The following is a 57,671-nucleotide window of genomic DNA, read 5'->3' as shown; positions in this document are numbered from 1 at the left end:
CGATCCCTGCAGGGGAGCCGGTGCCGTGCTTCCGGCCGAGGCCTGCGCGCCTCCACCCGTTATTCCGTCCTTGCCCGGGAGTTGGGCGGGAAGCTGGGCAACAATCCGCTGGAACAGGTCCGACGGCGGTTCCTCCTCTGCACGGAACGTGCGGACCAGTGCCTCCCGGGACTGCCGGACACGCTCAAGGAAAGCCCGGCGTTCGGTTTCCGGGGCCGTCGAGATGTAACGGTCGATGGCGTCGCGTTCCTGCTCCGTCACAGCATCCAGGGCGTAGAGTTCAGCAAGGTCGACGGCGCGGCCGGACGCGAGGTCCATGGCCACGGTGTCCCCGAAGGCCCGCGAGCGGCCGTCGCGGCTTTCATCCATTCCGTTCATCTCAACTCACCCCCAGACAGGTCTTCAATCGGATCAGTCCATCGCGGATGCGGGACTTGATAGTGGGCACTGCGGCATTCAGCCGTTCTGCGACTTCCCGGTAGGTGAGGCCGCCGTAGTAGGCCAGGCGCACGGATTCCTGCTGTGTTTCGGTCAGCGTCCCCAGGCAGCGGACCACCGCCTCGGCCTCCAGCCTGCTGCCCACTTCATCGGAAACGGTGTCGTGGTCGATCTCCTGCGTGCTGGCCCCGTACTTGGCTTCCCTGTCCGTGGAGGACTGTGATGACCGGACCTTGTCCACCGCACGGCGATGGGAGATGGTCATCAGCCAGGACAGCGGGCTCCCTGCCTGCGGATCGAACTTCGCGGCGTTCTGCCAGACCTGGAGGAAGACTTCCTGCGTTGTGTCTTCACTGAGTTCGGGATCGATCAGGACGCGGCGCGCCATGCCAAAGACCCTGCGCGATGTTAGTTGGTAGAACTCGGCGAACGCCGCCTGGTCCCCACGGGCGATGGCCGCCAGAAGGGCCGAGAGGCGTTGGCTGAGGTCTGCAGGTGGGTCAGTCACCGCGGCGGAGCCTTCGGAGTTCGGCGCGTTGGGAGTTTCCATTACGTTCAAGCATAAGTCTCCGGGCGCCGGATCCTCAGCAGTGCCGTGCCGGATGCGGTTGTCCGGCCGGGAAGCTGCCTCCAGTAGAGTCACCTGCCGCTCCTAGCTCCGCTTGAATGTCTTCAAGAGCCATTCGGCGCCGCGGGCAGGGTGGATGGGGTGGCCGGCAAGTTTTTTCATCTCGGGGCGGCCTTAGGCCGGCCGCGGGCGGCGTGCTAGATTTTGGCGCCGGCGAAGCCCTGCTGGCGCCACGCCTCATACACTGCAATGGAGGCGGCATTGGCCAGGTTCAGGGACCGGAGGGCCGGCAACATGGGCAGGCGCACCGTGGCGGTCACGTGGGGATCGGTTTTCAGCTCCGGCGGCAGGCCCACCGATTCGCGGCCGAACAGCAGGACGTCTCCGGGCCGGTAGTCGATATCCGTGTAGCTGGTGGTGCCGTCCGAGGTGAACGCGTAGACGCGTTCGGGCTGCAGCTGCTGCCAAGCGTCCCCGATGGTCTCGTGCACGGTGACGACGGCGAGGTCGTGGTAATCGAGCCCTGCCCGGCGCAGTTTTGCGTCCGAGAAGTCGAAGCCCAGGGGTTCCACGAGGTGCAGTTCGGCGCCGGTGATGGCGGCAAGACGGATGGCATTGCCGGTATTGCCGGGGATTTCTGGTTCATGGAAAAGGATGCGGAACACCTCCCCATCCTAGCCACCGCCGTCAGTGCATGCCGCGCAGCAGCCTGGCCAGGACCGGGACGTTCACGGTATTGGGAGCCGGGCCGGATACCAGGAATTCCTTCAGGCCACGCACCATTCCTGCCGCGTTGACGATCTGGACTGTCTCCAGCGCACCTGCGGGGCGGCGGTGGTGGTCGATCACGGGCTCGTGGAGGTTGCCGTCGGGGCTATGCACCACCGTCCATCCCGTGACGTTGAGCTCGGGAAAGATGTCCTGCATGGCCCATACGACGCGGGCCAGCTGCGGGGGTGCCACCGCGCGGCCTCCGTGGTTGAGGGTCCGGCCGTCCCAGGCGTAGGCGCCCTTGGGCAGGAGCATCGAGTTGACCAGGGCGAGCCGGTAGCCGGAAAGGACAGCGTGGTCGATGTGGCTGTTGTCCGCCGGCGACTGCAGGCCGTTGACCAGCCGCGCGGCGGGGATGGCCGGCAGCACCTGCCTGGTCAGCAGCTGCACCGTGCGCATCTCACGCTGGATGCGCGCCTCTGCCCCGAAAATTCCCCGCTTTCTCGGTATCCCGTGCACCTGCTGCCGCGCTTGTGCCAGGGGGATGAGCGGAGCGTCATTTCCCTCATAGGGCGGAACATAGACGGGCGGGTCCCCGGCTGTATTCCTACCGCTGGCCGGCCTGCGGACGGTGGCGGATGCCCTGCTTCCGGCGGCCGGAGCATCAAAGTGGGCGCCGTCGTCGGACGAGGCGTCCCGGAGCGTGCCCGCGCCATAGGAGCGGTCGTAGGCCTTCCTGCGCTGCGGATCGATCAGGGTCTCATAGGCAGCGGTAACGCGGCGGAAGGTTGCGGCGTCACCCCCGTGGTCCGGATGGGCCTTCCTGGCCGCACGCCGGTAGGCCACCTTGATTTCTTTCTCGGTGGCGGTGACGGCCACCCGAAGGACCTGGTAATGGGAGCTGCTGCTCTCGGTCAAGCAATCTTCCTTCTCTTGGTGCGCGGCTTCCCCGTTTCCGGCCGGAAAGTGGAGTGCCCGCCCAGTCTAGCCAGCATGGATGGTGCGCCTGCGGTGACAACGAACGTCCCGGGCCTGCGGGTTCCCGGGAGCCCGGAGTCTAGACTCGTGCCTGCGCGGCGGAACACCGGCTGAAGGGGATGCAACGGAGTGGAGAAGAAAATGCCGACGACGGCGGGACGGGCCGGCAAGACATGGCGCCGGGGAGTGCCACTCGTGGTTGGCTGCCTGGGCGCCGTGCTCCTGGGCGGATGCAGTGTGGACGTGCGGGATCCTTCCGTCACCGCAGCTCCCGCCGGTACTCCGGTGGTGGCCACGCCAACCATCACTCCCGGCCACGATGCCGCGGCGGTGGCGGGCCGGGATATGCCCTTCGCTGCCGGTGGCGATCTGGCTCCAGGGGTGCCCGTGGGAATCTCGGATGACCTCAAAGGCGCGCCGGGCTGGAAGCTGGTGAAGGACAACGTGGCCGGTGCCAGCCAGTATGCCAAGGCCGATGGCTGCATGGTTGCCGCAAGGGCCAGCACCGGCCAGGCAGCGCTGGTCCGCGGAGACGACCGGGAGTCCACCGTTGCCCTGTTCCAGTACCTTGACGCAACCGTCCAGCCCTCCTACTTGAAGACGGCAACCCTGCAGTGGGGCGGCAGCCCGGATGCTCCCGGCCGGCACGTGGAAGTGCTGGCCCTGGAGCAGGCGGCTCCCGGCGGACGGTCCGTCGCGGTGCTGGCAAGGGTCTTTGGTGCTGCCGGTTCATCGGCTTACGTCTCAGTGTCCTGCCCGGATGCGGCAACACTGGGCGCGGCCCGCCAGGACGTGGTCCGCTACCTGCCCTTGGTGCCGCCGTCTGCCTGAGTCCTGCCAGGTCCTGGAACACCAAAACCGCCGGCGGCTGGAGGGCTCAGCTGCCGGCGGAGATGTTTGGCCGCGGTGTCCACGCGCCCGGTAGTGCCCGTGGAATCACGCGGTGGTTCGGGCCGTTCCCACTGACAGCCGGTTGAGGGCCAGGGCACCCACCAGCAGACCGAAGTCACGCAGTGCGACGTCGTAGAAGCTTCCCAGCAGGAGCAGGTTGACGATGATTCCGGCCAGCCACGCGGCCACGATCAGCGAACCGTATTTTGGCCGTACTGCCACCGCCACGCCTGCAATGATTTCCACGACTCCCACGATGTACATGAAGGTCTGGGGCTGCAGCGGCACGATGGCCGTGGCCTGGGGGGCAAGGTAGACGGTCCAGTGCGTAAGGATATTGGTGAATTTGTCCAGTCCGAAGAGGATCGGTGCGACCGTGAATACGGTCCGCAGCAGCAGGAACGCCTGCCGTGCCGGCGGCACGGTGGCTGGTGCATGCTGGGCCCGCATTGCCGATGCTGATTTCATGGTGTTCTCCTTCTAAAAGTAGGTATGCCAATTTTAGAGACGGCCGAGGTCTATAATCAATAGATCTTGACTTTGGAATTGGAGGCATCATGTACCGACTTCCCTGGGCGGACAGGATTGCTGCCGTTGCGTCGCTGACCGACGCCAAGAGGCTGCAGCTGTTTGAACTGGTCGCTGCTTCGCCCCGGCCCGTGGGGCGCGACGAGGTGGCCGAGGCCGCCGGTATGGCGCGCAGCACCGTTTCCTTCCATCTGGACAGGCTGGTCCAGGACGGGCTGCTGGCGGTGGAGTTCCACAAGCCTGCGGGCAGGACGGGGCCGGGGTCCGGACGCCCCGCCAAGATGTACCGGCCAGTGGGGAGCGAAGTGGGAGCATCCGTGCCGGACCGGAATTACGACCTCGCCGGGGAGCTGATGGCTGCGGCGATTGAGGCCACCCAGGCCGACGGTGCGCCGGTGGGGGAATCGTTGCGCGCCGTCGCTTTCCGGAAAGGCCGGGAACTGGCAGAAGGTTCCGAAGGCCTGGAAGAGTTCCTGGCGGAAGCGGGCTATCAGCCGGAGCCCGACGGGGATGGCGGCTACCTGCTCGCCAACTGCCCCTTCCACCGGCTCTCCCGGGACCATACGGCAGTGGTGTGCGACATGAACGGCGCCTTCCTGCGAGGGGCGGCGGTTGGCTGCGGCGGCCCGGAAGACCGGGTCGTCCCTGCTGCCGGGCCCGGCCACTGCTGCGCGAGGATTACGGCCGGGAGCTGACGGCTCCGCGCCGTGGGCGCGGCAGCCGGCCGCGATAGAATTTGAGGATGCCCGCCTACCTCGACCATGCCGCCACCACGCCGCTTTCCGGTGCCGCGCTCGCCGCCTTGACGCGTGAACTGGCGCGGACCGGCAACCCCTCATCACTGCACGGATCCGGACGAAGGGCGCGCCGTGCCGTCGAGGACGCGCGGGAAACGATTGCCGCGGCGGCAGGCGCCCACCCCTCGGAAGTCATCTTCACCTCCGGAGGTACCGAGGCGGACAACCTCGCCGTGAAGGGCATGTACTGGTCCCGGTTGGCAGAAGACCCAAAGCGGCGCCGCATCCTGTGCTCCGCCGTCGAACACCACGCAGTGCTGGACACCGTGGAGTGGCTCGAACGGCACGAGGGCGCCGAAGTGGCCTGGCTGCCCGTGGACAGCGAAGGTGTTGCGGACCTTGAGGTCCTCGAATCGGAACTCTCCCGCGACCCCGGCACCGTCGCGCTGGTGACTGTCATGTGGGCCAACAACGAGGTTGGCACCATCCAGCCCATCAAGCAGGTCGTGGAACTGGCCCATGCCGCCGGGGTCCCGGTGCACTCCGACGCCGTCCAGGCGTTCGGCTCGGTGCCGGTGCATTTCAAGGATTCCGGCCTGGATGCCATGTCCGTTTCCGGGCACAAAATCGGCGGCCCGGTGGGTGTCGGTGCGCTCCTGCTGGGGCGGGCGGTCAAGCTGACGCCGGTGCAGCACGGCGGCGGGCAGGAGCGTGACGTCCGCTCCGGCACGCTGGACACTGCCTCCATCGCTGCTTTTGCGGCCGCTGCGGAGGCGGTTGCTGCTTCGCTGCCCGTTGAAGCGGCGCGGATCGCTGCCCTGCGCGACCGGCTGATCAACGGTGTCCGCGAACGCGTTGCGGAGGCGGTCCTGCGCGGCGCAACCGGTGACCGCCGGCTTCCGGGCAATGCGCACTTCACCTTCCCGGGCTGCGAAGGGGACTCATTGCTGTTCCTCCTTGACCTGGCCGGCATCGAATCGTCCACCGGTTCGGCGTGCACGGCAGGCGTTCCCCGCCCCTCCCACGTGCTGCTGGCCATGGGCCTGGACGAACAGACAGCGCGCGGCGCCCAGCGGTTCAGCCTGGGTCACGCCTCCACGGAGGCCGACGTCGACGCCCTCCTTGCGGCGCTGCCCGAAGCTTATTCACGGGCGCGCCAAGCCGGCATGGCAGGGCACGAGTCCTCCATCCAGACTGCCGGCACCGAGGCGCGGCGGGCCGTCCGCGGCGCCTGAGGGCCCGTGGCGGCACACTCTGCGGGCGGCGGATTTGCCTGCCGCCGTAGAATGGATAGGCGAAGATCGTTTCCGCCGCCGATGCGCCGAGCACGGCCCCGGAAAGACAGCAACCATCCCCAACAGAAAGCCAGCATGCGAGTACTAGCAGCCATGAGCGGCGGAGTTGACTCCGCCGTTGCCGCCGCCCGGGCGGTGGAGGCCGGACACGACGTCGTCGGCGTCCACCTGGCCCTTTCGCGCATGCCGGGCACACTGCGCACGGGCAGCCGCGGCTGCTGCACCATCGAGGACTCGCGGGACGCCTGGCGGGCCTGCGATGTGCTGGGCATTCCCTACTACGTGTGGGATTTCTCCGAGCGCTTCAAGGAAGACGTCGTCCAGGACTTCATCGACGAATACGCCGCCGGCCGGACGCCCAACCCCTGCATGCGCTGCAACGAACGCATCAAGTTCGCCGCCCTGCTGGAAAAGGCCATTGCCCTTGGCTTCGACGCCGTCTGCACTGGCCACTACGCCAAGGTCATCGAGGACGCCGACGGCAACCGGGAACTGCACCGCGCGGCCGACTGGGCCAAGGACCAGAGCTACGTCCTGGGCGTCCTCACCCACGAACAGCTCAAGCATTCGATGTTCCCACTGGCGGACACCCCCTCCAAGGCCGAGGTGCGGGCCGAAGCGGAGCGGCGCGGCCTCTCCGTCGCCAACAAGCCGGACAGCCACGACATCTGCTTCATTCCCGACGGGGACACCGCGGGCTGGCTCGCTGAAAAGATCGACATGGCCAACGGCGACATCGTGGACGAGACCGGGGCCAAGGTAGGTGAGCACCCTGGAGCCAACGCCTTCACCGTGGGCCAGCGGCGCGGGCTCAAGCTTGGCACGCCTGCTGCCGACGGAAAGCCCCGCTTCGTGCTGGAAATCCGGCCCAAGGAAAACAAGGTTGTAGTGGGTCCGGAGGCGCTGCTGGCCATCGACGAGATCCGCGGCATCAAGGTCTCCTGGGCGGGCCTGCCCATCGCCGAAGTGGAAACCGGAGCCGAATTCGACTGCCATGCACAGGTCCGGGCGCATGGGGATCCGGTTCCCGCCTCTGCCCTTGTGGAGCCCGCAGACGGCACGGCCGGCAGCCGGCTGGTGGTCCGGCTGGTGACGCCGCTGCGCGGCGTGGCCCCGGGCCAGACGATAGTGCTGTACCAGGGCAGCCGGGTGCTGGGCCAGGCGACCATTGACGCCGCCCGCTCACTGCAGCGCGCCGCACTCTGAATCCCCGCTTAAAGCACCGTCCCGGTTGTCGCCGGGGCGGTGTTTTGTTGTGCCCGGTATCCTCCGTGACGGTGCTGCCCGGCCTGCCGGGTAACTTTTAGGAAAAGTTTGTGTTCGAACTCACAGAAACGGCCGTCCCGAGGGCTGACTCTCTGATTCAATCTAGGGATCAGCACTGCACGCCGGCGTCTGGGGCTATGAGCCTGCGACCGCGGGCGTGCGCGTACTCATCGGACAGAAAGTTCACAGATGATCAAGAGCACACAGGCCCTGCACCGCGCCATCGCGCTTGCAGGCATCTCCGCCCTGGCCCTGACGGCCTGCACCGGACCCTCGGGCGGCGGCGGCGGAACGGCCAGCGGCGGCAGCGCCGGTGGCGGTGCCATCACTTTCGGAACGACGGACAAAGTCGTCACCCTCGACCCCGCCGGCTCCTACGACGCAGGATCGTTCCTGGTCATGAACCAGGTCTATCCCTTCCTGATGAACTCCAAGCCCGGTTCCGCCGAGGTCAGCCCGGACATAGCGGAGTCCGCCTCCTTCACGGCGCCCACCGAGTTCACCGTGAAGATGAAGCCCAACCTCAAGTTCGCCAATGGCCATGCCTTGACAGCCTCCGACGTGAAGTTCTCCTACGACCGCGTCGTCAAGATCGACGACCCCAATGGCCCTGCATCCCTGCTGTCCAACCTCAAGTCAGTTGAGGCCAAGGACGACACCACCGTGGTTTTCACGCTCAAGCAGGCCAACGACCAGGTGTTCCCCAGCGTCCTGGGTACCAACACGGGCCCCATCATCGACGAGGAAGTCTTCCCGGCCGACAAGGTGATGAGCGATGAGGACATCGTCGCCGGCAAGCCCTTCGCGGGCCCGTACACCATCGACTCGTACAAGAAGAACGAACTTGTCAGCCTCAAGGCCAACGCGGACTACAACGGGCTGCTGGGCAAGCCGGCCAACGACAGTGCCGTCATCAAGTACTACGCCGACTCCAACAACCTCAAGCTTGACGTCCAGGGCGGCAACATCGACGTTGCCGGCCGCAGCCTGACCGCCACCGACGCCGCGGACCTGGATAAGGACTCGAAGGTCAAGGTCTACAAGGGACCGGGCGGTGAACTCCGGTACATCGTCTTCAACTTCGACACCATGCCGTTCGGTGCCAAGACTCCGGAGGCCAATCCGGCCAAGGCCCTGGCGGTGCGGCAGGCCATGGCCGACATCGTGGACCGCCAGGCCATCTCCGACCAGGTCTACAAGGGCACCTACGTCCCGGCGTACTCCGTGGTGCCGGACGGCCTGCCCGGAGCAACCCAGCCCATGAAGGAGCTGTACGGCGACGGCAACGGCAAGCCGAGCCTGGACAAGGCCAAGAAGGTCCTGGCGGATGCCGGAGTCACCGGGCCGGTCAACGTAAAGCTGCAATACAATCCGGACCACTACGGCAAGTCCTCCGGCGATGAATATGCCATGGTCAAGGAGCAGCTGGAGAAGTCGGGCCTGTTTACCGTGGACCTGCAGTCCACCGAGTGGGTGACCTACTCCAAGGCGCGGACCGCTGACGCCTACCCGGTCTACCAGCTGGGCTGGTTCCCGGATTACTCGGACGCGGACAATTACCTCACGCCGTTCTTCATCCCCGGCAACTTCCTGAAGAACCACTACGAGAACCCGGCTGTCACGGACCTCGTGCAGAAGCAGCTGACCACCCCGGACAAGACCGAGCGCCAGAAGCTGATCGGCGACGTCCAGACGGCTGTTGCCAAGGACCTCTCCACGCTGCCGCTCCTCCAGGGCTCGCAGCTGCTCGTGGCAGGGAAAGACGTCAAGGGTGTCGAGAAGACCCTTGACCCCTCCTTCAAGACCCGCCTTGGCGTCCTGTCCAAGTAAGCACTCCACCCCCATCGGGCTCTGACGGCCCAGAGGCGGGACGCCGCAACGGCGTCCCGCCTTTCGCCCGTCACCAGCCAGCACCGAGGGGAATGCTGGCTCCCGGTCACCACGAATCCAGGTACCGATGACAACTTTGATTGACGCGCCACCCAGTGACGCGGACGCACTCCTTCCGCCCAAGAAAAAGCAGGGAGGCGGAGGGCTGGGCCAGTACATCCTGGTCCGTTTCCTGCTGATCTTCCCCACTATCCTCATCCTCGTCACCATGGTGTTCTTCCTGATGCGGATCACTGGTGACCCCATCACCGCCGCCATGGGCGGCCGGCTCCCTCCTGAACAGCTCCAGGAAAGGATCCATGCCGCCGGTTACGACCGGCCACTGCTCGTGCAGTACTTCGAATACCTGGGCCAGCTGGTCACAGGAAACTTTGGCACCACCCTCTCGGACAACCGCAAGGTCACCGAGATGCTCACCACCTACGGGTCCGCCACGCTGGAGCTGGCCATCAACGCCCTCATCGTGGCGCTGCTGGTTGGCATACCGCTGGGCATGGTCGCGGCCCACCGCCGCGACCACCTGCCGGATGCGGTTCTCCGGATCCTGGCCATCCTGTTCTACGCCACCCCCGTCTTCTTCGCAGGAATGCTGCTCAAGCTGGTGTTCTCCGTGTGGCTGGGCTGGCTTCCGGTGGCAGGCCGCGCGGGCACCAGGACCGAGCTGTCCCTCACCGCGCTCGAGGCCCCCACCGGGATCTACTGGCTGGACGCCCTGCGCAGCGGCAACATGGCCGCCTTCAGCGACGTCATGTCCCACGCGGTCCTTCCCGCCATAGCACTTGGTTTCCTGACGGCCGGCGTCTTCCTGCGCCTGGTCCGGACCAACGTCATCGGCACGCTCGGCAAGGACTACGTGGAAGCCGGCCGCTCACGGGGCGTCAGCGAGTTCCGGCTGGTCACCAAGCACGCCTACAAGCCGGCGCTGATTCCGATCATCACGGTCATGGGCCTGCAGATCGCCGTTCTGCTTGGCGGCGCCGTGCTGACGGAGACCACGTTTGAGTGGAAAGGCCTCGGTTTCCAGCTGGCCAACTACCTCACGGCCCGCGACTTCGTAGCCGTCCAAGGCATCGTGGTGCTGCTGGCCGTCATCGTCGCCGTCACCAACTTCATCGTGGACATCATCGCCGCGCTGATCGACCCCCGCGTGAGGTACTGAAATGTCCGCCAATGCCACTCTCGAGCCCGTCACCAACCCGCGGGCCTCCATGTTCCGGCGGCTGCCGGTTGTTTCGCACTTCAACAAAAGCGTCGGCCTGCAGCGCTTCATGCTGGTGGTGGGGCTCGTTCTTACCGGCATCTTCCTGCTCACCGCGCTGGCCGCACCGCTGCTGGCGCCCTACGGATTCGCGCAGCTGTCCGATGCCGACGGCGCCTTCCCCACCCAGCAGGCTCCCGGCGGCAAGCACCTCCTGGGCACCACCGTGGGCGGTTATGACGTCCTGTCGCGCGTGATCTGGGGTACGCAGACAGCACTCCTGGTCATCATCGTGGCAGTAGTCCTCTCCATCTTCGCCGGCGTCATCCTCGGCCTGGTGAGCGGGTACATCGGGGGGTGGCTGGACCGCGTCCTGGTGGTCGTCGCTGACGCCATCTATGCCTTCCCGTCACTGCTGGTTGCCATCGTCATGGCAATCGTCATCAGCGGTGGACAATCCAGCCTGTTCGGCGGGATCCTGGCCGCCGCCATCTCCATCACCGTGGTGTTCATCCCGCAGTATTTCCGCGTGATCCGGGCCGAGACCATCCGTCTCAAGGCAGAACCCTTCGTCGAATCGGCCAAGGTGGTGGGCGCATCGAACATCCGCATCATGACCCGGCACATCTACCGGAATGCCACCCGTACGCTGCCGCTGATCTTCACCCTCAACGCGTCGGAAGCGATCTTGACCCTGGCCGGTTTGGGCTTCCTGGGCTTCGGCATCGAACCCAGCTCGGCAGCTGAGTGGGGATTCGACCTGAACAAGGCCCTTGCCGACACCACATCAGGCATCTGGTGGACGGGGCTGTTCCCCGGGCTCGCCATTGTCTGGACAGTCCTGGGCCTGACCCTGGTGGGCGAAAGTATCAACGACCTCAACGATCCGCGGCTCCGCGGCCGCAAGCGTTCAGGTCGAAAAGATGACGGTGGCCCCTCCGCTGCGCAAGCGGCAATTGAACTGGAAGTGAGAGCACAATGACCACCAATAGTGATCCCGTGCCCAGCCGGCAGGACCAGGACCGGAAAACAGTCCTCGACATCGACCACCTGAAGGTCACCTTCGCCACGGACGGGGGCGACGTATACGCCGTCAAGGATGTCAGCCTGGACGTCAAAGCAGGCGAGGTCCTGGCCATCGTGGGGGAGTCCGGTTCCGGCAAGACGGTCACCGCCAAGACCATCCTGGGCCTGCTCCCGGAAACGGCGGTGAGTTCCGGCGCGGTGCTGATCAACGGCGCCAACGTCATCAGCCTCAGCCCCGGCCGGCTGCGCCAGATCCGCGGCCGGGACGTAGCCATGGTGTTCCAGGAACCATCCACCGCCCTGAACCCCGTGTTCACCGTCGGATGGCAGATCACCGAGGGCATCCGCGCCCACGCCAATGCCAACGGCGGGGGGCGGGTATCCGCGAAGGAAGCCAAGGCCCGTGCCATCGAGGCCCTGGGCAAAGTAGGCATTCCGGACCCCGCGCACCGGGTCAATTACTACCCGCACCAGTTTTCCGGCGGCCAAAAACAGCGCGTGGTGATCGCCGCAGCCCTGGCCCTGAATCCAGGGCTCATTGTGGCCGACGAACCCACCACCGCCCTGGATGTCACCGTGCAGGCGGAAATCCTTGAGCTCCTCCGGGACCTGCGGGACAAGTACGGCACGTCCATCGTGCTGATCACGCACAACATGGGCGTGGTGGCAGACCTGGCAGACAGGGTGGTGGTGATGTACCAGGGCGACATCGTCGAGGAAGCGACGGCGAAGACGTTGTTCGCCGAACCCAAACAGGACTACACCCGGAACCTCCTTGCCGCGGTGCCGCACCTGGGCCGCAATTCGGCGTCGGAAGGCCTGACTGAGCGGCGACACCAGGATGAGGAAGTGCTGGTAGCTGCCGACAACCTCGTAATCGAGTACCCGGGACGGCTCGGGACACCGCCCTTCAAAGCCGTGGACGGGGTCAGCTTCACCTTGTCCAGGGGTGAGGTCTTTGGCCTGGTGGGGGAGTCGGGTTCCGGGAAGACCACCATTGGCCGCGCCATCGCCGGGCTCAACCGGACTACCGGCGGCAGCCTCAAGGTGCTGGGCTACGAGATGCTGAACCTTCGGGAGCGCACTTTCAAACCGCTCCGCAAGGATATTGGCTTCGTGTTCCAGGACCCGGCAGCCTCCTTCAACCCGCAGCTGACCATCGGCGACTGCATCGCCGAGCCCATGCTCATCCACACCAGGCCCAGCGACGCCCAGGCGCGCAAACGCGTCGGTGAGCTGCTGGAATCAGTCCAGCTGCCGGCGTCGTACGCGGGACGGTACCCGCACGAACTGTCCGGTGGCCAGCGCCAGCGGGCGTCGTTGGCGCGGGCCCTGAGCCTGAACCCCCGGCTGCTGATCGCGGATGAGCCGACGTCGGCCCTGGACGTATCGGTGCAGGCGAAGGTCCTGGAGCTGTTCCGGGACATCCAGGAGGAGTTTGGTTTTGGCTGCCTTTTCATCAGCCACGACCTGGCGGTGGTGGACATCCTGTCATCCTGGGTGGGCGTGCTGTACAAGGGCAAACTGGTGGAACAGGGGATCGGCAGCCAGGTCATGGGCAACCCGCAGCATGACTACACGCGGCGGCTGATCGCCTCCCTGCCGGTGCCGGACCCGGCCGAACAGGCCAAACGGCGCGAGGAGCACCGGGCACTCCTGGGCATCTGACCCCGCCCGGATTCCCACAGCATGGAGCGCCGGTGCCGGCAGGCGGCCGGCACCGGCGCTTCACACCCGCGGTGACTCCCTCGACTCCCATAGACTGGAGCCATGACGCAGCACAACCCCAGCGCCCCTGGCTCCGACGATTTTGATCCCTCCGCAAGCTCGCTCGCAGGCCACGTGGACGAATCGGTGATGGCTGAACTGCTGTCCATCCGCTCCAGCATCGACAACATTGATGCCACCCTGGTGTACCTTCTCGCCGAGCGCTTCAAGGCGACGCAAAAGGTGGGCTTCCTGAAGGCAACCCACCGACTCCCCGCCGGCGACCCCGGACGTGAAGCCGCGCAGATCGCCCGGCTGCGCCGCCTTGCCGAAGACGCCCACCTTGACCCGGCGTTCGCGGAGAAATTCCTTAACTTCATCATCGGCGAGGTGATCCGGCACCACGAGGCCATCGCCGAGGACCACCAGGCCTCGTCCGGCCAGCAGCCGCAGACCTCCGCACTGGCGTGAGCCGGGAACAGCAGCAACCGGGGGGCAGCACGCTCCCGGCCTCGGGGCTTCACCAGGACCGAACGGCCACGGAAGTCACCGCCACCGGCCTGGGACCATGGCCGGGCGACGATCCGCTCGAAGCCACCCGGATCATCCGCGGCGAGCTTGGCAACCCGCACCTTCCCTTCCTGGCTGAACTGCCCGACCGCGGCGTCGGGTCAGACGCCTTGGGCCGCACCGCCTCCCTCCTGGTGGAACTCGCGGTGGATGTCCAGCCACACGGCTGGCGGCTCGTGGACCGCCCCGGCAAGGACATGCGCCGCGCAGCGTCGGCGCTGTCCACCGACCTGCACGTCCTGGCCGATGTGGCCGGGGCAGAGGACATTTCTGCCGCGGAATTGAAGGTGCAGCTTGTGGGACCGCTGAGCCTTGCCGCCGGCCTCTACCTGCACAACGGTGAACGCGCCCTGCTGGACCACGGAGCCCGCCGGGACCTGGCCGCTTCCCTGGCAGCGGGAGTGGGCAGTTACCTCACCCGGGCGGCTGCGGCCGTTCCTGGCACCCGGTTGGTGGTGCAGGTGGACGAGCCCGCCATTGCCGCCGTGCTGGCCGGAACCATCCCCACGGGCAGCGGCTACCGCACCCTTCGCTCGGTGGCAGCAACGGAGGCCCGCGAGTCATGGCGCCTGGTCCTGGACGCACTGCGTGCAGCCGGTGCAAATGAGGTTGTGGTGTCGTTCCCCGAAATCGAAGCCCCAATCGAGCTGGCCCTCAGCGCAGGGGCTGACGGTGTCGCATTGCCGCTGAAAGCGCTCACCAACCGCCAGTGGGAGCAGGTGGCCGGAGCGGTGGAGGCTGGAAAACAATTCTGGGCCGGCGCCCTGGATGTTCCCGCCGGCGGTCCGCTGCCCAAAGTTGCCCACTGCGTGGACTCGGTGTGGCGTCCCTGGCGCCAGCTGGGCCTGCCGCCTTCATTGCTGCGCGCAATCCGGGTGACGCCCGCCGCAGGGCTGGCGGGCCACACACCTGCCCAAGCCACAGCCGTCCTGCACCGGCTCACCCAGGTGGCCGACGGCCTGAACCAGCAGGCGCTGGGCTAGCTAGACCCTGTTCTCCCAGCGGTCCGGCTGGGCGTAGCGGGGCAGGTAGCTTTGCGCGGAACCGCCGCCGCTGTAGGGGCGCAGACGGTAATCAAATGTCCCCGCGTACACCAGGACCAGTCCAATCTGTGGCTGGATGACTTTCACCTGGATGCGGTGCCGCCCATTGCTGCCTTCGGCCGGATCCCACCACTGCTCGGCATAGGCCTTGGCGTCCAGCGCTGCCGGAAGCGGTACGCGGAGAGGGCCCACGAAGAGCCGCGACGCCTCCGAAACGCCGCGCAGCCTGCCTTCGGCAGTGACGCCCAGGTTCAGGTCCGTCACCAGGCGCCGGTAGCGTCCCACGTAGTCCACCAGTTGGGGGCTGCCCTCCCGGCTGGTGACGCTGGTGGTGTCCTGGAAAAGCCGGGTGCGGTCCGGGAAACGGATTTCACGGCGGGCCGTGAGGCTGGAACGGCCGAATGGATCCTGGTGGGCGTGGTTCTCGATCCGGAACGGGATGTTCTCACCGTATTCAGGGAAAAAGGCCTCTTCGCCCCCAGCCAGCCGCAGCAAAGGGCGCAGCCACCGCTGGCGACACCCCACGACGTCGAACGTTCCTTCCCCCACCCCGTACTGTCCGGAACCCGGCGCCAGCGAGAAGTACTCCTGGAGTTCGGGCTGCAGCCGGGAGTACCCGGCGCCCAGGGCCTGCCGGTAGATGGGGACGCTCATGACGTGGACCTCCTGTTGCCTGCGGCGGCGCTGTCGGCCTCCAGCTTCACAATCTACCGGCAGCCTTGAGCCGGATGTACATGTCCGCGAGCCGGGGCGGCAGGTCATGGGGCTCGGCGTCCACCACCTCGACGCCGTAGCGGCGCAGTTCGGCGGTGACCGCCGCGCGCTGCAGGAGGGCGCGCTCGGCGGCGGCCGCACGGAACACGCCGGTGGCGTCGTTGCGTTCCCGGAGCATGGTGCCCAGCTGGGGGTCGCGGACGGCCGCCACCACCACGACGTGCTGGCTGGCCAGCCGCTCCGCCACCGGGAGGAGGCCTTCTTCGGGTGCTCCGCTGTCCAGTGTTGTCAGCAGCACCACGAGTGACCGGTGCGCGGAGACGGCGCGGACCTGTGCCGGCACGGCTGGCCAGTCCATCTCGATCAGCTCCGCTTCGAGGGGAGCCATGGCCTGGACCAGCCGGCCCAGGATGTCGCCCTGGCCTGCAGAACCTGCCCGCGCCCGGGTCCTGCGGTCAAAGGCCAGGAAGTCCACCCTGTCGCCGCCCCGTTCGGCAAGGACGCCCAGGAGGAGTGCAGCCTCGATCCCGGTGTCCAGCCGGGTTTCGTCAGCGATCCTCGCCGCGGAGGTTCGGGAGGTATCGAGGACCATGACCACCCGGCGGTCCCGTTCCGGCCGCCAGGTGCGGACCACGACCGAGGAGCGCCGGGCTGTGGCGCGCCAGTCGATGGACCGCACGTCATCACCGCGGACGTAGTCGCGCAGGGAATCGAACTCTGTGCCGGCACCGCGGATCTGGACGGCGGCCTTCCCATCGAGTTCGCGCAGCTTCCGCAGCTTTGAGGGCAGGTGCCGGCGCGAATGGAAGGGCGGCAGTACCCGCACCGAGCCGGGGCACCCGATGGTCCGCTGCCGGGCTGCCAGGCTGAGCGGACCATAGGAGCGGATTGTCACGTGTGGCGCCTTGAGGTCCCCCCGCCGGGCAGGCCGGAGCCTGACCGCGAACCGCCTGCTTTCGCCGGCGGGGACGTCGATGTCCTGGACAGGGTCCTGCGCCCCGGCGGAAGGTTGCCACCCGTCCCTGAACGAGCCCCGGAGCCTGCGGGAACCTCCGTTGCGGAGCGTGAGGACTGCCTCCACCGCGTTATTGAGCGTGACGTTCTCCGGCTCCGCACGTACCGCACTCACCAGTCTGGGGGATCCAGCAAACAGCAGGTCAGCGCCCAGCAGGGCCGCGAGGACGGCAGCCACGGCGAGTACGGTCAGCCATCCCGGGAACAGCAGCACCGGCACCACGCCCAGCAGCACCACCGCCACGAAGCGCCCCGAGATGGCCATCAGCGCGGAACGGGGACGGAGGCCAGGATGCTGCCCAGGACGTCGTCCACCCGGACCCCGTCCATCTGGGCTTCGGGCTGCAGGGCCACCCGATGCCGCAGGCAGGGCAGGGCCAGCGCCTTGACGTCGTCCGGGGTGACGAAAGGACGCCCGGAGAGCCAGGCCCAGGACCTGGAGGTATTGAGCAGGGCAGTGGCGCCGCGCGGTGAGACGCCAAGCTGGAACGAGGGGGCGGCCCTGGTGGCGCGCACCAGGTCAACGATGTAGCCGATGATTTCCGGTTCCACGGCCACCCGGGCCACTGCTTCGCGGGCCCGTTCCAGGTCCTCCGCGCCTGCCACCGGCCGGACGCCTGCTGCTGCCAGGTCGCGGGGATCGAAGCCGGCAGCATGCCGGCGGATCACCTCGATTTCCTCACCGCGCCCGGGCAGGGGCATGGTGAGCTTGAGCAGGAACCGGTCCAGTTGCGCCTCCGGCAGGGAATAGGTCCCCTCGTACTCCACCGGGTTCTGGGTGGCTGCCACCAGGAACGGCGCCGGCAGCCGCCTGGACACTCCGTCCACGGACACCTGCCGCTCTTCCATGGCCTCGAGAAGGGAGGCCTGGGTCTTGGGCGGGGTCCGGTTGATCTCGTCGGCCAGCAGGAGGTTGGTAAAGACGGGCCCCTCCCGAAAGCTGAACTCTGACGTATGGGAGTCGTAGACCAACGAGCCGGTGACGTCGCCCGGCATGAGGTCGGGAGTGAACTGCACCCGCTTGGTGTCCATGCTCAGGGCGGAGGAAAGCGCCCTGACCAGCAGGGTCTTGGCAACACCGGGTACTCCTTCCAGCAGCACATGTCCCTGCGAAAGCAGGGCAATCAGCAGGCCCGTGACCGTGGCGTCCTGCCCCACCACCGCCTTTGCCACCTCGCGGCGGACGGCCAGCAGCGCCTGCCGCGCGCCGTCGTCGTCCATCCTGTTGTTGGCGTCCAGGGGGTTAAGGACCCCCGGCCCACTGCTCTGTTCACTCATCGGGTCATGACCTCTTTCTCAAGTTTGTCCAGCGCCTGCGACCAGGCCACCAGCCGGGCTTCGGTTGTGGGGCGTTCGTTGACCAACGTGCGGACGCCGGCTGCATCCCTGCCGAGCAGCCGGGCCGCCGCGGCAATGGTGTCCTCGGCGGTTGCGCCTGGGCCCGGCCTCAGTTTTCCGGCGAGCCGCACCAGCAGGCCGGCCCGAAGGTTGTCCCGGGCCTGTTCAAGGGCACGTGAGTCCTGGTAAAGCCGGGCACGTCCTTCTGCAGTTTCAACAGCCTTGACCACCACCGGCAACGGCTCGAACACCAACGGGCCGTGGCGGCGGCCGCGCCACATGATGGCAGCGAACGCCACCACCAGCAGCCAGGGGCCCAGGAAGCGGGCCCAGCCCGGTGCAAGGTCATCGAGGGTTTTCCCGGATCCGCCCGCCGCTGCGTCTTCGATCGAGGGCAGGTACCAGACGAGGTCCGGCGACGTGCCAAGCAGCCGGACCGCCAGCGCGGCGTTTCCCAGCTCGTCCAGTTTGTCGTTGCCCAGGACTGCCGTGCTGCCCAGTACGGCCAGCCCGCCGTCGTCGCTGACGGCAAGCATCCCCGCGGTTCCTGCCGCCCGGTAGCAGGTGGTCCCGCCGTCGTACACGTATCCCTGCCGGCCGGTGACCTGTCCGGCTGCTTCCGGGTCCGGCTCGGCACAACCGGGGTCCAGGACAGGGGAGGAATCAGGGACGACGCCGGCCTGGTGGATGCCGCTCTCCAGGTCAGCGAGGGTTTCCAGCCTGGGGGTGACCACCACGACGCGGTCAGCGGCAGCCACAAGGCCGGCCAGCTGCTGCCCGTCCAGGACGCCGTTCCGGTCGTAGAGCAGGAGGGTGGGGGAGGAGCCCGAGCGAAGGTCATCCAGGGCGGCGTCGAACCGGCCGGGGGTATGGACCGAAACTCCGTGCCGGCCCAGGATTTCCGCCAGTGCCCTGGCGCCCTCGGGTCCGGCATTGTGGACTGAGAGACGGACGGTGTCACCCTTGGGCGCGAGCTGCGTGGCGATGACCAGGGCCAGCGCAGCCGCCACCACCGTTGCCGCTGCTGCGACGCCCTTGTGGCGCCGCAGCCAGGTCAGAAACTTGCCGGCGGAGAGTTTCCCGCGCGGCGTCGGAGGTCCGGGGGACTGGCGCGTTTTGTGTGCAGAATCCGTGTCCTTGCCAGGCTCCGTGCCCGCCATGGTCGCCCCGCTCATAACTGCAACACCGGGCTGCCGGCCGCGGGCTTCATGGCGTCCAGTGCCGCGTCAAGCGCCACCATTTCCTGGTAGTCCGCAGTGCCTGCTGCCCTGTTTCCGTAGCGGATGCCGTCAAAAGTGGCCGCTGCCCTGGCCAGGCGCCCGGACTCGCCGGAGAACGGCACTGACAATGCCTGCGCGGCCTCGTCGGCGGTCCTGCCTGGCTGGGGATCGAGGATGGTCCTGTTCTCTGCGCTGCGGACCACGGCTCGGAAACGGTCGACGACGGCGTCCCCCCACAGTCCGGCGTCGGCGGCGGCTTCCGCGCGGTTCCGGTAGTCCGCAGCGGCCAGGGCGGTTTCCCTTTCGAAGACGTCCTTGGCCTGCCGGGCCCGCGCGTTCAGCCGGGGGCGGGCAAGGAGGACGGCGGCCGCGATGATGGCAGCAATGACGAGGGCAATGACGGGGCTGGGTACCAGAGCGGCGTCCCCCTGGGAGCCGTCCAGGGACTGCAGCCAGTCAAGGAAGTTCCGCCACAGGGTGTCCAGCCAGGACGGGGCGGCGTCCCGGTATTCAGGTTTGGCCAGCTCTTCTGCCGCCCATCGCCGTGCCTCGTCGGCGCCGGGGAGCACTGGCGGTTCAGCGGCCATACGGCCATGCCCCTGGCGCCGTTCCATGCCCGGGGTACGGAGTGCGCCCGGCCTCGGCGTTCCGGCCGGGGATGCCGTCGGGATCCGCTCCGGTCTCCAGGCCGCGCAGGAGCGCGATATCCAGTCCATCCTTGCGCATCCGCAGGTCCATGTAGAGCAACGCCATGACAGACGTTTGGAAGGCGTAGCCCACTGCGCCCACCAAGGCTCCGACTACCGCGGTAATGATGCCGATGGCCACAGTCAGCGTTGCGTCCTGTCCGCTGCCGCCGTGCGGCGAGACGACTCCGGACAGGACCGTGGGGAGGAGGCTTGCAGGGATCAACACCACCTGGGTGATAACTGCCACCAGGATTCCCACTACCAGGGTGATGCCAAGGATGCGCCACCAGTTGGCCCGGGTGAGGGCCCACGAGCGGCTAAGTCCCGCAATGGCGCCGAGTTCTTCGATGACGACGGCGGCAGGCGCCACCATGAGCTTGACCGCCACCCAGAGGAACAGCACGACGAAGCCCATCATCAGGGGGATGACCAGCAGTGAGGCCGCGCCGCGGACATTGGAGAGCAGGAGCACGATGAGGGTGAAGAATAGCGCCATGGCGGCCACGGCAGCGGCCACCAGCACCGCGGCCAGCCGAATCAGCGCCCCGATCCGTGACCGCACCAGCGACACCATGCGCCGGAAGCCGGTAGGCCGGTTCAGGACCGACCGCGCTACGGGGACCACCATGGCGCCCTGGAGGACCACGGACATGAACACGGACAGGATGGACAGCACGGCGAACCCGGCTATCAGCCCAATCCCCAGCGACGCGACGTCAGTCCTGCTGGCCGTCTTCGCCCAGGCTTCAATGGACCCGGATGACGTCGCGACCACTCCCGTGAGCACTGCGGCGAGGATAGCCGACAGGGACTGCGCCAGGAGGCCTGCGCCCAGCATCGCCTTGGCGTTGCGCCGGAGGGCCTGGAACGAGCCATCCAGGATTTCCCCGAACATCAGCGGCCGCAGGGGAATGATGCCCGGCTTGGGCGGGGCGACATAGCGCGGCTGTCCGTAAGGGGAGGCGCCGTAGGGGGAGGCCCCGTACGGAGCGGCGCCGGCGGACGGGGAAGGATACGGCGGACTCCCGTAAGGGGAGCCAGTGTAGGACGGTCCATTGTGGGGAGAACCGTTGTAGGGCTGCCCACCGTAGGGAGTGCCGGACGGTGTGCTTCCGCGGTAGGGAACGTTCCCGTTCGGGTACGGTCCGCGCTCTTGCCACGGCTGCGGTTGCGGCGGCGACTGCTGTTGCCACGCCCGCCGCTCCTCCCACCAGGGTGCCTGCTGCCCCGGCTGTCCTGCGGCCCACTCCTGCGCCGCATTCTTATGCTGCGGGCTGCCCGTTTGTTGCGCCGTATCCTTTTGCTGCGCGGTGTCTTCTTGCTGTGCGGTGTCTTCTTGCTGTGCGGCGTCCGTTACCTGCCCTGCCGGGGGCGCCCACGGCCGATCCCAGGCAGGCGGCACCTGGCCGGGTCCCTCGGCAGCCGCGGTCCCGCCGTCGTCATGGCCTTTGCCCGGCCACTCCGGCGTTGGATCCCCGCGCTGCGGCTCCTGTGGTGACACTGATTTCCTCCCCCATATCAGTCCGCCTGCCCCGCAGCCGGCCCGCCCAAAGGGGCGCGCCGGCAAAGCAGGGCGTGACCCCAAGACTATAGTTCCGGCGTCGGGCGGCCTAGTGTCCCGCCATGCCGGGAGGCCGCTCAACAGGACAAACCCATCCCGATAAGGGAATATATAGCTATGAAGGCACGCATTCTGGTGGTAGACGATGACGAAGCGCTGGCCGAGATGATTGGAATTGTCCTCCGTAACGACGGCTTCGAGCCGGTCTTTTGCGCTGACGGCGCCCAGGCCCTCGACATTTTCCGTTCATCGCGGCCGGATCTTGTCCTGCTCGACCTTATGCTTCCCGGCATGGATGGCATCGAAGTCTGCCGCCAGATTCGGGGCGAGTCCGATGTTCCCATCGTCATGCTGACCGCCAAATCTGATACCTCCGACGTCGTCCGCGGACTGGAATCCGGTGCTGACGACTACGTGCCGAAGCCGTTCAAGCCCGCCGAACTGGTGGCACGCGTGCGCGCCCGCCTCCGCCCGGGGGACCAGAAGGCACCCGAAACGCTCAAGATCGCGGACATCACCATCGACGTCGCCGGGCACACCGTCAGCAGGGGCAGCGAGCGGATCTCCCTGACGCCGCTGGAATTCGACCTCCTGGTGGCCCTGGCCCGCAAGCCCTGGCAGGTCTTCACCCGGGAACTGCTGCTGGAGCAGGTGTGGGGCTACCGCCACGCCGCCGATACCCGCCTGGTCAACGTCCATGTCCAGCGCCTGCGGTCCAAGATCGAGCAGGACCCGGAAGCTCCGGAAGTTGTATTGACGGTGCGTGGTGTCGGCTACAAAGCAGGGGTCTGACCCCGCCGCGCAGGACGGGGAACCGGACCGGCGCGCAACGCCGCATTCCGCGGATCAAGGCTTGAGCCAGGACGACGGCGGGCAGGGCAGTACTGTCCAGCGCAGTGAAGAGACCGACGCGCCCGGACCCGGCAATACCGGAACTCCCGGTCTGCGGCATATCGCCTTCCGCGCACGGATCTGGCAGCGGCGCGCCTTAATCGTGGCGCTCCGCGTGGCACGGCTGGTGCGGACCGGTGTCCGCCGCTTCCTTCCGGGGCTGCGGTACCTGGGCCGGGCACTGCAGCAGCGCTGGCGCCGGTCCCTGCAGTTCCGCACCGTTCTCACCACCCTGATGCTGGCCGTGACCTCCTTCGCGGTCGTCGGCGCCTACCTGTCCAACCAGATCGCCAACAACCTGTTCCAGGAGCGGCTGACGCAGGCAGAGTCGGAGACGCGCTACAACGTCAAGCAGGTGCAGGAGACGTTCGACGGCGCCCAGGTCACCGACCAGTCCAGCGTCATCACCCTGGTATCAGACACGCTCAGCGCCGTCGAAGGGCGGGGCTCGGTCATCCAACGGCGCTACGTCTTCGAGGCGATGCCCAACCAGACCAAACCCCGCAACCGCTGGGTGGAGTCCCGCGCGTCGGACCAGCTGACGGTCAGCGTCATTCCCCCTGACCTGCGGAAGGCAGTCCAGGAGTCCGGAAAGGACCAGTACTGGGCATCCACCGTTATCCCCGTGGGGACCGAGGACCGGCCGGGAATCGCCGTCGGGAACAAAGTGACCTTCAACGGCACCGTCTATGAGCTCTACCTGATCTACGACCTCAACACGGCACAGCAGACACTGAATGAGATCCAAAGCGTCCTCTGGGCCGGCGGTGCGGTACTGGTCCTGCTGATCGGCGCCGTCGCCTGGTACGTCACGCGCAACGTGGTCAGCCCGGTGAGCCACGCCGCCATGGTTTCCGAGAAGCTCGCAGCCGGGCAGCTGCAGGAGCGGATGGTGGTGAAAGGCGAGGACGAAGTGGCCCGCCTTGGTGCCTCCTTCAACCACATGGCGGCCAGCCTGCAGGAGCAGATCACCCAGTTGGCAACGCTCTCGCAGATGCAGCAGCGCTTTGTCTCCGACGTCTCGCACGAGCTGCGGACGCCGCTGACCACCGTCCGCATGGCCGCAGAAGTCCTGTACGACGCGCGTGACGATTTCGACCCCATCAACAAGCGCTCGGCAGAGCTGCTCTACAACCAGGTGGAGCGGTTCCAGTCCCTCCTCTCGGACCTCCTCGAAATCAGCCGCTTCGATGCAGGCGTGGCGGTCCTGGATGCTGAACCGGAGGATCTCCTCCAGGTGATCGCCCACGTCATTGAGGGGGCGGCGCCGGTAGCGGCGGAGTATGGGTCGGAAATCCTTTACACGGCCCCCGCGGATGCCGTGATCGTTGAAATGGACGCGCGGAGGATCGACAGGATCCTGCGCAACCTGATCCTGAACGCGGTGGAGCACGGCGAGGGCAAACCGGTGACCGTCACGGTTGCGGCCAACGAGACGGCAGTGGGCGTTGCCGTCAGGGACCATGGGATAGGAATGGACCAGGCCCAGGCTGCCCGGGTCTTCGACAGATTCTGGCGTGCCGACCCAGCGCGCGCACGCACCACCGGAGGCAGCGGCCTGGGGCTGTCCATCGCCATGGAGGACACCAAGCTGCACCATGGATGGCTGCAGGCCTGGGGCAGGAAGGGCGACGGCGCCAACTTCCGGCTGACCCTTCCACTGCGCCAGGATGGCGAAATCACGGAGTCGCCCGTACAGCTGGAACCGAAGGACGCCACGATGCCCGGAGCACCGGGGAGCATACCTGCCGAACAGGACTACAAGAACATGGTGCTGTTGCAGACCGGTGGAGCCAGGCCTGCTGCACCCCGGGCCCCCGAGGAGACACCATGAGGGCCACCATGCGCCACTCCAGGTACCCGGCGGCACTGCTCGCCCTGCTGATCGTCCTCCTGTCGGGCTGCGCGAGGATCCCCACATCCGGCCCGGTGGGGAAGAGCAGCGAAAGCAGCGCAGGCAACGTCAACGCACCCGTCTTCCTTCCGGCCGCGCCCCAGCCCGGTGCGTCACCTGAGACCATCATCGACTACTTCTACCGGGCCGGCAGCGGCTACGAGGACGACTACGCGGTGGCCCGCCAGTACCTGACGCAGGCATCGGCCGTGTCCTGGAAACCGGACAAACGCGCGCTGGTCTACCGGGAAGCACGCGTTGTCCCCACGGGCACCGAAAACGTCTTCAACTACGAGCTGGATGTCTCCTACACGGTGGACGCCGACGGCATCGCCACCCAGTCCCCACCGGGCACAGTGGAACGCATTCCCGTGACGGTGACCCAGGTGGACGGCGAGTGGCGGATATCCGCAATTCCGGACGGGACCGCCATCGCGGAGGAAACGTTCAAGGTGATCTACGGCGCGTACCCCATCTACTTTTACGACCCCACGTTCACCTACGCCATCCCGGACGTCCGCTGGTTCCTGAAGAACAAGACCGTCAAGGCCATGACCAGCGCACTGCTGGCGGGCCCCGCTCCCTATCTCCGTGGCGCCGTCGCCAGCGCGTTTCCCTCGGGGATCAAGCTGGCCCGTGAATCCGTCCCGGTGGTGTCCGGGGCCGCGCAGGTGGATCTGACGGCGAAGGAGCTGACGGAAACCTCGGCGGAGGACCGGCTGCGCATGCAGATGCAACTGACCTTGACCTTCCGCAGCCAGCCTGATGTGGTCAACGTGGAGCTGCGTGCCAACCAGGACCTGGTCCGGGTGGAGGATAACGGATCTGTCCTTCCTCCGGTCCTGGACAAAACCGTGCCTTCCCGCCAGATCGCCATCAGTGGCAACGAGCTGGTGCGCTACGAAAACAACCGTGTTTCGCCGCTGCCCGACATGCAGCCGGTTTCGGCGCTCAACCCGCGCTACCCTGCCGAATCATCGGTGTCGCAGGCTGCGGCCTTCCTCAATGACGGCCGCACCACCCTGTACAGCATCACTCCCGGCCAGCCTGCGCGCGCCCTGACCACCCGGAGCACCCTCAGCCGGCCGTCGTTCAGTGTCAACGACTGGGTGTGGACGGCCGGGCCGGGTGCCGCGGGTGCCACCGAAGTCGTCGCGTTCCACCCCACCGGGGTGGCCGAGGGCGCGCCTGTGCCATCCGTGACACTCGCACCGTCATGGCTTGCCGGCCGGACCGTGAAGGAACTCCGCATTTCACGGGACGGCGTGCGCGCGCTGGTCATTTCCGAGCAGAACGGGAAGTCCAAGGTGCAGGTGACCGGCGTGATCCGGGCCGGTGACGGCACGCCGCGCGAACTGACCACGCCCATCACTCTGGTCAGTGCCGGCGATCCCGACCAGGGGGTGTGGGTGAACGGGACCACCGTTGCCGTCATGAAGGCGGCAGCCGGTGCAAACGTCACACCGGAGCTGTTGTCCCTCACCTCCGGTCAACCGCAGCAGCTGGCCCCATGGCCCGGCCTGGTGGCCATCAGTGCAGGCAATGGTGCCGACGACATCTACGTCCAGTCCGCAGAGGGCATCTTCCAGCGCCTGGGCAACGGCTGGTCGCCCCAAATCAAGGGCCCCATCGACCCTGCGTTTCCGGGCTGACGCGGCCGTCCGCCTTATCCACATAGCCCAAGCGGTGCCCCCGCTTGTGCCGGGGTCTGATGCATGCTGGGGGAATGAACGGCAGCTCCGGCGAAAGAGGCGCAACTGGTCCTGGCCGTCGACGGACCTGGAGAATGGACCCGGACCTTCAACCGCCGCCGCCCTGGCAGGCTCTGCACAGGGGCGAACACCCGGTTGCCCTCCTGCGTCTTGCTGACTGGTTGTCCGGCGCAGCGGCAGACCTCGTTGCCCTGGCAGTGCCGGTGGACTGCGTCTGCTGCGGGGCCGAGGACCGGACGCTTTGCGCGCCATGCGGCAGCCGCATCCGCCAACTGACCAGGCAACCTTTCCGGGCGGAAAGCGGAGCGCCGGCGCTGATGGATGTCGACGGGACCGTCATGCTCCCCGTGGTGGCAGCTGGTGTGTACCGGGACGAGCTGGCACAGGGCCTGCTGTCGTTCAAACGGTACGGCCAACACCAGCTTGGCAGGAGCCTTGGCCGGGCACTCGCCGTGGCAGTCAGGGCAGCAGCCCAAGGCGGCAATGGGTTCCTGCTGGTTCCGGTGCCCACCGGCACAGCGGCATATGTCACCCGGGGGTTCAGCCCGGTCCACGTGCTCCTGAAAGAGGCGGCACGGCAGCTTCCAGGCCTCGACGTCGCAGATGTCCTGGGCAAAAAGCCGGCTGCCAACTCCTGGTGGCCCGGCAGCCACAAAAGCCCTGGCAACCACCAGGGTTTGGCTGGCCAAAAAGGACCGGGTGGCCAAAAAGGCCTGGGTAGGGGAGCCCGCTCGCAACGCGTCCGGGGCTCCATGCAGATCAAATCCGGAGCCGGCGCAAAGGTCCTGGGACGGCCCTGCATCATCGTCGACGACGTCCTGACAACCGGCGCCACCCTTGGAGAAGCGGCCCGTGCCCTGCACCGAGCCGGCGCCCGGGTAAGGGGCGCCGTCGTGCTTGCGGCGACACGCCCGCCCGACGCCGCGGACCCCGGCGCTCCGGCCCCCCGACCGCACGGGAGACACCACGACTTAGAAAAAAATAAACCGGGAAAGGATGAATAACGGGTGGCTATGAACTAACGTCGGTGGTGGGTACCAAGAACAGAATGTACCTTTCGATGGCGGCTCGGAGAGGGGCTCGACTGTCAGGCAGCCCGGCCCAAGGAAGCGCCGCCGTCGTGTCACCGAAGTCATTTGGAGGGCACCATGGAGTTTATGATCAGCGGACGAAATCTGACAGTTTCAGACCGGTTCCGCGAATATGCCGGGGAAAAGATCGCAAAGATCGAATCGCTTGGTGACAAGATCCAGCGGGTCGATACCAAAGTCTCCAAGGAGACCAACGCCCGGCAGACCGGCGACCAGTTGACCGTCGAGGTGACAGTCCTGGGCCGGGGCCCTGTAATCCGTGCCGAAGCGAGTGCCGCAGACAAATTTGCCGCCTTTGACCTCGCCTACAACAAACTGCTTGAGCGGCTCCGGCGCGCGAAGGACCGTAAGAAGGTCCACCATGGCCGTCACACCCCCAAGGCTGTCCGTGAAGCAACCGCCACACTCGAGCCCGCCAGCGCGCACGAACCGCTGTACCTTGAGGCCAACCGCAGGAGCGAAACCGGCCTGGCAACGGAAGAAAAATCCCCCTACGATGTCGAAAATGACATCCCGGCCGGGAAATCGCCGGTATTGATCCGGCGCAAGGTCTTTCCCGCTGCTTCCATGACGCTTGACGACGCCGTGGACAATATGGAACTCGTGGGCCACGACTTCTATCTCTTCGTGGACAAGGCCACCAACACGCCCTCCGTCGTTTACCGCCGCCGCGGCTGGACCTATGGCGTCATTACCCTGGACCACGAATGCGAACCAGGGGACACTGTCGTGGAGGAAAAGATCCTTGCCTACCGCTCGGATGACGCCCCCGCCAACGCTTAACGTGGAATCACCCACCGGAGAGGACTGAATTGCCGGCATCGCTGAGCCTTAACCAGGCACGGCGGATCGCGCTGGCAGCGCAGGGACTCCACAAAGGACGGCCCACCGGCCCCGTGACAGCACGGACGGTGGGCCGTACCTTTGCCCGTCTCCAGCTCGTCCAGATCGATTCCGTGAATGTCCTGGTCCGCAGCCACTTCCTGCCCTTCTACTCCCGCCTTGGCAACTACGACCGCGACATCCTGCAACGCATGTCCGGACGCCATCCGCGCCGGATGCTTGAATACTGGGCGCACGAGGCAAGCTACATACGGCCGGAGCATTACCAGGACCTTCTCCTATGGCAAAAGCGGGCCTGGGTGGGCGCCTCCCGCCTGGACCCCGTGCTCCGCAACGACGTTGCGGCCAGAATCCTGGCGGTCCTCGCCCGGTCCCGGCCCATGACGGCATCGGAACTGACGGCACGGATTGGGCATGTCGAGGAAAAGCAGGCGGACAACTGGGGGTGGAACTGGAACGCCGTAAAGCGGGTCCTTGAACACCTCTTCGAAGAAGGACTGGTATCGGCAGCCTCCAGGACCGGGCAGTTCGAGCGCAGGTACACGCTGACCGCCAAGGTCCTCCCATACCCGGCCCCCGCGGCACGGGAAGAGGATCCAGTGGCCGCACTGCGCCGCCTGACGGACGCGGCCGCACAGGCCCACGGAATCGGCAGCGTCCGCTGCTTCGCCGACTACTTCCGGATTCCGGTCAAGGCTACAGCGCTGGCCGTTGAGCACCTCGTGGAGCAAGGCAGGCTGGAACCGGTCAACGTGGCGGGCTGGGAGCGGAAGATCTACCGGCATGTGGACTCGGTGCTGCCGCAGCGCGCCACCGGCCGGGCGTTGTTGAGCCCGTTCGATTCCCTGGTCTTTGAGCGGCGGCGGCTGTCCGAACTTTTCGGTTTCCACTACCGGATCGAGATCTACACTCCAGAGCCCAAGAGGCGGTTCGGCTACTACGTGCTGCCTTTCCTGCTGCGCGACAGCATCGTGGCCCGGGTGGATTTGAAAGCGGACCGGGCAAGCGGCCGGTTGCTGGTGAGGTCCGCGTTCGCCGAGCCTGACGCACCGCCTGATACCGCCGTCGAACTCGCTGCCGAACTGGTGCTCATGGCCCAATGGCTTGGCCTGCCGGAGGTGGAAGTGGGGCAGGGAGGGGACCTGGCCGCAGGTCTGTCCCTGGAGCTGGCACCGCTCCAGGGAGTATCCGCTCTCAGGGAAAAGGGGCACCGGCTGCGTGTGTCTCCCGTAGACTGAACACGCCAGAATTCGGCGGCATCAGACTGGGAGCATCTTCACGTGGCATCACTTATCGAAAAAATTCTCCGCACGGGTGACAAGAAAACACTCCGGCAGTTGCGGAACTATGCCGATTCCATCAACGCCCTCGAAGACTCCTTTAAGACCTTTACCGACGCTGAACTGCGTGAGGAGACGGACCGCCTCCGGGCTCGCCACCAGGATGGCGAGAAGCTTGACGACCTGCTTCCCGAAGCCTTCGCAGCAGTGCGCGAGGCGTCCTCCCGCACATTGGGGATGCGGCACTTCGACGTCCAGCTGATGGGTGGCGCTGCCCTCCACCTGGGCAACATCGCTGAAATGAAGACCGGTGAAGGCAAGACCCTGGTGGCGACCGCTCCCGCTTACCTCAATGCCCTCACCGGCAAGGGTGTCCACGTCGTCACGGTCAACGACTACCTCGCCGAATACCAGTCCGAACTCATGGGCCGCGTCTACCGGTTCCTGGGCCTGACCAGCGGCGTCATCCTCGCCAACCAGGATCCGGCCGTTCGCCGCCAGCAGTATGCCGCCGACATCACCTACGGGACCAACAACGAGTTTGGTTTCGACTACCTGCGGGACAACATGGCGTGGGACCGGACCGAACTGGTCCAGCGCGGCCACAACTTCGCCATCGTCGACGAAGTTGACTCCATCCTCATTGATGAGGCACGCACGCCATTGATCATCTCCGGCCCTGCGCAGGGGGACACCAACCGCTGGTACAGCGAATTCGCAAAAGTGGTGCTCCGGCTTCAGTCCGAAAAGGACTACGAGGTCGACGAAAAGAAGCGCACGGTGGGCGTCCTGGAGAGCGGGATCGAAAAGGTCGAGGACTACCTTGGCATTTCCAACCTGTACGAATCCGCCAATACTCCGCTGATCGGGTTCCTGAACAATGCCATCAAGGCCAAGGAACTGTTCAAGCGGGACAAGGATTACGTCATCCTGGACGGCGAAGTGCTGATCGTTGACGAGCACACGGGCCGCATCCTGGCGGGCCGGCGCTACAACGAAGGCATGCACCAGGCGATCGAGGCCAAGGAAGGCGTCGAGATCAAAGCGGAAAACCAGACCCTGGCCACCGTGACGCTGCAGAACTACTTCCGTATGTACGGCAAACTGTCGGGAATGACGGGTACCGCCGAGACTGAGGCGGCCGAGTTCATGAGCACTTATAAGCTCGGCGTCGTGGCCATCCCCACCAACAGGGACATGCAGCGGATTGACCAGTCGGACCTCGTGTTCAAGAACGAGGTTGTAAAGTTCGACGCCGTGGTGCGCGACATCGCCGAACGGCACGAAAAAGGCCAGCCCGTCCTCGTGGGCACCACCAGCGTGGAGAAGAGCGAGTACCTGTCCAAGCTGCTCGCCAAGGAAGGCATCCGCCACGAGGTCCTGAACGCCAAGAACCACGCCCGGGAAGCTGCCATCGTCGCCCAGGCAGGCCGGAAGGGTGCCGTCACCGTGGCCACCAACATGGCCGGCCGCGGCACTGACATCATGCTGGGCGGTAACGCCGAATTCACGGCCGTCGCCGAACTCGCCAAGCGCGGGCTGGATCCGGAGGAGAACTCCGAACAGTACGAAGCCGCGTGGCCCACGGCGCTCGAGGCAGCCAAGCAGTCCGTCAAGGATGAACACGAGGAAGTCCTGGACCTCGGCGGCCTGTACGTCCTGGGCACCGAACGCCACGAATCACGCCGCATCGACAACCAGCTCCGCGGCCGGTCCGGCCGCCAGGGCGACCCCGGTGAGTCCCGGTTCTACCTGTCGCTGACCGATGACCTCATGCGCCTCTTCAACTCCGGGGCTGCGGAACGGCTCATGAACAGCTCCGTGCCGGACGACGTTGCGCTCGAATCAAAGCTGGTATCCCGGGCCATCGCCTCTGCCCAGGGACAGGTGGAAGGCCGCAACGCCGAGCAGCGCAAGAACGTGCTGAAGTACGACGACGTCCTCAACCGCCAGCGCGAAGCCATCTACAGTGACCGCCGTCGCATCCTCGAAGGCGATGACCTGCACGAGAAGGTGCAGTACTTCATCGAGGACACCATCACTGCGCTGATCGACGCCGCCACCGCGGAAGGAAACGGCGACGACTGGGACTTCCACCAGCTGTGGACGAACCTCAAGACGCTCTATCCTGTCAGCGTTACTCCCGAGGAAATCATCGAAGAGGCCGGCGGGAAGTCCAGGATCACCGTTGAGCTGCTCAAGGAGGAGATCCTCTCCGACGCCCGCCTGGTGTACCGGGCCCGCGAGGAGGTCATCGGATCCGAAAGCATGCGGGAGCTTGAACGCCGCGTGGTCCTTTCCGTCATTGGCCGCAAGTGGCAGGAACACCTCTACGAGATGGATTACCTCAAGGAGGGCATCGGCCTGCGGGCCATGGCGCAGCGTGATCCGCTGGTGGAGTACCAGCGCGAAGGTTTCGCCATGTTCCAAAGCATGATGGAAGCCATCCGGGAGGAAAGCGTGGGCTTCCTCTACAACCTCGAGGTGGAAGTAACCCCGGCCCAGGACGTCGTGGTCCAGGATGCTGCCGGCGGACACACCGAGCACGTGGACCCGCAGGTCCATGCCGCCGGGCTTGAGGCCCCCGAGCAGCCGGCGCAGCTGCAATACACGGCTCCCAGCGAGAGCGGCGGAACCCAGACCCGGGTGGAAACCCGGGCCGGCAGCGGACGCTCCGGCAACCCCGCCAAGGCAGCCGCACAGGATGCTGCCAAGCGCCCGGCAAAAAAGAAAAAGCGCTAGCAGCACAGCCGTAGACGCCCAAGGGCGGTGGTGAGCAGGGCAGGGACCAAGGCGTCCCTGCCCTGTTTGCGTGGTGCACTGTGCGGATCTTCCGGCGCCCGGGCGTTTCCACTGGGTCAGCCGATGACGAGTTCAACGATTCGCCAGACCTGCTTGTTGCGCTCAAGCCGGACGGCAACGGCACGGGCCCGTACGTCATCCACCACCACGGCACTTGCCTCGTAGATCCCCTCAGCCACCTCGCACACCCGTACGGAGCGGACCGTGGAGTTCCGGTGGAGCCGGGCCAGTGCGGGATTGCCTGTCCTGGTAAGTTCGCGCCGGATCAGCGCCGCCCGGTGCTGCAACGACGCCAGGCACCGCGGATCGAGCCGCCGCGCCAACTGGTGGACAGGACGGATGCCGGCCAGGACCTCCATGGCAGCCTGGACCGTCCCCCGGGTAATGGCCCTGACTTCCGCCGCTTCGCTTACGGACCGCAGGGACGGTGGGTTCGCGCCGTGCGACTGACCCGCCGGCGCCGCCGTCCTTGGCGGTGACACATTTTCCCCGCGGGCCCTCCCGCCGTCTACGGTGTTGGCAGCCGGGTCCTGGACGGCCCGGACAGGTGTCGCAGCGGTCATTGTGGTTCCCCTTTTGTTCGAATAGCTGATGGTCCAATGGGCCGGCGCGGAGTTGACGTTGGGCACTCCGGTCCGGCTCGGTGGCACGCTGATGGGATCTTCTGTATGGCCGGACCCCGGAAGCCCCACGGCAAGGTGTCGGCAGCGGCTACGGCGCCGGGGCGTGGAGGATTTGACCTGGAAGCAGGACGTCCGGGCTCGCGCCGATCAGGCCCCGGTTCGCTGCATACCACCGCGGCCACTCAAGGGCTATGGCCACGTCCGATGCTTCCGGGCCCAATTGGGCCGCGACGATGTCCCATAGGGTGTCTCCGGCGAGTACTGTCACCACACCGGCCCCGCCACCCGTTTCGCTCCCGCCCGCCTCCGGACCGGCCGTGGCCCTGGTTTGCGGAGCGGCGAGCAGTCCGGGTTCCAGCACAGGGGAAGCCGGCTGCCATCCTGGGTTGACCGTGGCGGCGGTGGGCTGGGCTGCGGCGGGTTGCCATGCCGGCGATGCACCGTCACGAACCGCCGTTGGCACTTCCGCCGGGACCTGTTGGACCGGGGTATGCATGTCCGGGCCATCGCCCTGGCCGGGCGCCGGGACAGCGTCCATGGTTGCAGGGTTGGAGGGAGCCGCTGAGGACTGGTTCTGTAGTGGAGTCCACTCGGGCCCCGGAGCGGTGGCGGCATGTGCCGCAGCCCCGGCCACCAGCTGGATCGAAAGGGCGGCAACAACTGCCCTTTGCATGAACGCGGGTGAGAGCCTGCGGGCCACCGCCGCAGCCCGACGACGTCCCGACCGCTGCAGCAGGACAGCGGCTCCTGCGCTCAACAGCGCAAAAGCCCACCACAGCAATAGCCCGATGCCGGCAGCTGTTGCGGCGGCCGCCAGGAGGACCTCCACGGACAAGTCCTGCCGGCGGGCGGCACCGTCCTGCCATTGGGCAACCAGGCCAGTCCCCAGGATGCAAAGCACAACCCCAAGCCCCAGCAGAGCCAACGCCATGGCGGCATCGGACCATCCTGTCTTTCGGGAGTATCCCATGATCCGCCACCTTGATGTCTTTTGATGCAGTTTGATGCTGATTGAGACAGTCTGAACCCGATAACGAACTTTTGTCCAGACGTTGGAGTGAATTAAAGATGCGCGTTGACGGGTTGGATGCGGCACCCTACGCTGGCGGAATGCGCTGGGATGCACTCTTCAACGACATGGAAAGCCAGCTTGCGGAGGCTGACCGGCTTGCGCTCGACAGCGAGATCAACGAGCGGACCCGGGCAGAGATGGTTGGCCTGCGCCTCGAAGACCGGCTGCGGGCCGCCGTGGGTTACAGGATCGGGGTCCACCTGCTGTGCGGCGAATCGGCACAGGGGGAGCTGACCCACGTCGGGGCTGATGCCCTGGTCCTGGATGAAGAACGGCACCAAGGACTGATTCCCTTCGCGGCCGCAGCGCGGTACGTGGGCCTGGGCAGGCATGTGCAGGCGGAGAACTCACCAGTCCGCCGGTCGATCGGACTGGCCCACTCCCTGCGGGCCCTAGCCCGGGATCGGACCGAAGTAACCGTCACGATTGGTGGGGGATCCGGGGCCGCACGGCTGGACGGCGTCATTGACCGGGTTGGCCGGGACTACATAGACCTGGCGGCGGTGATTCCGGGCGAAGCACGGAGGACCCAAAGCGTTGGCCAGGTTTCAGCGGTACCTTTCACGGCACTGGCGATCATCAGGTCACGCAAAGCCCGCGGAGCGTAGCGGCGTCACACTGACTTGGCGCGTGACTCCTGGATCATGCGGCTGGCCTCGGCATAGCGTTCCTCGATGTACTGCTCCAGCATTTTCTCTTCGACCCGCCACTGCCCGCGGCCCCCCACCTGAATGGCCTTCAGCTCACCGCTGCGGACCAAGGCGTACGCGGCAGGTGAGTTGATCTGGAGCTGCTCGGCGACGTCCGCGAGCGTGAGGAACCTTGGCATGCACCCATTTTGCCATCACATGACGTTGTTTGTGCCCGTTTTCCACAGATAGCCGGTATTTAGGTAAATGACTTTTGTTCCGGGTGCCTTGCAGTAACAATGAGGAGTCCGGCCAGAGCGGGCAGGCCCGGTATACCTAGGGGGAGAACGGTATGGTTCCTGATGCAAGCGCCGCTGCACCGCGGCTGAAGCGCCCATCGTGGAAGGATCCGCGGTTGCTGGTGGGCGTCCTCCTGGTCCTCGTGTCTGTTGCGGGGGTTACGTTCCTGGTCGGCAGTGCGGACCGCACCACCGAGGTCTTTGCGGCACGGGACGGCATCGCTGTGGGTGAACGCCTGACGCCGGAGAACGTGGTCCGCGCCAAGGTCCGCCTGGGTGATACGGAGCAGCACTACATCACTGTGGAAGACGGCCTGCCCCAGGATGTCGTCGCCGTGCAGCGGATCGCCAAGGACCAGTTGGTTCCCAAGGCCAGCCTTGGCGAGGTGGACCAGCTGGATCGGAAACCCGTAGCCCTCAACATCGCGCAGACCTTGCCCTCCCAGGCAGTTGCCGGTGCGCGGGTGGACGTCTGGGTGGCCCAGCCGGACGCCAGGAACGGATTCAGCGAGCCGAAGCTCATCCTTCCCGGAGCTGAAATTGCCGAGGTCACCACGGGGTCCACTGCCCTCGGCTCGTCAAAGACCACTGTGCTGATGGTCATGGTAGAGGACAAGCAGATGCCTGCGCTGCTGGGTGCCCAGGCCAACGACGCAAAAATATCCGTCGTGTGGAATCCCGGCGGCATGCGATGAGCATCCCGGTTGTCACCGTGGGCCAAAGCCGGGAGGATCTGGTGGGCGGCCTCGAAAGGCTCCACGGGCCGGTGACCGTGGTTAGAAGGTGCACTGAACTTCCCGAACTTCTCGCTGCTTGCCAGAGCGGCCTGGCAAGGGCTGCAGTGGTGGCTGAGGGGTCCGAGGGCTTGACTGCTTCCCTTATCGACCGGCTTGGAGCTGTTGGAGTGGCAGTCGTTGCGCTGACAGACAATGCAGAAGAGGCAGCCAGGCTCCGCAAAATCGGTGTGGCCTCGGCGGTGACGGGGATCGAGTCCGCCGAGCTCTCGGACAGGATTGCCGATGCCGTCGCCCAGCTGACGGGTGCTGCCCGGCCTGCCGGCCTGAGCGCTGCCGCCGACACAGGGGCTGCACTGGCCCTTGATCCCGTGCAGCCGGAGCCTGACGAGGAGGACCACCCAGCCGGGAAGCTCATCGTTGTCTGGGGACCGGCCGGGTCACCCGGCAGGACCACCATCGCGGTGAACATCGCCGGCGAGATGGCTGCGGACGGCCGGGACGTCCTGCTGGTCGACGCCGACACCTACGGTGCCAGCGTCGCGGCGGTGCTGGGTCTCCTGGATGAGTCAGCCGGGGTTGCCCAGGCGTGCAGGCTCGCTGACCAGGGCCTGCTGGACCCGGATGCCCTCCGGAAGGTTGCCGCCACGGTCGCCACGTCGTCCGGAGCGTTCCGGGTGCTCACGGGCATAACCCGCGCGGACAGATGGACAGAGTTGCGCGCCCCTGCCCTGGCGCTGGTTCTTGAACGGGCCCGCCAGATCGCGGAGGTTGTGGTGGTCGATACCGGGTTCTGCCTGGAGGCCGATGAGGAACTGAGCTTCGACACCATGGCGCCGCGACGCAACGCCGCCACACTGCGTCCGCTGGAAGTGGCTGACGAGGTCTATGCCGTTGGTGCTGCTGATCCCGTGGGCGTACCCCGGATGGTGCGTGCGCTCGCCGAACTGGAAGGGGCTGTGCCGCAGGCGTCACCTACTGTCGTGATGAACAAGGTGCGGTCCTCCTCCGTGGGCAGAGACCCCGAGCGGCAGTTGCGGGATGCCTGGGAGCGGTACGGCCCCGCTTCAGAGCTCAAAGCGTTCCTGCCCTACGACCCGGCCGCCGCCGATGCAGCCCTCCTGGCAGGCTCGCTGCTGCTCGAAGCTTCCCCGGACTCTGCGCTCCGGCACGCCATCCGGGGGCTCGTTTGTGCACAAGGCCAGCGAAAAGCCAAAGCCTCTGTGTTTTCTTCCACACCACGGCGCAGGGCAAAGGACTAGGCTCGCCATAAGAGCTGCAAAGGTGCAGCGAATATCTCTGATGGAGGCGTTGTCGATGTCGTCTGGATCCAGTGTGGAGGACCAGCCCCTCTCCATTGAAGGCCTTGAAGGTTTCATGGGGGACTACTACCAGCACCTGGCTGAGGAGGATGCCCGAAGCTACCCCCGGGATGTTTTGGAAGCCCGAGCCGAGGAGCACCGCCGGGCAGCATCCGTACGGCAGCCGGGGCAGGCCAATATATCGATCATCGACGAAGAGGACAGCAGCGTCATCTTTGTTGTCACCGACGACATGCCGTTCCTTGTCGACTCCGTCAACGCCGAACTCGTCCGGCAGCATGCAGCCATCAGACTCGTGGTCCACCCGCTATTCGTGGCCACCAGGAACCGGGAAACCGGCGAACTGGTCAAGGTCAACAGGGTTCCGGCACACTTGGGCATTTCCAGCGGCGACACAGCGGCAATGCCCAACCTTTCCCACCTCATTGCGCAAGGTGAAAATGCCTCGCACATGGAGTCGTGGATCGCCGTCGAAATCCACCGCGTTTCCGACGACGCGAAGGCTTCCCTGCTATCGGGCCTCACGCGCGTCCTGAACGATGTCAGGGCCGCCGTCGAGGATTGGCCCAGGATGCGCCAAAAAGCGCGGGAAATCGCCGAAAGCCTGGACAAGGTGGCCAACTCCGCGCAGATTGCCGAATTGAGGCAGGCCAAGGACCTGCTGCGCTGGCTTGACGACGGGAACTTCACGTTCCTGGGCTACCGCGAATACGACCTGCTCAACGTTGACGGCGAAGACGTCCTGGAACTGCGCGAGGACAGCGGCCTTGGGCTGCTCCGCGCGGCTGCTGACTCCCCGCACATCCAGCACCTCACCGACACGGGCCGCAAGAAGGCGCGGGAAAAGCGTGCCCTCGTCATCACCAAGGCCAATTCACGGTCGACGGTGCACCGTTCGGCCTACCTGGACTACATCGGCATCAAAAGCTTTGACGCCGCGGGCAACGTCAACGGCGAGCGCCGTTTCATCGGCCTCTTTGCCACCAGCGCCTACGCCGGCTCCGTCCGCGACATTCCCATCGTCCGGGAAAAGGTGGACGCCGTGCTTCAGAACGCAGGCTTCCCGCCGGACTCGCACTCGGGCAAGGACCTCCTGGGAATCCTGGAGACGTACCCCCGCGATGAGCTGTTCCAGATCGAAATCCCCGATCTCGCCGCGACCGCTCTCGGAATCCAGAAACTGCAGGAGCGGCGGCGCACCCGGCTGTTCCTGAGGCCGGATATTTACGGGCGTTTCATGTCCGCCGTCGTCTACCTGCCCCGCGACCGCTACACCACCAACGTCAGGCTCCGGATCGAACAGGAACTGCGGGAGACCTTCCAGGCAGTCTCGATTGATTACGAAGCCCGGATGACCGAATCGGCACTCGCGCGCCTGTTCTTCCGCATTCGGCTGCCCAAGGACGCCGACGTCAGCCACGTCAACAGCGACGAACTGGAAAAGCGGCTGGTCCGGGCGGCGAGGTCCTGGAGTGAAGGCATCGCCGAGGTCCTGCGCGAAGGCCGGGACCCAGCCGAGGCCAAGGAACTCGCTGCCACCTGGGCTGAGGCTTTCCCCGCCAGCTACCGCGTGGACTACGAAGTAGAGGACGCCCTCGAAGACATTGCGCGGTTCGAAAAGTACGGGGCCGCCGCCGAGAGGAGTGCCGGCGCACGGCAGGACCGTCCCGGCGTGCACGTGTACCTTCCCGAAGGGGCCGGTGCGACACTGGAGGAGGATGCCCGGGTAAAGCTCTACATGCTGGAGCCCAAGAGCCTGAGCCAGATCCTGCCCTACTTCCACAACCTCGGACTCGAGGTCCTGGATGAGCGTCCCTTTGAGATCGAAACAGCGGACCACCGGGACTTCTTCCTGTACGACCTGGGCCTGAAGTACCCGGCCGGAGTGGACCCGCTGTCCACGGGCGGGCTTCTTGCCGACTCCTTTGGCGCAGCCGTCACCGGCGCTGCGGAATCGGACAACTTTGACCGCCTGGTGTTGCGGGAAGGGCTGCAATGGCGGCAGATCACGGTGCTGCGTGCCTACGCCCGGTACATGCGCCAGATGGGCAACAGCAGTTCCTTCGGCTTTATGGCGGACACCCTCCTGGCCAACCCGGATGTGACCAGGGGGCTGAGCGCACTCTTCGCGGCCCGCTTCGATCCCTCCATCAGCGACGGCGAGCGCGCTGAGGCGCAGGCTTCCGTGCGGCAGGACCTGGCGGCTTCGATCGAAAAGGTTGCCACTCTCGATGCCGACCGCGTGCTGCGCACCTTCGCCAACCTCATCGAGGCCACCCTCCGCACCAACTTTTACCAGAACAAGCCGCACCTGAGCTTCAAGCTGGATCCCGCCCGCATCGATGGGCTGCCGTTCCCGCGGCCCATGTTCGAAATCTGGGTTTACTCCCCCCGCGTCGAAGGTGTGCACCTGCGGTTCGGTAAGGTGGCCCGCGGCGGGCTCCGCTGGTCCGACAGGCGGGAAGACTTCCGCACCGAGGTCCTGGGCCTGGTCAAGGCGCAGACGGTGAAGAACGCCGTCATCGTCCCCACCGGCGCCAAGGGCGGCTTCTTCGCGAAGCAGCTTCCGGACCCCGCCACCGACCGCGCGGCCTGGATGGCAGAAGGCGTTGAGAGCTACAAGACATTCATCCGAGGCCTGCTGGATCTCACTGACAATCTCCTGACTGAAGGCGATGCTGAGCGGCTTGTGCCGCCGTCGAACGTTGTCCGGCATGACGACGACGACTCGTACCTTGTGGTCGCGGCGGACAAGGGAACGGCTACTTTCTCAGACATAGCCAACGGACTGTCCGAGGAATATGGCTTCTGGCTGGGCGACGCGTTCGCCTCCGGCGGTTCCGTGGGCTACGACCACAAGGCCATGGGCATCACCGCACGGGGCGCGTGGGAATCGGTGAAGCGCCACTTCAGCGAGCTGGACCTGGACACGCAGACCGAACCTTTCACCGTAGTTGGCGTGGGGGACATGTCCGGCGACGTGTTCGGCAACGGCATGCTGCTGTCCCGGCACATCCGCCTGCTCGCGGCATTTGACCACCGGCACATCTTCCTTGACCCCAACCCGGATGAAGAATCCTCGTTCACGGAGCGGCAGAGGCTGTTCGACCTGCCCAGGTCCTCCTGGGACGACTACGACAAGTCGCTGATCAGCGAAGGCGGCGGTGTCTTCGCCCGCCAGGCCAAATCCATCCCCGTGTCCCCGGAGGTGCGGGCCGCCCTGGGGCTCCCGTCGGAAACCACCGAGCTCAGCCCGCCCGAACTCCTGCGGGCCATCCTGCTGGCACCCGCCGACCTGCTCTACAACGGCGGAATCGGGACCTACGTCAAGGCGTCCTCCGAGTCCAACGCCTCGGTGGGCGACAAAGCCAACGATGCCATCCGGGTCAACGGCCGCGACCTGCGGGTCAAGGTAGTGGGCGAAGGCGGAAACCTGGGAATGACCCAGCGCGGCCGCATCGAGGCAGCCCTGCAGGGGGTCATCCTCAACACCGATGCCATCGACAACTCCGCCGGTGTGGACTGCTCCGACCACGAAGTCAACATTAAGATCTTTGTTGACCGGATGGTCGCCGCCGGCAAGCTGGCCGCGGCGGAACGCGCAGATTTCCTTGCGTCCATGACCGATGAAGTGGGCCGCCTGGTCCTCGAAGACAATATCGACCAGAACATCCTGCTCCTGAACGACCGGACCCGGGTGGCGGAATGGAGCCCGAGTTACGAACGGCTCATGGACTGGCTGGAGAAGAGTGCCGACCTGAAGCGCGACCTGGAGGCGCTGCCCACCACGGAAACGCTGCGGGAACGGCTGCAGCAGGGGCAGGGGCTGACATCTCCGGAGTTGTCAGTGCTGGCCGCCTACGCGAAGATCGAGCTGGCGTCGGCCCTGCGGGACAGCGACCTTGCCGATGACCCCTGGTTCCGGGACACGCTGCGTTCCTACTTCCCGCATCAGCTGCGTGAACGTTTTGACGCCGAGCTGGACACGCATCCGCTGCGCCGCGAGATCATCGCCACGGTGGTGGCCAACGACATGATCAACCTTGGCGGCATCACTTTCGCCTTCCGGGTGATGGAGGAAACATCCGCCAGCGAAGTTGCCGTGGCCAAGGCCTTTGTCGCGCTGCGCGAAGTGTATGAGCTGGATGCGATGGTCGGGGAGCTGAACAGCCTGCCTGCCTCCTTCCCCACGGAGCACTGGAGCACGGTGCACCTGGACATCCGGCGGCTCCTGGACCGGGCAGTCCGCTGGCTGCTGAGCCAGGAAAGTGTTTCCCGCCCCATCGCCGAGGTGGTGGCAGAGTTCAAGCCGCTGATGGATCCCATGCGTGCCCGCCTCCTGGATTACCTTCGCGGCGACGACCGTGAGCGGGTGGCGGGGTGGCTGGCGAAGGGCCGCGAGTGGGAACTCCCGGAGGGCCTTGCGCTGCGCTGGGCCGAGCTGTTCGAGAGCTTCGTGCTGCTGGACATCGCCAAGATCGCCCGCTCACGGAAGGACAGGGTGGAGGAGATCGCAGCCGTTTACTACACCGTGTTCAACCGGTTCCACGCCGACTCGCTGCTGGAACGCATCAGCAGCCTCCCCCGGCAGGACCGGTGGCAGGCACTGGCGCGGGCAGCCCTGCGCGATGACCTGTACTCAACAGTGTCGGATATGACGACGGCGGTGCTGGACGCCACGTCCGAGACCGGGTCGCCGGATGCGCGGCTCAAGGACTGGGAGGCACAGAATGCCGAGCAGTTGGGCAGGGCAAAGAGCATGTTCGACGAGGTGAACGCACTGGAAGCCGACGACATGGCCTCACTGTCGGTAGCATTGAGGCTCTTGAGGTCAATCGTCCGGCGCTAGGAATTCCGCGCCGCAAAATGGAGGTGCAGTGGCAATCTTTACGGACCCCATCAGGGAACATGCTGATTTCGGGCCGGGCGATGCCGAATGGCTGCACCTCCTGGTGGGGGACTGGCAGATGGTCGCGGACCTTGCGTTCGCCGACCTGGCGCTGTGGTTCCCCCACCCAGAGCTTGGCTATATTGCCTTGGCACACGTGCGTCCTTCCACCACGCACACGGCCTTCCACAGTGACTTCGTGGGCGAGGGTATCCGCTCCGACCTGCAGCCGCTCGTGGACAAGGCGTGGAACAGCCGGTCCATTGAGCGCTCCAGCGAGACGAACTGGAACAGCGAGATGGCCCTGCGGGTCGAGGCAGTTCCCATGGTGCGTAACGGCCGGACGCTGGCGGTGGTTACCACGCACATGGACCTCTCCAGTTCGCGGATGCCGTCCCGGCTCGAGTTGACCTACCGGCAGTGCGCCTACGATCTCCTGCGGATGGGAACGCTGGGGCTCTGGCCGGACTTTGCCTCACCCACAGGCTCCCGCCGCGGCGCCCCCCGTGTGGGCGACGGGCTGATCAGGCTGGATGCGGACGGCGTGGTGCAGTACGCGAGCCCCAACGGAGTTTCGGCCTTCCGCCGGCTGGGGGACGGCGAATCCCTGGAGGGACGCTCGCTCGCTGAAGTCACCGCGGGCCTGCTCAAGGACCGCCGCCTGGTGGATGAGACCCTGCCGCTCGTCGTCACCGGCCGCATGCCGTGGCGCAGCGAGATTGAGTCCAGGGGAGTGAGCCTGTCACTGCGTGCCATTCCGCTCCGGGATGAGCAGCAGCGGTTCGGCGCGCTGGTCCTCTGCCGTGATGTTTCGGAGCTGCGCCGCCGCGAGATGGAGCTGGTGACAAAAGACGCGACCATCCGCGAAATCCACCACCGGGTCAAGAACAATCTCCAGACCGTGGCCGCGCTCCTGCGGATGCAGTCCCGCCGCATGGTGAGCGACGAAGCAAAGCAGGGCCTGGAGCAGGCGATGCGCCGTGTCGCCACTATCGCCCTGGTCCACGAGACGTTGTCTCAGGGGCTGACGCAGAGCGTGGATTTCGACGAACTGATCGGGCGCCAGTTCCGGCTGTCCGCGGAAGTGGCTTCCCCTTCGCAGCAGGTCAGGACGGAACGCTCCGGCAGCTTCGGGGAACTCCCCAGCGATCTCGCCACCCCGCTTGCCCTGGTCATCAACGAACTGGTGACCAACGCCGTGGAGCACGGCCTCGAGGGGAGGGCGGGAACAGTGTGGCTCGTTGCCGACCGGTCCGAAGGGGACGACGGCGAAGAGCTGACGGTCACCATTGCCGACGACGGCGTGGGCCTTCCGCAGACTCCCCATGTGGAGGGCCTCGGCCTGCAGATTGTGCGGACGCTCGTCACCAGTGAGCTGGGCGGCACCATCGCCTGGGAACGCCGCGAGGGCGGCGGGACCGAGGTCAAGATCCGGCTTAGCCTGGCCGGCAAGTAGGAGCCGGCGTCCGGCCAGTGGTCGCCGCAGGCGGAATGGGCGTGAAACTGACAGAGGCCCCGGGAGAATCCATTTTCGGATTCTCCCGGGGCCTCTTTTTCGCCGGTTGGGTCGTCGCCGGTGCTGTGGGTTTTTAGGAAGCGCGGCGTGCGCGGGCGGCGCGCCGTTTGAGGGCGCGGCGCTCGTCTTCGCTCATGCCGCCCCAAACACCGGCGTCCTGGCCGGATTCGAGGGCCCACTGCAGGCAGGTGTCGACAACGGGGCACCGGCGGCAGACGCTCTTGGCTTCCTCGATTTGCAGCAGGGCCGGTCCCGTATTCCCGACGGGAAAGAACAGTTCCGGGTCCTTGTCGAGGCACGCTGCGCGGTTACGCCAATCCATGCTGATCAGTTGCTCCATTTCTGGGAAGTGCCTTTGTGAAATTATTCACTAGTGGCTACAAAGGAAAAGGGCCCTCTGGGCCCCCTTGGTCATCTGCATCAAGCCTGTCATGTTAACGCTGTGTAAACAAGGGGTAATAACGGCTGATATCCCCTGAAACCTGAGCGATGCATCACAGTGGCGGCTCTGGCCCTCACCAGTGTCCGACTATGTCCGGTAGGGTGCCAGTGTGTCAAGACCCCCGGTAAACCCAGCAGGTACCCCGTCCTCTTCCGATGATTCCGGCAGCGGACCCGGGCACGTGGCTAACGGGCGGAGGGTCCCCGTGCCGTGGGCGGCCAGGACGGTGGCGATTGTTGCGGCTGCCGAGGCTACCGCCCTCCTGGGGGCGGCCGGGTGGTATGCCTACGAACTGTTCAGCGGCAGTCCCGTATTGTCCTTCTGGGGTGCTGTCTTCACCTTGGGTCTCCTCTTGGCTTTTTCCGCCTGGCTGTACGCAGTGGCATTCTTCCTCTACCGGGGCTACCGCTGGACCAGGGCGGCCGCGCTGGTGGCCCAGTTATTCGTCCTCACCATCGGTGTGCCCACCCTAACCAGCGGCCTGGTCGTGGCCGGGCTGGTGATGCTGGTCCCCGCGGCCACCGCCATCGTTCTCCTGTTTACCACCAAGGTTGTCAGCCACGCCTCCCGCACGGGGAGTGCGCCTCCGGCCCTCTGACCTTGCTCTTCCCGTATAACTGCCCGCCATGTGCATTCCGTTGAGGCGCACTCCTGTCATCCTTCTGCTCCAGCCCACGCCACCTGGAGGGGTACGGAACCGCCGCCGGAGATGAGGGCACCGCGTCCCGGCGGGGGATTGGACTCGGTCTCGAACCGCACCCCGAAAAGATCGCCGTCAGCCATTGAACGCGGGCCGAGCAGAATCCCGGCGCCGGATGCCCTGGCATTCATGAACAGCGGAGCACGCTGGAGAAGCGCCGGACTGTAACCCGCGGTTACTACCAGGGAATAACCCAGGGCATTAAGTTGGCCCAGGCCCCTCAACGCCGATGGGGCGAGGTGGTCGGCGTCGTCAACCAGCAGCATTGTCTCCCGCGGCAAGGAGCCACTCTCGGCCTGCACCAGCATGTCCGCCCAAAAATCATCCGCGGCCCGGAGCGGCCCTTGACACCGGCACCACTGTTGCCCGGGGTTGAGTGCCTCCAAGGCGCGCAGCGTATTGCTTTTGCCGCTTCCCGGGTTGCCGAGAACTGCAACCACCCCGCTGACGGGAATATGGAGGGACGCTGCGGTGAGCTCGTCACCGGCTACTCCCAGGCAGACTTCGCCTTGCCTTGCGGGGGTTGCTGGCCGCCCGGTCCCAGGTTCGTTCGCTGGTGGTTCCTTGCTTGGGCGGGGTTGGACTGATGGAGCCTGAGCCGGTGCTGTCATTGCCGCAACTTCCCTGACCGTGATGTGCACAGGGAGGGGTGCCACCCGGAATGGTGGCACGTTGGCGGGCGGATACCCTTCACCGCCTTTGCCAGAGGATTTCGGGACTGGGCCGCGGTAGAACTGGCAAGCGGCCGGGCCGCCGTTGGAGACAGGGCCAAAGGCGGCAGCCCTCCCTTCGACGGCAGGCATGGGATGCATCCGCGGCCACATGGCGCGGCCTTCCTCCGTGGATCCGGCCGGAAAGTAGAAACGGTTGGGAACGGCGCCGAAGAACCTGGCAGTGACAAGCTCGCGCTCCCCGGAAAGCAGCAGCGTGATTCCCGCCTTGGCGCCGTCGCGGACGAGGTCATGCACCAGGTCCTCTGCCCAGGCCAGCGGTCCCGAACGGAAAGCCGAAATCCAGGAACCCCAGCCGGAGACGACGAGGACAAGAGGCACCGTGTAGGAGGCTGGATGGCCCCGCCGCTGGCCAAGCTCCCGGACCAGCCGCTCCAGGATCCGCACTCCACGCCGCAGGTCGTCAAGCCCGGCATGCGCGGCCATCCGGCCCGCGGTGACCAGCGGGAGAAAACTTCCCGCGGCGTCGAGTACATAGAAGTGGGTCTCCCCGGGACCGGTCATCAGCTTGTGGACGGCCAGTTCAAGGGCCGCCCCGGACCCGGATGCAGGACTGCCGATAAACGCTGCGTGGCCGTGGCGGACAGGGCTCCACATCAGGGCGTCCACCCGTTGCTTTTCGGGCACATCCATGAGGCCGAGGCAAACCTCGCCCGTCAGGTTCATGGGTTCCAGGAGGGAGGAACCTGGAACCGCGGAACCTGGGGATGGGCCCCCGGGGGCGGGTTCTTCCAGATCCTCCGGCAGGGGAGGGGCGACAGGCCTCCTCGGGACCTCCCTCTCCTGCTGGGTGCAGAGCCTCCGCACCATGGCCGCGAGCGGCTCCACCGCCTGCGCAGGGGTTGGCACTGGATCCGGGCCCTTGCCCGGTCCTGCTACCTGGCCGGCGAGGAAATCCGTCGTCCTGTGGACGGTCACGGCTTCGGAGTGTCCGCCTGCTGCCACTGACGCGAGGGAGGCGCCTTGGAACTCTTCGGCGGCCTCGGTCCCACGTGCCAGGAATGCCCGGCCTGGAGCGTCAACGCTGATGGCCGCAGCGCTCCTGCAATTGACGATGTCGACTGACTCCATGTCGGACTGCACGCGAAGGGCGATGCTGGATGTAACGTTTGCGCGGATGTCGGCTGTAAGCGCTCCCTGCGGCCTCTGCGTTGCCATGATCAGGTGGATTCCCAGGGAACGCCCTATAGACGCTATCCGCAGCAACTCACGCAGCACTTCCGGGGCGTCGTCAACCAGCATCCTGAACTCATCGATGACGATGACAAGGTGGGGGAGGACAAAGTCCTCCGCGTCCTTACTGGAGCGATATGCGGAAATGTCCGGTACGCGGGCCGCGGCAAGGCACCTCTCCCTGAGTTGCAGTTCGGCACGAAGTGAGCTCAGCGTCCGTTCCATTTCGGAGCTGGAAAGGTCGGTCTGCAGTCCCACGCAGTGAACGAGATCACTCAGGGGGCCAAGCCCTGAACCGCCCTTGAAATCGATGAAGAAGAAGTTGACCCGGTCCGGAGGATAGCTCAGGGCGAGTGCGACCGTGAGGCTCCGGAGCAGTTCCGATTTCCCCGAGCCGGTCGTGCCCGCTACCAGCAGGTGCGGCCCGTCGTGCTGCAGATCGATGGTCTTGGTTCCGGCACTGCTGAGGCCCAGGGGCACGGCCAGCCCGTCCTTTTGCCCGCTGGAACCCCAGCGGTGGGCGGTCGCCGCAGGACTTAACGGCAGGACGTCGTCAAGGTTGCACGCAGCAGGAACGGATCCCGACTGTTCCTTGTCCTGACGCCGCGCGCCCGCCATGCGCCGGCAGAAACCAGTGAAGACGTCCTCCGGCACGAGGTCAGGAACAAAGACGGTTTCGCAGGGATCCTGAAACAGGACCGACCCGCGTTCGGAAAGAAAGACGTCGGGCGTGCGACATTTCCCGTCGTCAGCCGTGAAGTGGAGCACTTGCCATCCCCGTTGGATCGCAGCGTCCCGTATGAAGGCGTCAGCGGCACTCGCAGAGCTTTCCCCCCGCAGCAACAAGACTGCGCGCTCGCAGCCGTGGGGATGATTGCTGTTCACAACACTGAGGGCGGCCTGCGGTGTTGCAGTGAGTGTCACCCTGGGCAGATACCGGGCGGCGAGGGGCACGCTTGCCGGGTTTCCATGAAGGAGGACGTGCGTCGTGCCTGCGCTTGGATACGCAGCCAGCTGCATAAGAAGCGAGCGGATGGCACCCTCAGTGGCGGACCGCGGACCGCCAACGGTGGTGAGCCTGCGGTCCGGGTCGAGGACGACGGGCACCCGTCCTGCCGGTGGAACCGCTGGACCGGCGCCGGCCGGTTCAATCCTGACATTGGCAGCCTGGTCAGCCTGGCCCAGCCGCAACCAGACGCCTCCGGCGGGGCCAGGAGCGGACGTTTCCTTGGCTCGTGGTGCTGCCAATGCTACGAGGGACAGGGGCGGGGCACTCTGGCGTCGCCGTTCCCTGTCTTCCGCAACCGCGGCCTCCAGGGCGCCTGACAATTCACGTCGCTGCCGCCGTCCGCTGGCAACCGGAACCAGGATAGAGAATGCGGAAGCTGCGGAAAAGGCAAGGAACATCCACATCCCCGTGAGAACGGCCAACAGCACCCCGAGTGCCAGCGGAAGAACCGCGGTCAGAACCAGTACTGCCCGGTTCCCGGCGTCAACGCGGGCGGCCACGACGATGGGCTCCGATACGGACTGTCCTGCGTCTGCAAGTGCCCGGCCGGGTGGGTCTGCAAAAACCAGCGACAGGTTCGATTGCCCGCATCTGATGCTGGAAGCTGTGGAGATGACCTTTGCGCGGATCCTTTCGCCGTCGACATAGGTGCCGTTGGCACTGTCCAGGTCAATCAACAGGATGTCGGTGTCCGTGACCACCACCCGTGCGTGTTCACGCGACAGCTCCGGGTCCGGGATGACGATCCGGGTGCCGCTTCTGCCGATGCTGTAGTTGCCGCGCCGTAACGGGACCACTGTTCCCGCTGCTGCCCCGCTGTCGATCGCGAGAGCCAGGGGAGCTGCAGCTTCCTGTGCGGGCCGGAGGCGCGGACGTCGACCCGAAGGGGTGGTGCCGCCGTCGACAAGGATCGCTCCCTCGACAAGCGGCGGTACTCCGAGGTTCAGGGAACGGAGGTCTTCCCCAGCTACGGTGATGACGCCCGCAGAGAACTTCCGCACCAACTGCTCGTGGATTTCGGCGCCTGCAGTAGTGGCCGGGGCGTCGATGGACAGTTCCACGGGCAGCCGGTCTCCTGAAGATCCCGGGCCGCCAACCAGCGTGCAGTTGAGTGTCATGGGTGATGATCCTTCGTGCATGTCTTCACACGCTAGGCACGGCAGGCAGCCTCGGGCAGGCTCTTCACGAGCTATGTGGATAAAGGTGTGGTTTCCCGGGCTGCAGGGAACGGGGCAGCCCGGTTACGATCACTACATCCTGGGCCTGGTCAGGTGGTCCGACAGCAGCGGAGGAATCCCCTTTGAACATGATCGCTGACAGCGCGGACGTCGATGCCGCCGCTCATATCGGGTTTGGCAGCAAGGTATGGCATCTCGCCCAGATCAGGGAGGGGGCGCGCCTGGGGGAGAACTGCGTAATAGGCCGCGGCGCGTACATCGGGCCGGGCGTCGTGCTGGGGGAGAACTGTAAGGTCCAGAACTATGCACTGGTGTACGAGCCCGCAGTCTTGGAGGCGGGAGTCTTCATCGGCCCGGCGGTGGTATTGACCAACGATGTTTTTCCCCGTGCCGTAACACCCGAGGGCAGCCTGAAGACGGAGGAGGACTGGAACAAAGTGGGCGTCACCATCCGGCAGGGAGCCGCCATCGGCGCCCGGGCCGTCTGCATAGCACCCGTGACTATCGGGGCGTGGGCGATGGTGGCGGCAGGCGCCGTCGTCAGCAAGGATGTGCCGGACTATGCCCTCATGGCGGGGGTGCCAGCCCGACGAATCGGATGGGTCGGGAAGGCGGGCAGGCCTCTCAAGCAGGAGGGCAGGCAGTGGATCTGCCCGGAAACGGGGGAGGCCTACCTCGAGGGCGGCGGAGTGCTGCGCCCCTCCTGACGGCGGCCTGTGTGCCGCCTCACAGCGTGCAGGATGATTCGACGGGCCCTGCGGTCCCTCGGGTAGGCTGGAGCAGCAGACAATGCGCATCTTTGCGCTGCCCGCATTCGAACCAGGAGATTTTGTGACCGCTGACCTCGTCATCGTAGGGTCCGGCTTTTTTGGCCTGACAATCGCAGAACAGGCCGCCACCGAGCTCGGCCTGAAGGTCGTCGTCATCGACCGCCGCCACCACATCGGCGGCAACGCGTACAGTGAAAAGGAAGAACAGACCGGGATTGAGATCCACCGGTACGGCGCCCACCTTTTCCATACCTCCAATGAGCGGGTGTGGGAGTACGTCAACAGGTTCACCACCTTCACGGACTACGTGCACAAGGTCTATGGCGTCCACAAGGGCGAGGTCTACTCACTGCCCATCAACCTGGCCACCATCAACCAGTTCTTCCGGGCCAACCTCACACCGGGCCAGGCCAGGGACCTCATCCAGGAACAGGCCGGTGAGCTGGCGGGAACCGACCCCCAGAACCTGAACGACAAGGGCATCCAGCTGATCGGCCGCCCACTCTACGAGGCCTTCATCAAGCACTACACCGGCAAACAGTGGCAGACGGACCCCAAGGACCTGCCGGCAGGTATCATCTCCAGGCTGCCCGTGCGCTACAACTACGACAACCGGTACTTCAACGACAAGTACGAGGGCCTGCCCACCAACGGCTACACTGCCTGGATTGAGCAGATGGCAGCGCACCCCAACATCGAGGTGCGGCTGAACACCGACTTCTTCGATGAGTCCCATGAGTACAGCAAGGACAAAGTGGTGGGCAACATTCCCGTTGTCTACACCGGGCCGGTTGACCGGTATTTCGACTATGCCGAAGGTGACCTCTCCTGGCGCACCATCGACTTCGAGCAAGAAGTCCTTGAGGTGGGCGACTTCCAGGGCACGTCAGTAGTGAACTACAACGACGACGACGTCACCTACACCCGCATTATCGAGCCTCGCCACTTCCACCCTGAGCGTGACTACCAGACCGAAAAGACGGTCATCATGCGCGAGTTCTCGCGTTTCGCGGAAAAGGGCGATGAGCCCTACTACCCGGTCAACACCTCTGCTGACAGGGAGCGACTGCTCAAGTACCGCGACTTGGCGGCGGCGGAAAAGGACGTTCTCTTCGGCGGCCGGCTGGGCACCTACAAGTACCTGGACATGCACATGGCCATCGGGTCCGCGCTGAGCATGTTCGACAACAAGATCCGGCCGCACTTCGAAAGCGGCGTACAGCTTGAAAGCGGAGGCGTGGACGCATGAGCGTTTCGACTAAAAACCAGAAGAAGGTTGCGGCCGTGGTGAATGAAAGCTCTTCGGGTAGCTGGGACACCCTGCAGCGCGTGATCCTCCCCAGCGCCAGCCAGATGGACACCGTGCCGCTGTACATGGACATGGGGACGGCGACGGGTATCCAACTGCCAACTGCAGGGGATGGGGACGGGAAAGCCGGTAAGGGCCGAACTATCAGCAGCCCCACCAAAGAAGCCCACGTGGAGGATTTTCTTTCCCGGCATTCAACTTCGGTCCGCTCTGGTGAACGGGTGTCCTTTGGTACATACTTCAATGCCTTCCCGGCCAGCTACTGGCGACGGTGGACCACCGTGAACAAAGTCCGGTTGCAGGTGCGGACCCAGGGCGCCGGCTCGGTCATCGTATATAAGTCGAACGCGCGCGGGTCCCTGCAGCGTGTGGACACCCGACGGGTTGAGGGCACAACAGAGAGCACATTTGAACTTTCGCTCGCGCCCTTTGGCGATGGCGGATGGTATTGGTTTGATTTGCTCGCCGGCACGGAGCCGCTGATCATGCTCGACGCCGAGTGGCAGGGCGCTGCGGTCAAAACAACGCCGGGGTCCGTTACGCTCCAAATCACCACTCTGAACAAGACGGACTTCTGCCTGAACAACCTGCGGCTCCTGGCGGAAAGCGCAGAAGCTCTCGCTCATGTGCAGGAGATCCTGATTGTCGACCAAGGGACGCAGAAACTTGCCGACGCTGATGGGTTCGATGAGGTTAAGGGATCTCTGAACGGCAAGCTGCGCATCATCAACCAGTCCAACCTCGGCGGGTCCGGCGGCTTTGCCCGCGGCATGTTCGAAGCTGTTGAGAACGGCAGCGATTACGCCTTGCTCATGGACGATGACGTGGTGGTCGAACCGGAGAGCATTATCCGCCTGCTGACTTTCGCGGACCGGTGCAAGACGCCCACGCTCGTGGGCGGTCACATGTTCGACCTTTACAACCGTACTGTCCTGCACACCTTCGGTGAAGTCGTGAACCCGTACAGGTTCCAGCCGTCCCTGCCCAGCGAAGACATGATCCTGGGCCATGACTTCCTGTCATCAAACCTGCGGCAGACCCCGTGGCTGCATAGGCGTTGTGACGTCGATTACAACGGTTGGTGGATGTGCCTTATCCCCACTCAGGTAATCCGTGAAATCGGACTGTCACTCCCTCTCTTCATTAAGTGGGATGATTCCGAGTACGGGTTGCGGGCCAAGGCGGCAGGCTATCCCACAGTATCCTTGCCCGGCTCAGCTGTCTGGCATGTTTCCTGGATTGACAAGGACGACCTTGTCGGTTGGCAGGCTTACTTCCATGCCCGGAACAGGGTAGTGGCCGCGCTACTTCACAGCCCTTACGAGTTCGGCGGCCGAGTCATCAAAGAGTCGCAATACGCCGACGTCAAACACCTGGTTTCGATGCAGTACGCCACGGCGCAGGGCCGGCAGTGGGCTTTGGAGGATGTGCTGAGGGGTCCGGACGCCCTTCCTGGGCTGCTGTCAGCGAAGCTGCCCGAGATCCGCGAGATGATGTCCGCGCACTCGGACGCTGTGTTCCGTCCTGATCCCGAGGACTTCCCGGCTCCAAAGATGGACAAGCCGCCCCGGCGTGGACACGGTCCGTCGCAGCCTGGAAAGCTGACTCTTCTTCCGTGGGCGGCCAAGACAGTTGTCCGGCAGCTGGCAAGCCCGGTCAAGGGCACCAGCGCAGAGCGGCCGCAGACGACCATTGCGCATCAGGACAACCGCTGGTGGCGCATGGCGCAGTTTGACAGCGCTGTTGTGTCCAATGCCGAAGGCACAGGGGCATCGTGGTACCGCCGCGATCCCAAGCGGCTGAGGAAGATGCTGGCCGAGAGCACACGGCTTCACTCTGCCCTGCTCAAGGAGTGGCCCGCACTTAGCAAAAAATACAAAGCGGCCGTCTCGGAACTCACCTCTATGGAGTCCTGGAGGAAGACCTTCGAGCAACACACCCAGAACGAGATCAAGTGAGCGCAATCGCATCCGGCGAGTTGACCACCCCTGGACTCGGAGGGGGCCTGCGGGACATCAGGCAGTCGGGCTTCCTGCTCAAACTGCTGGTTCGGAAAGAACTCAAGGTCCGCTACCGCGGCTCCGTGCTTGGTCTGCTTTGGTCGTACGTGAAACCGGGCGTGCAGTTCATCGTCTTTTACGTGGCTTTGGGAGTTTTTCTCGGTCTTGAGCGAAGTGCACGGAACCCGGAGGGGTTGGCAAACTATGCCGTATACCTTTTCTCCGGCATAGTGCTGATCAACTTCTTTTCGGAAGCTTTGGGCAACGCCGCAAGATCCATCGTGAATAACGGGAACCTCATCAAGAAAATCTATCTTCCCCGTGAGCTCTTCCCCGTAGCTTCCGTATGGGTTTCGGCGGTCCACTTCTTCCCCCAGTTGGTTGTGCTTGTCGTGGGGTGTGTCTTCGCCGGCTGGCACCCCAACCTTCTCCAGCTCCTCGCAGCGGTGGCCGGCTTTGCAATCGTGGCACTGCTTGCCACTGGACTTGGCCTCCTGTTTGGCGCGGCCAACGTCTACTTCCGCGATTCAGAGAACCTCGTGGACATGTTACTGATGGTGGCCACGTGGGCGTCTCCCGTGATGTACGCCTGGTCGATGGTCCAGGAGAAGCTCGGTTCGGGCTGGTTTGCCATCTATCAGGCAAACCCCATCACTATCGGAGTGGAATTGTTCCACTACGCGTTTTGGTTCCCAACAACCGATGGATCGGTTGCAATGCCGCCGAACCTCTTTGGCCTCTGGCTTCCCGTCGGGCTCGGCGTTGCCCTGGCCATCCTCATGTTGGGCCAATACACCTTTCGGCGCCTTGAGGGCCGTTTTGCGCAGGAGTTGTAAGTGCCAAAGGCAATAGAAGTTTCTGAAATCAGCAAGCAGTTCGTCCTACGCCATACCCGTTCCATCAAAGAAGCTGTCGTTTGGCTGCTCAAAGGACGCAAGGGTGACTTGTCTGAAAAGTTCCACGCTCTGAAGAACGTGTCCTTGGATGTTCAGGCCGGAGAAACCGTGGCGCTTTTGGGCCTCAACGGTTCAGGCAAGTCCACGCTGCTCAAGCACATTTCGGGGGTCATGCTCCCTGACACGGGGACGGTGAAGACGAGGGGAAGAGTTGCAGGTCTGATAGAAGTTGGAGCTGGCTTCCACCCCGATCTGTCCGGACGGGACAACGTGTTCCTCAACGGAGCCATTTTGGGCATGACCGAGCAACAGATTAAAGACCGGTTTGATGACATCGTCGAGTTCTCCGAAATCGGGCAGTTCATAGACACAGAGGTGAAGTTCTACTCCTCCGGAATGTACCTTCGGCTGGCCTTTTCGGTTGCCGTGCATACAGACCCTGAAGTCTTCCTGATTGATGAGATCCTCGCTGTCGGTGACGAGCCATTTCAGCGGAAATGCATTGATAGGATTCAAGAGCTTGCCCGCGAGGGAAAAACCCTGGTTGTAGTTAGCCACGATTTAGAGCTAGTATCTCGAATTTGTGAACGAGGCATTTTGCTAGAGCACGGAAGGGTCGCGTTCGACGGCGCCATAAGGGAAGCAGTTAACTTGTTGAGGGCTGGATAAACCCACGCTCCTCCCGATTAGCAGTAAGCAGGTGTGATTTTGGCAGTCTGGAATGCTGCGGTGGTGCCGTTTTTAGCGGCGATTCTTATTCTTTTGGTGCCGGGCCTTGTGGTAGCGATTATTGGAGGTTTCAGAGGGCTAGGTGCTGCTGCTTTGGCACCTTTGATTGGAATCGGCGTGCTCAGCGTGTCTGCGCTTGTCGCCCCCTTCCTAGGCATCCGATGGGGAATATTGGCGGCCGTACTGGGGACCGCGCTGACGGCCTTGGCCACGCTTATTTTACGAATGATGTTGGCTCGGCGATTTGACTGCAAGATCTCGGCGATCTCGACTGGATTTGGGGTAACGCCTGCAGCCGTGATTGGACTGGCCGTCGGCGGATCAGTGATCCTTTATCGTCTGCTGCGGATTTTTGGGAGCCCGGATTTCGTATCGCAAACCGCCGATAATGTATTTCACCTGAACGCTGTTCGCTACATTATTGACACAGGGAATGCTTCGTCACTGAGCCTCGGAGCTGCAGGGGGCAGTGCACCATCCTTCTACCCAGGTGCTTGGCACGGGTTGGCGGCCCTCATAGCCGTCGTATCCGGGTTTTCGATCTCGGCCTCCGTGGCAAGTTTGAACTTGGTAATAGGGGCGGTTGTGTGGCCCCTTTCGATGTGGTACCTATGCCGAACCCTCTTTGGCGGCTCAACCATCATGAATATTGGTTTTAGCGTCCTCGTCTCTGCCTTTTCCGCTTTTCCATATTTGTTGATTGATTGGGGCGTTTTATACCCCAACTACCTAGGGATGGCCGTTTTACCAGCGGCAACGGCCTTAGTACTAACCATCGTGCGGAATGGTCTTCCTGTGAAGCCGCATAGCGTCATGTTCGCATGGGTAGCGCTCGTAGGATTAGCAGGAGCCAGTCTGGCCCATCCCAACACCATCATCTGCTTAATCGCGACTCTAGTGCCTTTCCTTTTGGGCCGCATACTGAGGCCGTCAGTCATACGCGCGGTACGCGAGAGGTCGATTCAGCGACCTGGCCTCAAAATTGCTCTGACACTGTTGCTGTCATTAGTTCTGGCGGCCCTTTGGCTGGTCCTGCGCCCCTTTCCGATTACCTCTTACCAAATAACGTGGCAACCCTACCAAAGCACTGCCCAGGCAGTGGGTGAGGCTTTCCTTGCAGCCCATTCGGCCAAAGGAGCCTCTTGGGCCTCCGGCGTCCTCCTGGTTATGGGACTTGTAGCTGCCATAAAACATCGAAGTCATCGTTGGCTGCTCGTCGCCTTTGCCGGTTGGACTTTGCTGTTCGTCGCCGTCACCGGTTGGGCGCCGTCGATGCTTCGCGCCTTCCTGACCGGCGGATGGTTCGACGATTACAAGAGGATTGCCGCCGGCCTGGTGATGGTGGTCATGCCGCTGTCGCTTCTTGGCTTCATAGTGGTCGCGCGGCGCCTTGATAGGGCTTTCGCTAAATTCAACCTACGAAGGTCGACCGTCTGGACTTTATCGGCTGCTTTGCTCGTCGCCGTTCCTACACTTTATGTCTCACAGACTGGCCCAATACGGGATGCGGCGATCTCAGCAAAGACCAACTACAGCCTTCGTCCGGGATCTCCAATAATGTCTCTAGACGAATTTAAGCTCTACAGCGAGCTCCCTGAACTGGTGCCAGCCGATTCCGTTATAGCCGGAAATCCGTGGGACGGTAGCGCATGGGCATACTTCGTCTCCGGACGGCATGTGCTGTATCCGCACGTGCTGGCCGCAATGAATGACGATAAAGAGCTAATCGCAAAGTCATTCCGCGATGCCTCCGTAAACCCCGCGGTTTGCGCGGCAGCCGAGCGTCTGCATGTCGACTACGCCATTAATTCCGATGAACTTATCTACCTCCCAGGAAACCCAAATAATCAAGCCTATCCAGGGCTCGCGCACCTGGAGCAAGCACCCGGCTTTCAGCTAGTGGCGCAAGTGGGTTCCAATCGACTCTATAAGTTGACGGCCTGCTGAGGAGCAAAATGTCGGGCATGCCCTTGCCGTGGGCAGGTGGTGTTCGGTATTGGCGCGCCTTGCCCGCGGAAGCTGCGTTTGAATGGGGGCAGGAAGCCTGGTGAGGGGGCTCTTGGCGGTTGGTGGGGAATCCCCGCGAACCGCGAAGAGCCGGTTATCGTTCTTTGAATCCACGCCGCAGGTCCCGCGCCGGGCCCCCTCCACCAGCCGGCTGCGGGACCAGCTCGTGGACGCCGTGATCCGCTCCGGCCGGGCCGTGTCGGAGACCGCCGCCGGCTACGCCGTGTCCTGGTGGATGGTCCGGGCCGCCGTCCCCGAAGCGTGCCTGCTGCGGCTGGCCGACCTGGACAAACTCACCCGCGGATGCTCGGCATCGACGAACACCGGTTCCGGTCCGTGCGCTACTTCCAGGACTGTCAATGGCCATTAGTTTCTGCCCACTGACGGTCAGTTAATGTGCCCGCTGGTGGCCAGTAAAACTGCCCGGTGATGGCCAACAGATCTGCCCACTGAGGGTTTCGGCGGGTGTTGGCCATCTTGGGGGTTGTTAGTTCAGTTGGGTGACTCCTTTCCCGGCGAGGGCTTGGGTGAGGCGGATGGAGTCGCCGGTGGTTTGGCAGACGTGGGCGTGGTGCAGGAGCCGGTCCACTGTTGCCGTGGCTAGGGTTTTGGGCATGAGTTCGTCGAAGCCTGCCGGGTGGAGGTTCGAGGAGATCGCGACGGAGCGTTTTTCGTAGGCTGCGTCCACGACCCGGTAGAGGCCTTCGGCGGCGTCGGTGGCCACCGGGAGCAAACCGATGTCATCGATCACGACGAGTTCGGCGCGCAGTATCCGGGCGACGGCCTTGGTGACGCTGTCGTCGGTGCGGTGGGCTCTGATCAGGGCGCCGAGGTCCTCGAGCCGGAACCAGGCCACGCGCATGCCGGCTTCGACGGCTTGCTGACCGAGCGCTTTGAGGAAGAAGGTTTTCCCGGTGCCGGAGGGTCCGCAGACAACGAGATTTTCCCGTCGTCCGATCCATTCCAGGGTGCGCAGGGCCTGCTGGGTCGGCGCCGGAATGGAGGAGACGCCGGGGTCCCAGGCGTCGAAGGTTTTCCCTGTCGGGAAGCCTGCTGCCTTGCGGCGGGTGGCGAGCATGGACCGGGCCCGGCCGGCGGTTTCTTCGGTGAAGAGGGCCTTGATGATCTCGGTCGGTTCCCAGCGTTGGGCTCGCGCCGTCGCGATTAGTTCCGGAGCCAGCGCCCGGGCGTGGGGCATTTTCAGCTGCCGCATGAGCGCTTCGAGTTCTGCCGGCAGCGGCGGGGCGGTGGTGGTGACGGGGCTCATCGGTTCTGCTCCTTCACAACGGCGGGTTTAGTGCCCAGGCCGGCCCAGGCGCTGGTGCCCTGGGTCAGGGACCGGGTCTCGTCCGCGGCGTGGGTGGTGGTGCGCCGGATGTTCGCGTTCAGGATCGAGGGTAGGTCACCGTGGGCGAAGCGGCCATGCAGCGCGGCGTCGCCCAGGGCCCGGTCCACCGCCTCGGTGCCGGCGATCTTGGCCAGGGTCACGGCCTCAGCCATTTTCACGTTCATCCTGCCCGTTCCTGCCGCGGCGGCCTCGACGAGCCAGGTTCTGGCCCCGGTTCCGATGGCCAGGAACTCGGCCTCCCCGGCGGTGCGTGCCTTCACGGCGTAATCGCCCGGGATCCTGGTCCTGGTTCCGGGGAAGTGCTCGTCGTTGATGGCAGGGCTGCCGGGCCTGGCCCGGTGATGTCGGGCGACCTCGACGGGGCCGGCGGGGCCGTGGTGGACGATGATGACCTGTTCGTC

Annotated in this window: 47 protein-coding genes and 1 pseudogene (1 of these 48 running past the window's edge); 30 read left to right on the top strand and 18 right to left on the bottom strand. The window is 65.1% G+C overall.

Going from position 1 to position 57,671, the window contains the following annotated elements; translation table 11 throughout:
• The 4 genes from ACR65J_RS02995 to ACR65J_RS02980 all read right to left on the bottom strand — a co-directional run.
• A protein-coding gene (locus ACR65J_RS02995) for an anti-sigma factor (protein ID WP_440165953.1) crosses the window boundary here: on the bottom strand, positions 1 to 369 show its start. 492 nt of this gene lie to the left of the window's left edge; 369 of the gene's 861 nt are visible here — the first part of the coding sequence; the start codon lies at positions 367 to 369; its stop codon lies beyond the left edge, outside the window.
• 10 nt (positions 370 to 379) lie between these two features.
• Positions 380 to 988: a sigma-70 family RNA polymerase sigma factor gene (locus tag ACR65J_RS02990; RefSeq protein WP_440165950.1), complete on the bottom strand. Its 609-nt coding sequence runs from the start codon at positions 986 to 988 to the stop codon at positions 380 to 382.
• 215 nt (positions 989 to 1,203) lie between these two features.
• A complete protein-coding gene (locus ACR65J_RS02985) occupies positions 1,204 to 1,671 on the bottom strand; it encodes a tRNA (cytidine(34)-2'-O)-methyltransferase (protein ID WP_440165949.1) in 468 nt (155 codons plus the stop codon).
• 22 nt (positions 1,672 to 1,693) lie between these two features.
• Positions 1,694 to 2,635, bottom strand: coding sequence for a J domain-containing protein (locus tag ACR65J_RS02980; protein WP_440165947.1), 942 nt, complete (start codon positions 2,633 to 2,635; stop codon positions 1,694 to 1,696).
• 189 nt (positions 2,636 to 2,824) lie between these two features.
• On the opposite strand from ACR65J_RS02980, the gene ACR65J_RS02975 reads away from it, so the two are divergent.
• Positions 2,825 to 3,526 carry a hypothetical protein gene (locus ACR65J_RS02975; RefSeq protein WP_440165945.1) on the top strand — a complete coding sequence of 234 codons (702 nt, stop codon included), beginning with the start codon at positions 2,825 to 2,827 and terminating at the stop codon, positions 3,524 to 3,526.
• 105 nt (positions 3,527 to 3,631) lie between these two features.
• On the opposite strand, the gene ACR65J_RS02970 is transcribed toward ACR65J_RS02975, so the two are convergent.
• Positions 3,632 to 4,054 (bottom strand): hypothetical protein, encoded by a 423-nt coding sequence (locus ACR65J_RS02970; RefSeq protein WP_440165943.1) that lies wholly within the window; start codon positions 4,052 to 4,054, stop codon positions 3,632 to 3,634.
• An 89-nt stretch (positions 4,055 to 4,143) separates the two neighbouring features.
• Here ACR65J_RS02970 and ACR65J_RS02965 point away from each other — a divergent pair, with 89 nt between their 5' ends.
• The 9 genes from ACR65J_RS02965 (at position 4,144) to ACR65J_RS02925 (ending at position 14,786) form a co-directional block, all read left to right on the top strand.
• Positions 4,144 to 4,809 carry a helix-turn-helix transcriptional regulator gene (locus ACR65J_RS02965; RefSeq protein ID WP_440165941.1) on the top strand — a complete coding sequence of 222 codons (666 nt, stop codon included), beginning with the start codon at positions 4,144 to 4,146 and terminating at the stop codon, positions 4,807 to 4,809.
• 47 nt (positions 4,810 to 4,856) lie between these two features.
• Entirely contained in the window at positions 4,857 to 6,086 is a 1,230-nt protein-coding gene (locus ACR65J_RS02960; protein WP_440165939.1) for a cysteine desulfurase family protein, read from the top strand.
• 135 nt (positions 6,087 to 6,221) lie between these two features.
• The gene (mnmA, locus tag ACR65J_RS02955; protein WP_440165937.1) at positions 6,222 to 7,352 is read left to right on the top strand and encodes a tRNA 2-thiouridine(34) synthase MnmA; all 1,131 of its coding nucleotides are present in this window, start codon (positions 6,222 to 6,224) and stop codon (positions 7,350 to 7,352) included.
• 249 nt (positions 7,353 to 7,601) lie between these two features.
• Complete coding sequence (locus tag ACR65J_RS02950; protein ID WP_440165935.1) at positions 7,602 to 9,242, top strand: ABC transporter substrate-binding protein; 1,641 nt, start codon at positions 7,602 to 7,604, stop codon at positions 9,240 to 9,242.
• 127 nt (positions 9,243 to 9,369) lie between these two features.
• Positions 9,370 to 10,461, top strand: a complete 1,092-nt coding sequence (locus ACR65J_RS02945; RefSeq protein WP_440165933.1) for an ABC transporter permease — start codon at positions 9,370 to 9,372, stop codon at positions 10,459 to 10,461.
• 1 nt (position 10,462) lies between these two features.
• Positions 10,463 to 11,482: an ABC transporter permease gene (locus ACR65J_RS02940; protein ID WP_440165931.1), complete on the top strand. Its 1,020-nt coding sequence runs from the start codon at positions 10,463 to 10,465 to the stop codon at positions 11,480 to 11,482.
• Positions 11,479 to 13,194: an ABC transporter ATP-binding protein gene (locus ACR65J_RS02935; RefSeq protein WP_440165929.1), complete on the top strand. Its 1,716-nt coding sequence runs from the start codon at positions 11,479 to 11,481 to the stop codon at positions 13,192 to 13,194. The genes ACR65J_RS02940 and ACR65J_RS02935 overlap by 4 nt, the downstream gene beginning before the upstream one ends.
• Positions 13,195 to 13,296: 102 nt before the next feature.
• Complete coding sequence (locus ACR65J_RS02930) at positions 13,297 to 13,704, top strand: chorismate mutase (RefSeq protein ID WP_440165927.1); 408 nt, start codon at positions 13,297 to 13,299, stop codon at positions 13,702 to 13,704.
• Positions 13,705 to 13,793: 89 nt separating this feature from the next.
• A complete protein-coding gene (locus ACR65J_RS02925) occupies positions 13,794 to 14,786 on the top strand; it encodes a uroporphyrinogen decarboxylase/cobalamine-independent methonine synthase family protein (protein WP_440166645.1) in 993 nt (330 codons plus the stop codon).
• Here ACR65J_RS02925 and ACR65J_RS02920 read toward each other — a convergent pair whose 3' ends face one another.
• Genes ACR65J_RS02920 through ACR65J_RS02895 form a run of 6 tightly spaced genes read right to left on the bottom strand, consistent with a single transcriptional unit; the run spans position 14,787 to position 21,322 of the window.
• Entirely contained in the window at positions 14,787 to 15,500 is a 714-nt protein-coding gene (locus ACR65J_RS02920) for a DUF4166 domain-containing protein (protein ID WP_440165925.1), read from the bottom strand.
• A 46-nt stretch (positions 15,501 to 15,546) separates the two neighbouring features.
• Positions 15,547 to 16,839 (bottom strand): DUF58 domain-containing protein, encoded by a 1,293-nt coding sequence (locus tag ACR65J_RS02915; RefSeq protein WP_440165924.1) that lies wholly within the window; start codon positions 16,837 to 16,839, stop codon positions 15,547 to 15,549.
• The gene (locus ACR65J_RS02910; protein ID WP_440165922.1) at positions 16,839 to 17,852 is read right to left on the bottom strand and encodes an AAA family ATPase; all 1,014 of its coding nucleotides are present in this window, start codon (positions 17,850 to 17,852) and stop codon (positions 16,839 to 16,841) included. The genes ACR65J_RS02915 and ACR65J_RS02910 overlap by 1 nt, the downstream gene beginning before the upstream one ends.
• The gene (locus tag ACR65J_RS02905) at positions 17,849 to 19,087 is read right to left on the bottom strand and encodes a DUF4350 domain-containing protein (protein ID WP_440165920.1); all 1,239 of its coding nucleotides are present in this window, start codon (positions 19,085 to 19,087) and stop codon (positions 17,849 to 17,851) included. Before ACR65J_RS02905 ends, ACR65J_RS02910 begins: the two co-directional genes overlap by 4 nt.
• On the bottom strand, positions 19,084 to 19,719 hold the full coding sequence (locus tag ACR65J_RS02900) for a DUF4129 domain-containing protein (RefSeq protein ID WP_440165918.1): 636 nt from the start codon (positions 19,717 to 19,719) through the stop codon (positions 19,084 to 19,086). Before ACR65J_RS02900 ends, ACR65J_RS02905 begins: the two co-directional genes overlap by 4 nt.
• Positions 19,709 to 21,322 carry a DUF7847 domain-containing protein gene (locus ACR65J_RS02895; protein ID WP_440165915.1) on the bottom strand — a complete coding sequence of 538 codons (1,614 nt, stop codon included), beginning with the start codon at positions 21,320 to 21,322 and terminating at the stop codon, positions 19,709 to 19,711. The genes ACR65J_RS02900 and ACR65J_RS02895 overlap by 11 nt, the downstream gene beginning before the upstream one ends.
• Before the next feature lie 177 nt (positions 21,323 to 21,499).
• Between ACR65J_RS02895 and mtrA the strand changes: the two genes are divergently transcribed.
• The 7 genes from mtrA (at position 21,500) to secA (ending at position 31,835) form a co-directional block, all read left to right on the top strand.
• A complete protein-coding gene (gene mtrA / locus ACR65J_RS02890; protein ID WP_141159962.1) occupies positions 21,500 to 22,174 on the top strand; it encodes an MtrAB system response regulator MtrA in 675 nt (224 codons plus the stop codon).
• Between the two features lie 160 nt (positions 22,175 to 22,334).
• Positions 22,335 to 24,107 (top strand): MtrAB system histidine kinase MtrB, encoded by a 1,773-nt coding sequence (gene mtrB / locus ACR65J_RS02885; RefSeq protein WP_440166643.1) that lies wholly within the window; start codon positions 22,335 to 22,337, stop codon positions 24,105 to 24,107.
• A complete protein-coding gene (locus ACR65J_RS02880; RefSeq protein ID WP_440165913.1) occupies positions 24,104 to 25,819 on the top strand; it encodes an LpqB family beta-propeller domain-containing protein in 1,716 nt (571 codons plus the stop codon). The genes mtrB and ACR65J_RS02880 overlap by 4 nt, the downstream gene beginning before the upstream one ends.
• Before the next feature lie 134 nt (positions 25,820 to 25,953).
• On the top strand, positions 25,954 to 26,883 hold the full coding sequence (locus ACR65J_RS02875) for a ComF family protein (protein WP_440165911.1): 930 nt from the start codon (positions 25,954 to 25,956) through the stop codon (positions 26,881 to 26,883).
• Positions 26,884 to 27,027: 144 nt separating this feature from the next.
• Positions 27,028 to 27,753, top strand: coding sequence for a ribosome hibernation-promoting factor, HPF/YfiA family (gene hpf / locus ACR65J_RS02870; protein ID WP_440165909.1), 726 nt, complete (start codon positions 27,028 to 27,030; stop codon positions 27,751 to 27,753).
• Between the two features lie 29 nt (positions 27,754 to 27,782).
• Positions 27,783 to 29,051 (top strand): winged helix-turn-helix domain-containing protein, encoded by a 1,269-nt coding sequence (locus ACR65J_RS02865; protein ID WP_440165907.1) that lies wholly within the window; start codon positions 27,783 to 27,785, stop codon positions 29,049 to 29,051.
• A 42-nt stretch (positions 29,052 to 29,093) separates the two neighbouring features.
• On the top strand, positions 29,094 to 31,835 hold the full coding sequence (gene secA, locus ACR65J_RS02860; protein ID WP_440165905.1) for a preprotein translocase subunit SecA: 2,742 nt from the start codon (positions 29,094 to 29,096) through the stop codon (positions 31,833 to 31,835).
• A 116-nt stretch (positions 31,836 to 31,951) separates the two neighbouring features.
• Here secA and ACR65J_RS02855 read toward each other — a convergent pair whose 3' ends face one another.
• Together ACR65J_RS02855 and ACR65J_RS02850 are read right to left on the bottom strand one after the other, a co-directional pair.
• Positions 31,952 to 32,458 (bottom strand): Rv3235 family protein, encoded by a 507-nt coding sequence (locus tag ACR65J_RS02855; RefSeq protein WP_440165903.1) that lies wholly within the window; start codon positions 32,456 to 32,458, stop codon positions 31,952 to 31,954.
• A gap of 148 nt (positions 32,459 to 32,606) precedes the next feature.
• Positions 32,607 to 33,488 carry a LysM peptidoglycan-binding domain-containing protein gene (locus ACR65J_RS02850; protein ID WP_440165901.1) on the bottom strand — a complete coding sequence of 294 codons (882 nt, stop codon included), beginning with the start codon at positions 33,486 to 33,488 and terminating at the stop codon, positions 32,607 to 32,609.
• 140 nt (positions 33,489 to 33,628) lie between these two features.
• On the opposite strand from ACR65J_RS02850, the gene ACR65J_RS02845 reads away from it, so the two are divergent.
• Positions 33,629 to 34,198: a hypothetical protein gene (locus tag ACR65J_RS02845; protein ID WP_440165899.1), complete on the top strand. Its 570-nt coding sequence runs from the start codon at positions 33,629 to 33,631 to the stop codon at positions 34,196 to 34,198.
• 5 nt (positions 34,199 to 34,203) lie between these two features.
• Here ACR65J_RS02845 and ACR65J_RS02840 read toward each other — a convergent pair whose 3' ends face one another.
• Entirely contained in the window at positions 34,204 to 34,419 is a 216-nt protein-coding gene (locus ACR65J_RS02840; RefSeq protein WP_440165897.1) for a helix-turn-helix domain-containing protein, read from the bottom strand.
• A gap of 152 nt (positions 34,420 to 34,571) precedes the next feature.
• Here ACR65J_RS02840 and ACR65J_RS02835 point away from each other — a divergent pair, with 152 nt between their 5' ends.
• Genes ACR65J_RS02835 through ACR65J_RS02820 form a run of 4 tightly spaced genes read left to right on the top strand, consistent with a single transcriptional unit; the run spans position 34,572 to position 42,918 of the window.
• Complete coding sequence (locus ACR65J_RS02835) at positions 34,572 to 35,213, top strand: hypothetical protein (protein WP_440165895.1); 642 nt, start codon at positions 34,572 to 34,574, stop codon at positions 35,211 to 35,213.
• Positions 35,210 to 36,514, top strand: a complete 1,305-nt coding sequence (locus ACR65J_RS02830) for a CpaE/TadZ family protein (protein ID WP_440165893.1) — start codon at positions 35,210 to 35,212, stop codon at positions 36,512 to 36,514. The genes ACR65J_RS02835 and ACR65J_RS02830 overlap by 4 nt, the downstream gene beginning before the upstream one ends.
• Positions 36,515 to 36,569: 55 nt before the next feature.
• The gene (locus ACR65J_RS02825) at positions 36,570 to 41,423 is read left to right on the top strand and encodes an NAD-glutamate dehydrogenase (protein ID WP_440165891.1); all 4,854 of its coding nucleotides are present in this window, start codon (positions 36,570 to 36,572) and stop codon (positions 41,421 to 41,423) included.
• 28 nt (positions 41,424 to 41,451) lie between these two features.
• Entirely contained in the window at positions 41,452 to 42,918 is a 1,467-nt protein-coding gene (locus ACR65J_RS02820; RefSeq protein ID WP_440165889.1) for a sensor histidine kinase, read from the top strand.
• Positions 42,919 to 43,051: 133 nt separating this feature from the next.
• Here ACR65J_RS02820 and ACR65J_RS02815 read toward each other — a convergent pair whose 3' ends face one another.
• Complete coding sequence (locus tag ACR65J_RS02815) at positions 43,052 to 43,300, bottom strand: WhiB family transcriptional regulator (RefSeq protein WP_003804966.1); 249 nt, start codon at positions 43,298 to 43,300, stop codon at positions 43,052 to 43,054.
• A gap of 229 nt (positions 43,301 to 43,529) precedes the next feature.
• Between ACR65J_RS02815 and ACR65J_RS02810 the strand changes: the two genes are divergently transcribed.
• Positions 43,530 to 44,018 carry a hypothetical protein gene (locus tag ACR65J_RS02810; protein WP_440165887.1) on the top strand — a complete coding sequence of 163 codons (489 nt, stop codon included), beginning with the start codon at positions 43,530 to 43,532 and terminating at the stop codon, positions 44,016 to 44,018.
• 56 nt (positions 44,019 to 44,074) lie between these two features.
• Here the strand turns inward: ACR65J_RS02810 and ACR65J_RS02805 are convergent, their stop codons facing one another.
• Positions 44,075 to 48,151, bottom strand: coding sequence for an FtsK/SpoIIIE domain-containing protein (locus tag ACR65J_RS02805; protein WP_440165885.1), 4,077 nt, complete (start codon positions 48,149 to 48,151; stop codon positions 44,075 to 44,077).
• Between the two features lie 188 nt (positions 48,152 to 48,339).
• On the opposite strand from ACR65J_RS02805, the gene ACR65J_RS02800 reads away from it, so the two are divergent.
• The 7 genes from ACR65J_RS02800 to ACR65J_RS02770 all read left to right on the top strand — a co-directional run bounded on the left by ACR65J_RS02800 (position 48,340) and on the right by ACR65J_RS02770 (position 56,292).
• Positions 48,340 to 48,918 (top strand): acyltransferase, encoded by a 579-nt coding sequence (locus ACR65J_RS02800; protein WP_440165883.1) that lies wholly within the window; start codon positions 48,340 to 48,342, stop codon positions 48,916 to 48,918.
• A gap of 124 nt (positions 48,919 to 49,042) precedes the next feature.
• Complete coding sequence (gene glf, locus ACR65J_RS02795) at positions 49,043 to 50,230, top strand: UDP-galactopyranose mutase (protein ID WP_440165881.1); 1,188 nt, start codon at positions 49,043 to 49,045, stop codon at positions 50,228 to 50,230.
• Entirely contained in the window at positions 50,227 to 52,248 is a 2,022-nt protein-coding gene (locus tag ACR65J_RS02790) for a glycosyltransferase (RefSeq protein WP_440165879.1), read from the top strand. The genes glf and ACR65J_RS02790 overlap by 4 nt, the downstream gene beginning before the upstream one ends.
• The gene (locus tag ACR65J_RS02785) at positions 52,245 to 53,126 is read left to right on the top strand and encodes an ABC transporter permease (RefSeq protein WP_440165877.1); all 882 of its coding nucleotides are present in this window, start codon (positions 52,245 to 52,247) and stop codon (positions 53,124 to 53,126) included. Before ACR65J_RS02790 ends, ACR65J_RS02785 begins: the two co-directional genes overlap by 4 nt.
• Positions 53,127 to 53,855, top strand: coding sequence for an ABC transporter ATP-binding protein (locus tag ACR65J_RS02780; protein ID WP_440165875.1), 729 nt, complete (start codon positions 53,127 to 53,129; stop codon positions 53,853 to 53,855).
• Positions 53,856 to 53,888: 33 nt separating this feature from the next.
• Positions 53,889 to 55,862 carry a DUF6541 family protein gene (locus ACR65J_RS02775; RefSeq protein WP_440165873.1) on the top strand — a complete coding sequence of 658 codons (1,974 nt, stop codon included), beginning with the start codon at positions 53,889 to 53,891 and terminating at the stop codon, positions 55,860 to 55,862.
• 100 nt (positions 55,863 to 55,962) lie between these two features.
• Positions 55,963 to 56,292 carry a hypothetical protein gene (locus tag ACR65J_RS02770; protein WP_440165871.1) on the top strand — a complete coding sequence of 110 codons (330 nt, stop codon included), beginning with the start codon at positions 55,963 to 55,965 and terminating at the stop codon, positions 56,290 to 56,292.
• A gap of 117 nt (positions 56,293 to 56,409) precedes the next feature.
• Here ACR65J_RS02770 and istB read toward each other — a convergent pair whose 3' ends face one another.
• Together istB and ACR65J_RS02760 are read right to left on the bottom strand one after the other, a co-directional pair.
• On the bottom strand, positions 56,410 to 57,189 hold the full coding sequence (gene istB / locus ACR65J_RS02765) for an IS21-like element helper ATPase IstB (protein WP_440165869.1): 780 nt from the start codon (positions 57,187 to 57,189) through the stop codon (positions 56,410 to 56,412).
• Positions 57,186 to 57,671 (bottom strand): annotated as a pseudogene (locus ACR65J_RS02760) (IS21 family transposase); the annotation flags it as partial. The gene istB and the pseudogene ACR65J_RS02760, both read right to left, overlap by 4 nt.

It is taken from the genome of Arthrobacter sp. SAFR-044 (assembly GCF_059414985.1).
Note: the sequence above shows the minus strand (reverse complement) of the source record. Positions and strands in the feature narration are given on the sequence as shown.

What these genes read in the sequence shown, in the direction of transcription:
- ACR65J_RS02915 (WP_440165924.1), bottom strand. Translation starts at nt 16,839, where the DNA reads ATGGCCATCTCGGGGCGCTTCGTGGCGGTGGTGCTGCTGGGCGTGGTG.
- ACR65J_RS02790 (WP_440165879.1), top strand. Translation starts at nt 50,227, where the DNA reads ATGAGCGTTTCGACTAAAAACCAGAAGAAGGTTGCGGCCGTGGTGAAT.
- ACR65J_RS02905 (WP_440165920.1), bottom strand. Translation starts at nt 19,087, where the DNA reads ATGAGCGGGGCGACCATGGCGGGCACGGAGCCTGGCAAGGACACGGAT.
- ACR65J_RS02880 (WP_440165913.1), top strand. Translation starts at nt 24,104, where the DNA reads ATGAGGGCCACCATGCGCCACTCCAGGTACCCGGCGGCACTGCTCGCC.
- ACR65J_RS02935 (WP_440165929.1), top strand. Translation starts at nt 11,479, where the DNA reads ATGACCACCAATAGTGATCCCGTGCCCAGCCGGCAGGACCAGGACCGG.
- mnmA (WP_440165937.1), top strand. Translation starts at nt 6,222, where the DNA reads ATGCGAGTACTAGCAGCCATGAGCGGCGGAGTTGACTCCGCCGTTGCC.
- ACR65J_RS02840 (WP_440165897.1), bottom strand. Translation starts at nt 34,419, where the DNA reads ATGCCAAGGTTCCTCACGCTCGCGGACGTCGCCGAGCAGCTCCAGATC.
- istB (WP_440165869.1), bottom strand. Translation starts at nt 57,189, where the DNA reads ATGAGCCCCGTCACCACCACCGCCCCGCCGCTGCCGGCAGAACTCGAA.
- ACR65J_RS02815 (WP_003804966.1), bottom strand. Translation starts at nt 43,300, where the DNA reads ATGGATTGGCGTAACCGCGCAGCGTGCCTCGACAAGGACCCGGAACTG.
- ACR65J_RS02960 (WP_440165939.1), top strand. Translation starts at nt 4,857, where the DNA reads ATGCCCGCCTACCTCGACCATGCCGCCACCACGCCGCTTTCCGGTGCC.
- ACR65J_RS02825 (WP_440165891.1), top strand. Translation starts at nt 36,570, where the DNA reads ATGTCGTCTGGATCCAGTGTGGAGGACCAGCCCCTCTCCATTGAAGGC.
- mtrA (WP_141159962.1), top strand. Translation starts at nt 21,500, where the DNA reads ATGAAGGCACGCATTCTGGTGGTAGACGATGACGAAGCGCTGGCCGAG.
- ACR65J_RS02855 (WP_440165903.1), bottom strand. Translation starts at nt 32,458, where the DNA reads ATGACCGCTGCGACACCTGTCCGGGCCGTCCAGGACCCGGCTGCCAAC.
- ACR65J_RS02900 (WP_440165918.1), bottom strand. Translation starts at nt 19,719, where the DNA reads ATGGCCGCTGAACCGCCAGTGCTCCCCGGCGCCGACGAGGCACGGCGA.
- ACR65J_RS02805 (WP_440165885.1), bottom strand. Translation starts at nt 48,151, where the DNA reads ATGACACTCAACTGCACGCTGGTTGGCGGCCCGGGATCTTCAGGAGAC.
- ACR65J_RS02800 (WP_440165883.1), top strand. Translation starts at nt 48,340, where the DNA reads ATGATCGCTGACAGCGCGGACGTCGATGCCGCCGCTCATATCGGGTTT.
- ACR65J_RS02835 (WP_440165895.1), top strand. Translation starts at nt 34,572, where the DNA reads ATGGTTCCTGATGCAAGCGCCGCTGCACCGCGGCTGAAGCGCCCATCG.
- ACR65J_RS02950 (WP_440165935.1), top strand. Translation starts at nt 7,602, where the DNA reads ATGATCAAGAGCACACAGGCCCTGCACCGCGCCATCGCGCTTGCAGGC.
- ACR65J_RS02965 (WP_440165941.1), top strand. Translation starts at nt 4,144, where the DNA reads ATGTACCGACTTCCCTGGGCGGACAGGATTGCTGCCGTTGCGTCGCTG.
- ACR65J_RS02910 (WP_440165922.1), bottom strand. Translation starts at nt 17,852, where the DNA reads ATGAGTGAACAGAGCAGTGGGCCGGGGGTCCTTAACCCCCTGGACGCC.
- ACR65J_RS02845 (WP_440165899.1), top strand. Translation starts at nt 33,629, where the DNA reads ATGCGCTGGGATGCACTCTTCAACGACATGGAAAGCCAGCTTGCGGAG.
- ACR65J_RS02850 (WP_440165901.1), bottom strand. Translation starts at nt 33,488, where the DNA reads ATGGGATACTCCCGAAAGACAGGATGGTCCGATGCCGCCATGGCGTTG.
- ACR65J_RS02940 (WP_440165931.1), top strand. Translation starts at nt 10,463, where the DNA reads ATGTCCGCCAATGCCACTCTCGAGCCCGTCACCAACCCGCGGGCCTCC.
- ACR65J_RS02970 (WP_440165943.1), bottom strand. Translation starts at nt 4,054, where the DNA reads ATGAAATCAGCATCGGCAATGCGGGCCCAGCATGCACCAGCCACCGTG.
- ACR65J_RS02875 (WP_440165911.1), top strand. Translation starts at nt 25,954, where the DNA reads ATGGACCCGGACCTTCAACCGCCGCCGCCCTGGCAGGCTCTGCACAGG.
- ACR65J_RS02830 (WP_440165893.1), top strand. Translation starts at nt 35,210, where the DNA reads ATGAGCATCCCGGTTGTCACCGTGGGCCAAAGCCGGGAGGATCTGGTG.
- ACR65J_RS02990 (WP_440165950.1), bottom strand. Translation starts at nt 988, where the DNA reads ATGGAAACTCCCAACGCGCCGAACTCCGAAGGCTCCGCCGCGGTGACT.
- ACR65J_RS02945 (WP_440165933.1), top strand. Translation starts at nt 9,370, where the DNA reads ATGACAACTTTGATTGACGCGCCACCCAGTGACGCGGACGCACTCCTT.
- hpf (WP_440165909.1), top strand. Translation starts at nt 27,028, where the DNA reads ATGGAGTTTATGATCAGCGGACGAAATCTGACAGTTTCAGACCGGTTC.
- ACR65J_RS02920 (WP_440165925.1), bottom strand. Translation starts at nt 15,500, where the DNA reads ATGAGCGTCCCCATCTACCGGCAGGCCCTGGGCGCCGGGTACTCCCGG.
- ACR65J_RS02930 (WP_440165927.1), top strand. Translation starts at nt 13,297, where the DNA reads ATGACGCAGCACAACCCCAGCGCCCCTGGCTCCGACGATTTTGATCCC.